A 57,671-nucleotide genomic window follows, 5' to 3' on the forward strand; every position below is an offset into this window, starting at 1 on the left:
ATCAGGCCGTTCATCGCGACCGCGATCGCCCGGCCGCGGACCTCGGGGCGGGTGATCTGGGCGCACATCGAGATACCCACACCGAAGAAGGCCTGGGAGGCGATGCCGGTGATGATCCGCGCGGCCATCATCGTGGAGTAGCCGGACGCGGTGGCAGCCAGGGCATTGCCCGCCAGGAAGATGACGAACAGCACCATCAGTGCCGTCCGCGGCGGGAGTTTCATGAGCGCCACGGTGAGGAACGGCCCTCCGGCCGCCATGGCCACCGCGAACGCGGTGATGAGGTATCCGATCTGCGGGATGGTGGCGTTCAGGCCGTCGGCCATCTGTGGCATCAGTCCGGCGACCACGAACTCGCTGGTCACCATGGCAAAGACGCCGAGTGCCAGGACGTATACGGCACGGGGCACGGTCTTGTCTCCTTGGAGGTCGACGCCGACCGGCGTGGGGGCCGGGTGACGTGGTGATGAAGGGTTATAGATTGGTCAGTTCAAAACGTAGACATGCGTAGGCATTGCCCGGGCGGCGCGCGAGTCAGTGGGTCAGTGCGTCGAGGGTGACTTCGGCGATCGACTCCAGTGCGGTCCGGTCGGCGCCGCCCTGGCTGGAGATGCGCATGCCGCCAATCGCCGCATTGATGAAGCGGGCTAGTGCTCCGGCGTCCCGCTGGGAGGTGATGCTGCCGTCCCGGCGACCCTCCTCGATCACCGCGCGCAGCACCGCGAGCCTGCGGGCCGTGTCGCGCTCCAGCAGTTCCGCCGCCCGGCTGTCGTGAGCGGCTAGTTCGACCGTGGTGTTCACGGTCAGGCAGCCCAGGCTGCGGCCGCCGGCCCGGTGCTCGGTCTCGCCGTCGACGACCATGGCGAACAGGCTGCGGATGCGGTCGGCGGCACGGCGCCGTGTGTCCTCCAGGACGGCCAGCTGGGCGGTGGTCATGGTGTCGATGTAGTGGGCCAGCGCACGCTCGAACAGGTCGTGCTTGCTCTTGAACGTGTTGTAGATGCTGCTGCGCCCCAGCCCGGTGGCTTCGCATAGGTCCTGGGTGGAAGTGGCCTCGTAGCCCTTCTCCCAGAACGTGTGCATCGCCGCGTCCAGGGCCCGTTCCTCGTCGAACATCCGTGGTCGAGCCATGCTGCCAGCTTAGCCATTTTGGATCGAGCGTTGCAATACATGCATGCAAGTCCCGCTACTGCCACCTGGCGCCCACAGTGCGGAGCGAGCCGGCGGGACAGCTTGGCCCCTTACTGAAGTTCCCCCTCCTGAACGCGACGCCCCTGCAGCCCTCCCCTCGCCAAATGCAACGACCTCTTAGCCGCAGGCGTCCGGCCGGCAACCCCCAAGGTGGTGCCCCGTCCACTCCGATACCACCGTGGCTGAGGCACTGCTGAGTGTGTGGACCGAGACCGTCTGCACACGGGCACCTATGGTCTGTTCTCCGCGCAAGTCGACCCGCAGGTGCCCATCGCCGCGAGATCCGCGATGGGCGCAAGTCGGCCCGAAGGCGCCTATCGCCGCGAGGTCCGCGACGGCGGCTGTCGCCTGGCATGTCGTGGCTGGTGTCGCACAAATCGCACTGGTCGATCATGTGCCTTGGGGTGGTTGGCATTCCTGATGGGTGTTGCCTCTGGGGGCAGCTGGGTGGGATGGGTTCCAGAGTTGGTCGGCATCGCCGCGGGCGACATGGTCTTCGTAGATGTGCACTTTGTGCCGCATGACGGCCAGGGTGTCTTGTAGTTCGCGGATCTGCGCCTCTACGTGGGCTTCGTGTCGGCGTAGCACCTCAAGGCGTTCGTGTTCGTTGCCCGGGCCCTGACGGACCAGCTCGATGTACCGGCGGATCAGCATCAGGGGCATGTTGGAGGCGCGGAGTTTTGTGCAGATGGCCAGCCATTCCAGGTCTTCCTCGTGATAGATCCGGCGACCGTTGGACAGGCGGCGTACTGGGTTGGCGAACAGGCCCTCCCGCTCGTAGAACCGTAGGGCGTGCACGCTCAGTCCACTGCGTTGTGCCACCTCGCCGATGCTCAGGTCCATGAACGCCTTCCTCGCACAGCTGTTGATGTAGACCCGACTCTAGGTTCTAGCGTCGGGTTGTCGGCTCATCGGACCATGAAACGGACGAGAACATGAGTGTGTGGTTTGTTACCGGGGCATCGCGTGGACTCGGCGCGGAAATCACGCGGGAGGCGCTGGAGCGAGGGCACAGCGTGATCGCTACGGCGAGGGATGCCTCAGCGGTGCGCCGGGCGTACCCGCAAGAGCCGAATGGACTGCTGGCGGTGAGTGCGGACGTGACCGAACCGGAGCAGCTGATGGCTGCGGTGGAGGCCGGCCTGGCAGAATTCGGCCGGATCGACGTGGTCGCCAACAATGCCGGTTACGGCCTCATCGGTGCGATCGAGGAGGTCTCCGACAAGGCTGCCCGGGCACTGTTCGACGTCAACGTGTTCGGCGCGCTCAACACGTTGCGGGCGACACTGCCGACGTTGCGGGCCCAGCGCTTGGGACATGTTCTGAATATTGGTTCCGTGGGCGGCTTCGCTACCGTTGCGGCGGCGGGCTTGTACGGCGCGTCCAAGTTCGCCCTCGAGGGTATCTCCGAGGCGCTGCACGGCGAGCTGGCCCCGCTCGGCGTACGCGTCACGATCGTGGAGCCGGGCGGGTTTCGCACCGACTTCCTCAGCAGCTCGAGCATGCAGGTCGAACCAGCCTCCATCGCTGACTACGCCGCCGGCGCGGGGCCGGTGCGCAAGGCCCTGGCCGACAACGACGGCCGCCAGCCAGGCGATCCGGTGAAGGCAGCGAAAGCCATCGTCGACATCACCGAGGCCGCCGAGCCACCGTTGCGCCTGCAGTTGGGCGCGGATGCAATCGAGCGCGTGGAGGCAAAGCTGGATCTGGTGCGACGTGAACTTGACCAATGGCGCCACGTGGCACTCTCTACCGGAATCTGAGAAGCCGCCCCTTTACCGGGCTGTCTGTTCGAACGTGGTTGCCACGAGTTCGCTGCCGGACCTGCCTTCGCCGCCCGCTGTTCGGCGAAGGCGTCGTCTGGCTGTGGCTTGATAGGCCGTTGCGTGGTGCCAGTTGGGAATTGAGACTGTTGTGGGTGAAACAGTGACGTGTAGGACGGGGCGCTTGGTGAAACGTATTCATTTCACTGCGGAGGACCTGGCGCGGACCCGCGTTGTCACGACGATTGGTGTGGCGGCGGAGACCTTCGACAGCGTGAGGCGGTTGAAGGCCCGCGACGCCAGTCCCGCATTCCGCCGCTGGCGGGTGTCGGTTCGTGGAGGGCTTGACGGACAGGTCCACCCACTCACTGCGCTGATGCCCCTGAACGGGCAGCTGGTCGACCTGATGAGCCTGGCCGGAGACACGGCATCCATCGACGAGGCGGTGGACAATCTCCTGACGGCGCCCCGTGCCCTGATGCGCCTTGAACTGGAGAACATCGACTTCCATCCCGCGCACCGTTCCTGGGCCCAGAATCTGGTGGACGGTAAGGGGGAGGCTCGTCTCCAGGTGGCCGCGGCGCTCAGGGCCTGTTACAGCACAGCCGTCGCCCCGTACTGGAGCAGCGTGCGCTCCCATCTGAGCAGGGTCCGGGCCGCGTACGCCGGCACAATGGCCGACGGCGGAGTCGAGCAACTCCTCACCACACTCTGCGGTCCATCGATCCGCTGGCGGCCTCCCGTGCTCGAACTGGCCCACACAGGCGATGAGGACATCCACCTGAACGGCCGAGGTCTGGTCATCGCGCCAACCATGTTCTCCCAACAGCAGATCGGCTTTCTGCAAGCTCCACTGGACCCGGGCCGGCCACCTGTTCTGGCCGTTCCCACCGTCATTGACACCTCACTCGACACCGCCCTGTGGCAACATGCCGGCGATCCCGTCACCCACTCGCTCGATCAACTGCTGGGACGTACCAGGGCCGCAGTGCTGAGAGCGAGCGTCGGCGGATGCGGAACCTTGGAGTTGGCCGGCCGCCTGGACATCTCGCCGCCGGCGGCGAGTTATCACGCGACGGTGCTGCGCAACGCCCGCCTGATCACCACCCGGCGTGAGGGCAAGGCGGTCGTTCACACGGTCACGTCCCTGGGCATCGCCGTGCTGGAGCAGAGGTACCCCCTCGCCTGACGGGACGGCCGGGGCCCGACCAGGAGGCAGCCGCCAAGGTTTCGAAGACCGTCGAAACCTTGGCGGCTGCGTCCGGTGACACCTACGTTGAGCCACCAAGCAAGCCACCCGTCGGAGCCCGGCCGAGGAACGCACCGGCCACCGAACCTCACTGGCCGGTCGACGAACGAGGAGTCCAGATGCGTCTGCGCAAGCGAGCGGTTGCCGTCGAATTCGTAAGCACCACGGCCGCTCCCCAGGGCATGGCCTTGCCCATGCCCTGGGACACCAGTAGGACTCCCACGGCCACCACCCACGACACCACCACCTAGACGGCCGATGTGCGCAGCACGGGCACCGTGCTGTGCGGTTCTCCCTGCCACCGGTAGTCGGCGGCCGTTGCAGCGGGTGCGCGACGACTCTCTGTGGTCGACCTGAGCGGTCGGAGGCGGGTGTACTTTTCAGCACTTCATTTACGGTGTCCAGCACTCCTGCCTCGCAGCCGTCCGGTGGCGATGGTGGTCGACGACAGCGACGGCCGGTCGCCTTGACGAGGGAGTACGCACATGGCACACACAGTTTCCCGGCGGTCCGTGTTGGCGGGGGCAGTCGCCGGCGCGGTGACGGGCACAGCCTGGCCGGGAGCCGCGAGCGCGGCGCAGCGGTCCGCGGACGCGGAGGTCACCGCTGTCACGGGGGTGACCGTGATCGACGCGGCCGACGGTACCCGGCGCGACCAGAACGTGCTGGTGCGCGACGGCCGCATCATGGACGTCGGCCATCTCCACCGCGTGCCGGTCCCGCGTGGGGCGCGAGTGGTCACCGGTCACGGCAAGTTCCTCATTCCGGGGCTCGCCGACATGCACACCCACGCCACCGAAATCGACCCCACCGACCCCGAGATGTATGTGGTCAACGGTGTCACCACCACTCGCCAGATGAGTTCCAGCGAGGCGGTCCGCGGCTGGCGCCGGGAAATCGAGGCGGGCGCCCGGCTGGGACCTCGGTGGACCGTCGGCAGCGCCATCGTGGATGGCTCGCCATCGCTGTGGGAGGGGCTCGGCGCGCCCTACGTGTCGGTGGCCGACGCCGCGCAGGCCCGCACAGCCGTGCGTCGGCAACGGAAGGCCGGGGCGGACTTCATCAAGACGTACACCCGGTTGAGTCGCGGGTCGTTCCACGCGATCGCGGCCGAGTCGCGACGGCTGGGCATACCGTTCGCCGGGCACGTGCCGGACCTTGTCCCCGTCACTGAGGCCAGCAATGCCGGCCTGGCCAGCATCGAGCACCTCTTCGAGTTCTGGTACGACACCTCGCGGGACGAGGAGCGGCTGCGCCGGGAGATCGCCCGTGTACGTGTCGACGGAGGCGACTACGCGGGCTGGATGACCAAGACGCACCCTTTGGAGTACGCCGCTGCGCGCACCTACGATCCGGGCAAGGCGCGGCGAGTCTTCGAGCGACTGGCCCGCAACGGCACCCGGGTGACGCCGACGCTGACCGTGCACCGCACCGCCGACGTACCGCAGGACGTCGCACACGACGACCCCCGGTTCCGGTACGTCAGCGCGGACACGCTGGCCTACTGGCAGTGGACGACGGAGAACATCTACCTCAAGGGGCGTACTGCGCGGGAGAGCGAGGAGCGGCGTGAACTCTTCGGTCTGCGCGGGATGTTGGCCGGAGCGCTGGCCGAGGCGGGCGTGCCGCTGATGACAGGCACTGATCTCGGTACGTCGTACCTGCTACCGGGTTTCGGCCTGCACGACGAGTTGGAGCTGCTGGTGCAGGCCGGCTTGAGCCCGGCGCAGGCGCTGCGTGCGGCCACCCTGGAGCCGGCGCGTTTCCTCGGCCACAGCGACGCGGGGACGATCGCCCGCGGCAACGTCGCCGACCTGGTGCTGCTGGAGGCGGACCCGCTGCGGGACATCCGCAACACGACCCGGATCAACAGCGTGTTCGTGCGTGGGCGGTTGATCGATTCCGACGGGCGACGGCGGATGCTCGCCGAGATCGAGGCAGTCGCCGACCGGCCGGTGACCGGCGACATTCCGGCGGCTGCGGGTTGTGCGTGCCACGGTGGCAGGCTGCGCGGCTGAGCACTGGCGGCGGGCTGAGCCGCGGCGCGGTCCGGATCGGCGCCGATGCCTCGGCCAGGGCCCGCCCCAGCCGGTCGAAGCGAGCGTGCGGAGTGTTCGGTTCGGAGCTGAAAATACCCCGCGATACGGCGCCTGGCCGGCCCTCGTCCAGCCAATTGCACGCGCAACATCAGGCGCAGCTCAACGCTCGTCAGCGCAGGCGGGCGGTGGACGCCGCTGCGAATCACCCGTTCGTCTTCGTCGACCGGCTGCCGGTGACGTTGGTCAATTTGCGGCATGGGCACCACGCACGCCGGAGTACATGGCGTGGTCGATTCAACGCTGATTGAACCGAACGATTACGTGTCTTCTGGCGGATGGCACTCTTGGTGAGTGCCGGCCGGTGCGGCAAAGGGTGCTTGCCGCCGGCAGCTGCTCGAAGACGTGCGGTACCACGGCGAACTGCTCAGACGAACAGGTCGCCTGGGGCCGATCGTCCTGGTGGGGGAGAACCTGTGGAAGATCATTTTGGTGCGGCAATCCGGCGGTATCGGTTGCGTGCGGGGCTGACACAGGAGGCCTTGGCGGAACGTTCCGGTGTTTCGGTCAGCACGATCCGCGGCATGGAGAGCGGCAGGCGACGCAACCCACAGCTGGCCTCGGTGCGCAGACTGGCCGCCGCATGCGATCTGCGGCCGATCGAGCTGGAGGAGCTGCTGGCCGCGGCGGCGGGCGCCGTCGAGCATCCGGCGATTCCGGTCCCGCGTCAGCTGCCTGCTCCGCCTGTGCCGTTCGTGGGCCGTCATCACGAACTTGAGCGGCTGGACGCCGCTTTGCGGGCTGGTTCGGCTGCGGCGGCAACGGTGGTGCTTTCCGCGATCGCCGGCGCCGGTGGGGTCGGCAAGTCGTGGCTGGTGTTGCATTGGGCGCACCGCAATGCCGACCGATTTCCCGACGGGCAGCTCTTTGTCGATCTGCGGGGTTTCAGCCCCGACGGCGACCCGATGGATCCGGCGGTGGCGGTCCGGGGATTCCTCGACGCGCTGGGCGTCGAGCCCAACCGCATTCCCCTCGCCCCGCACGCGCAAGCGGCGTTGCTGCGCAGCCTGGTGGCGGACAAACGGATGCTGCTGGTACTCGACAACGCCGCCGACAGCGCCCAGGTCGCCCCTTTGCTGCCGGGCGGCGGCACCTGCACCGTGGTCGTCACCAGCCGCAATCGGCTGTCCGCCCTGATCACCGGGCACGGCGCCCACCACCTGTGCGTCGACACGATGAGCGACACCGAGGCCCGCACTCTGCTTGCCGCCCGCCTCGGTAGTGCCCGTATCGAAGCCGAGCCCGCGGCGGTGGACGAACTCGTCCACTTGTGCGGCGGGTTCCCGCTGGCGCTGAGCATCGTCGCCGGTCGGGCCCACACCCAACCGCAGCTGAAGCTGGCCGACTTCGCCGATGAACTGCGCGAGGGCGCACTGGACGTCCTCGACGACGCCGACCCTGCCGCGAGCCTGCCCGCGGTGCTCTCGTTGTCCCATCATGCGTTGAGCGACGAAGAAGCCGAAGTGTTCGCCCTGCTCGCTCTCGCCCCCGGCCCCGACATCGGCCTGGCTGCTGCCAGCAGCCTCACAGGCCGCGGCCGAAGCCGGACCAGGAGCGTGCTGCGCACGCTGGAGCAGGCATCGCTCATCGGCCAGGACGCCGCGGGCCGCTACCGTATGCACGATTTGATCCGCCGTTACGCCACCACCGCCCACGATCTGTCCGAGGGCACACGCACGGCAGCGCTGCGGCGGGTGCTCGACTTCTACACCCACACCGCGTACGCCGCTGCCTGTCTCCTGGATTCCCACCGCGCCCCCATCGAGCTCGCTGCGCCGGTTGCCACCTGCAGCCCCCAGGCGGTGGGCGACATCCCGGCGGCGATGGACTGGTTCGATGCCGAACATGGCAATCTGCTCGCCGCCCAACGCGCCGCCGCCGCACATGCTTTCCACGTAACGGCCTGGCAGCTGGCCTGGACGCTGAACGACTTCCACTACCGACGAGGACACCGCCACGATCAGCTGGCCGTGTGGCAGATCGCGGTCGCCTGCGCGGGCCACCTGCCCGATGCCGGCGCCCAGATCCTCACCCATCGCCTCCTGGGCCGCGCCTACGTCGTGCTCGGCCACCATCAGGAGGCGATCAAAGCCCTGAACCAGGCGCTCGCCCTGAGTGAGCAGCAAGAGGACCGTGCCCTGCAGGCTCAGGCACACTACACGCTCGCCTCGATCCACCCGGACGGCCGGCAGGCGCTGGAGCATGCCAGACGTGCCCTGGACCTCTACCGCGGTCTCGATCAGCCGATCGGGGAAGCCAATGCGCTCAACGCCGTGGGCTGGTACGCCGCGCGCCTCGGCGAGCTGGACACCGCCCGCGAGCACTGTCGGTCCGCCCTGACCCTCTACCAGCACCACCATGACGTGAACGGTGAAGCGCAAACCCTGGACAGCCTTGGCTACATCGACCACCACAGTGGCCGCCACCACGATGCCCTTCAGCGCTATCGCCAAGCCATCAGTCTGTACCGCGACCTCGACAACACTTACGAGACCGCTGACACGCTCGAGCGGCTGGGTCATTCCCACGCCGCTTTGGGCCACCACGACCAGGCCTGTTCGGCGTGGCGGGAAGCGCGGGATCTGTACCGACAACAAGACCGCGATCAGGAAGCCGAGCAGGTGGAGCGAGAGCTCGACTGCCTCAGCGACGAGGACAACCGAAGCAGCTCCCCGTGACATCACGCGCAGTGGCAGGCACCAAAACCGCTCAACTCCCCTAGGACGCCAGCACGTTGAGTGACCTCCCGCGCCAGGTGGTCCCGCTCATGGCCACTGGGCCGTATCCACGACCTGGCCTGCGCCAGGCTGACGACCACTGCCGCCTGGACCTCATCGACCTCAGCGCGGCGGACTGGCTTGGCTCAGGGGGCAAGTAGCGACAGTGAGCGCGCCCGGGCAGACACCCGCTGGCTCCCGAGAGCGCGGACCAGGTTCGGCGCTGTTGCGGCGCGCATGGGGCATCGTCTGCCGTCCTGAGTGCCAGTCCGCTCCGCAGGCGCCGCGTGGGTGGGCCCTCCTCAACCACAATCGCGTCACGATCACGTACAAGTGGTCTCCGGCACGCGGGTTGTGACCAGCCGGACCGGTCATACGTGAACGGTTGGTGAGCTGTTGGACCGCCTGGCGCACCAGCACGATGGTGAGGACACAGCACGGCGTGCGGTGCACGGCAGATTGCCCGGGCCTTGCCGGCGATGACGCAAGGCGTGGGTGGCAGTCAGAGGATGCGAGAGGGGGAATACGCGGGACCGGTCGACCTCGGGGGAACGACGTACCTCAGGACGGAACTGTTGTATGGACGGATGTACCGAGTTGCGCCTGGGCTCGTTCGATGAGGTCCGGAGCTGCGTGGCTATGCACGAGGGAGCCACTTTGCTGTCGTAAGCCCACGTGCTGTCCGACCCGTTGCCTGGTAGCCGGTGCACTGCCACAGAGCGCCGCAGGCCGTCACAATGCCCCATCCTTCGACAGAGATTGAAAGGTTGGATAGCACCGGGCGGTGGATGCTCTACTGCCTCAATGAGCCGGTAGTGCGGCGCGTACGCATTCGCTTCGGGCAGAACAAGCGGAACAAGGGGGAGGCCGACGACCGCCACCGTGTACTGGCGCGCGGTCTCTTCTGAGTTCGATCCGGTCCATCGAAAATCGTGGTCACGATCAGTCACTTCGGCCACCCGAAACATGACAGTGCATCCTCAGAAATTCGGCTACAACCCATCAGGAGAATCGTGGGCATATGTAAGAGGCTTGCCGGCCCGGCTTCCGACGAGTGTTGCGATCTGAGTGTCGGAGCGCAGCCGTGACAACTACCATCGAGAATTCGTTGCTGGAAGACCAGCGGATCAACGTGCCCGTGGATCGTTCGTGCGAGGACGGCGGTGGTCCTGAGCAGCGGCGGATCGAGATGGTTCCACTTGCGCGCCTATCGGTGTCTGATTCCCCGAGAGGCGCGGGTACGGACATGGACCATGTCCGGCTACTGGCCGAGACCGAGACACCGCTGCCCCCGATCGTTGTGCACCACTCGACGATGCAAGTCATCGATGGTAGGCACCGTGTGAGGGCAGCGGAGCTCCGTGGCGAGAGCCACGTCGAAGTTCGGTTCTTCGAGGGCAGTCAGGAGGACGCCTTCGTCCTCTCGGTACGGCTCAACACGACCCATGGCCTTCCGCTCTCGCAAGCCGACCGTGCTGCCGCAGCGACGCGTATCGTCTCTACGCACCCGCAGTGGTCGAACCGGATGATTGCCTCTGTGGCGGGGCTTTCCGCGAAGACGGTGGGCGCCATCCGTGAGCGTTCAACCGGGGAAATTCCCCAGTTGAACGCAAGGGTGGGCCAGGACGGACGGGCCCGTCCCATCGACCCGCGGCAAGGACGCGAGGCCGCCTGCAGGTTGCTGTCCGCGCAGCCGGACGCTTCGCTCCGGCAGATCGCCGAAGCGTCCGGTATAGCTCTCGCCACCGCCAAGGACGTACGGGAGCGGATACGCCGCGGCGAGGATCCGATTCCCGCGCAATTGAGGCGCACGCAGAAGCTGAACAGCCCGGCGGCCAGCGGCACGCGGGGCACGGCGACCGGTGCTCAGGTGGCTCCGTCACCTGCCGAGAACCAGTCCCAGGTCTTTCTCCAGCGGTTGCGGAAGGACCCGTCACTGCGCTTCTCCGATGCCGGCAGGAATCTGCTCCGTCTCCTGGGGGAGCGGCCGATGGAAGCGAAGGACTGGGAGAGGCTCGCCGAGAGCGTGCCCCAGCATTGGATCGAGGCGGTGGCCCGGATCGCGCGGGAGTACGCGCAGGATCTGACGCATTTTGCGCACGCGATCGAAAAGCGACAGCACGCCACTTGGTGATCACGTCACCCGCCGTACACGGCCAAATCCATGCGTGGCGACCGCTGTTGGAGTCATAACCCGTACGCCGTGGTGCACCTGTGTTTTCCTCGCCGCGTGTGTTTACCTCGTCGGGTGGAGACCGGTGGGCCACGGCGCAAGCGGTTCTGGGATGGAGCCCGCCGCCGCGACCGCGGCAGCGGGGCAGTTTCCGGTCGTGGTGAGGTCTCACCCGAGGAGCGACATTGGACACCTTCAGGAGTTCGGTGGTCGACCGACCATTTTGACACTTGAGCATGACGGACCGCTTTTGTTCCACCGGGAATTGCCTTGTCGGCTCCGTTCTCCTGTGTTGGCTTTCCCGTCTGTTCCCAGTGGCCTTGGCTTCGCGACTCTGGTAGGAGATCGATGCTCAACGTCGGCGCATATCGCCGGGTGCTGTCGCTGCCCGACTTTGCCGGTTTCCTGTGGCTCAGCCTTCTCCTGCGGGTGCCCAACGTCGCGGCACCGACGGTGCTCACGCTTTACACCGTCACGGGGGCGCACGGCGCGAGTTTCGGGGCAGCCGGCTTGGTGGTCGCGCTGTGGACGACAGGCATGGCGGTCGGATCGCCTGTGCAGGGCTGGTTCATCGACCGGCGGGGCTTCCGGCCGGTCCTCGTCGCGGCAACCCTCGTGCAGGCGGGGTTCTGGGGCTGCGTACTGGTCATGCCCTTCCCCGTCTTCGCGGCGACCGCATTCATCTCGGGGCTGTTCGTGGTGTCGGGTCGTACCGTCACCCATCTGGCCATCAGCGCCATCGTTCCAGAGGACAGCAGTCACACCGCGTTCGCCCTCAACTCGATGCTGACCGGCGTCCCCTTGCTGGTGGCGCCGGCTGTCACGGTGGTGGTCGCCACCCAGGCGGGCACCTCGGTCGCGGTGCTCGGTGTGGGAGCCGTGTTCGTCCTGTCGTGTGCGTCGTTGGCGACCCGCGAGCTTCCGTCGGTGCGTCGCCCGGCCGGCGGTGTCTCCGGGGGTATCCGGTCGGTGCTGAGCGGCAAACTGGCCATGACGTTCACCTGCGTTGCCGCGGTGGGCGTGATGACAACCGGCAGTGACGTCGCGCTGCTGGCGACCCTGAAGTCGGTGGATCAGACCGCGTGGGCCGGTGTGGTGATGGCCGTGTGTGCGGCCAGTTCGATGCTCGGCGGATTCATCTACGGCAGCCGCGAGCGCGGTTGGCGACCCGCACCGGTGGTTGCGCTGGTGGGCTTGTTCATGATTCCCATCGGGATCTGGGCCGACTGGCGCTGGATGATCGTGGCCTTCGTCCCCGCCGCGATGCTGGTCTCCTCGGCGTTCTCCGCCACCGCTGATGCCGCGGCCAGGCTGGCCGCGCCCGACATGCGAGCCACGGTCATGAGCGTCTATGGAGCATTCATGACGGCCAGCGGGTCACTGGGGCCGCCGTTGGCCGGAGTGGTCTACGACCTCGGCTCGCATCAGATCAGTTTTCTGGTGATCGGTACCGTCGGCGTCCTCGCCGGATTGCTCGCCTGGCGCCCGTTGAGCGAGCTGACGCCACGGGGCAGCGCCGAGAACCTGTTGACCACCGACCCAGTCGGATTGCCCGATGCCATCGAGCCGAATCCGGGAAAATGAGGAACGAACCATGTCATCAGCACGCCGCGTCGTCATCGTCGACGCATATGGACCGACGAAGCCGCTGGCGGAGGAATTCCGCGCGGCAGGTGTGGAATTGGTCAGGGTGCAGAGCAGCCCCGTGGTCCCCGCTCTGTACCCGGGCGAGGTCGACCTGGCCGACTATGTGGACGACATCCTCCACGACGGTGATCTGGCCGCCACGGTGGCCCGGTGCCGGGCGTACGAGCCGGTCGCCGTGGTCGTCGGCAGCGAGCCGGGCGTCGAGCTGGCCGATGCGCTCGGCGCCGAGCTGGGGTTGGTGTCCAACGGTGTCGCACTGAGCGCGGCCCGCCGGGACAAGTACGCCATGATTGAGACCATCCGGCAGGCCGGCCTGACGACGATGCGGCAGATCCGTTCGGATTCGTCCGAGGAACTGTTCGAATGGCACCGCTCGATCGGGGGCCGGGTCGTCGTCAAGCCGTTGCGCTCGACAGGCAACGACGGGGTCTATTTCTGCGATACGCCCCAGGAATCGGTCGTGGCCTACGACAAGGTCGTCGGCGCCGTCAACCTGTTCTCCGAGCGCAACGCCGCTGTGGTCGCGCAGGAATACCTGCGCGGCACGGAGTACTCGGTCAACACGGTCAGCCGCGACGGCAGGCGCCATGTCACGGACATGTGGCGTACGTCGCGGATCTCGGTGAACGGTGTCATCGACTTCGCCAGCCAGGTGCACCTGATGCGGCGACGAGGCGAGGTGCAGGACCAACTCGCCGACTACGCAGGCCGAGTTCTGGACGCGCTGGAGATCCAGCACGGTCCGGCGCACCTGGACATCAAGATCACGGATTCGGGACCGGCGCTGGTGGAGGTCGGACCGCGGCTGTGCGGCGGACGAATCCCCTCATTCACCAAACGGCTGCTGGGCGAGTCCCAACTCGACCTGACGGTGGACGCCTACCTGAACCCGGAAAGATTCCACGAGCGCATCGGGGGTGACTATCCGATCGGGCGCCACTTCGCGATCGTGCCGATGATCTCCCCGGTTGAAGGGACCTTGCGTGGCTACCGGCATCTGGACCGTATCCGTGGGCTGGAGAGCTTCCACGAGGTCATCGTCTTCATCAAGCCGGGCGAGAAGATCGTGCCCACCGTCGACGACATGACTCCGCTGCTGGTGCTTCTGGAACACGACAACGAGGAGACGGTGCTGCGCGACGCCGGCACGATCAACTATCTCGACGGTGAAGGGTTTTATGAATTGGAGCCCGAAACCGCCGTGGAGTAAGCCCCATTGGCACCTCGGGGGCGTGCTGGAAATTCATGAATCCGATAAACTCGGCAGCATGAATGAAGTGGGTTTCTACCGACAGCAAACCGAAGTAACCGATCCCGGTGACCGTGTAGATCTGCTCACAGGAATACCCGATGGCGTGGCGGAATTGGCCGCCCTTGTCCAGGGCGCCGTACTGCACCGTGACGCCGCGTTGTGGCGGTTCAGTGTCCTGTTGTCCGACGAACGCTATGCGGAAGGCGAAACGCGCCTCGTCCGGGACATCCTCGCGATGCTCGGCGGGCTCGACGAGCGACCGCCCGAGCAGCGCTTCGCGGGAACCTGCCGGGACTACTGCGTGCTGTTGTGCTCGATGCTGCGGCACCGTGGCGTGCCCGCGCGCATCCGGGGCGGGTTCGCCAACTACAACCGGTTTCTGGGTGCTCCCCGGTTGTTCGACGACCACTGGGTGGTCGAGTACTGGAACGCCGAGCACGGCTGGCGGCTGGCCGACGGGCAGTACGCCAGTCCGGCGGCAGCCGACTATCAGGTCGGCTTCGACCCCGTCGATGTGCCTCGGGACCGGTTCGTGGTGGCCGGGCAGGCATGGCTGCAAAGTCGCGCCGGCACGCGCGACGCCGAGCGGTTCATCGTCAGCGGCCTGCGCCGCGGCGGCCTGCCGATGATCGCCCAGACCGTGGTGCGCGACCTGGCCGCGCTGAACAAGGTCGAGGGATTCCCGTGGGACACCTGGGGAATCATGACCGCGCCGTTCGAGGATCTCGGTACGGACGAGCTGGAATTGTTGGACAGCGCCGCGGAAATCAGCGCCAAGGGCGGCCCGGTCGACGATGCACGGGAGCTCTATGCGGCGCATTCCGCACTGCGTGCCGAGTGATGCCCGACGTGCGTTGACGCGTTCCCGGCCACGGAAATCGCCCGGTTGTACGGCTCGACGCCGCCGGCCCGGCACCAAGGTGTCCGATGATCGCCCGCCGCCCACGAAGCAGAAAGAACTCCGATCTCGTGACTACGCACATCACTTCGGTTCCCGAGCTGCTCCATCGGCAGGCGCAGGCGCACCCCGACCGGATCGCGCTCAGTGACGGCACCCGTTCTCTCGACTACCGCGCTCTTGAGCGGTCGGCCCGGAGGATCGCAGTGCGGCTGACCGGGCGCGGCGTCGGGCGGGGTCAGCGCGTGGCCCTCCTCGGGCCGCGCGACGTGCGCCTCTTCACGATGCTGTACGGCGTACTGCGCTCTGGAGCGACGGCGGTGGTCGCCGGCGAGGAATGGAGCGAGCCCGACCTGTGCCGGAGGCTGACCGCCGTCTCCGCCAGTTGCATGCTGACCAGTGGACCTGACGTGCGGGTTCCCGCCGGGTGGCAGGGCGACGTGGTGGACGTCGATGCGCTGAGCGGAACGTCGCCGGAGGCGACGCCGATGACCGACGCCCCGCAGGGCACCGATCTGGCCTACCTGTCGTTCACCTCGGGCTCTGCCGGTGAGCCGAAAGCCGTAGCGGTCAGTCATGCCAACGTCGTTCACTATGCGCAAGCACTAAGGGACCGTCTCGGGCTCACCGACGACGACGTGCCGTGCGTCGCACACATGACCACGTTGGCAGCCGATCTCGGCCACACGTCCTGGCTGCTCGCACTGGCGACCGGGGGACGGGTCCACGTCGTGCCGGATCACCTCACGCGTGACCCAGAAGCATTCTGGCCGTCGGTGCGCGAGGCGGGCGTATCGATGATGAAGACCACGCCGACGCACCTGACGGCGCTGCTGGAGGAGAGGCCCGCCGGTGCCCCCACCCTGGCCACCGTGTTGCTCGGCGGCGAGGTGCTGTCGAGATCCTTCGCTGTCCGGTTGCTCGACGAGGGCATCGCGCATCGGGTGGTCAACCACTACGGGCCGACGGAGACGACCATCGGCGCCACCAGCTTCGTCGCCAACGCAGTGGCCGATCTGCCGACCGGCGAAGCGACCGTGCCGATCGGCACCGCTCTTGGTGACGGGGTGCTGCGGCTGGTGGACGACGACGGGCGAACGGTCGCCGACGAACAGCCCGGCCAGCTGCTGATCGGCGGTCCCGGCGTCAGCGCCGGCTACTTCGGCCGTACGGAGGAGACGGCGCGGTGCTTCGTCGCGTACGACGGTGAGCGCATGTACCGCACCGGCGACATCTGCCGCCGTCGCCGTGACGGCACCCTCGTCTTCCTGGGCCGCTCCGACCGGCAGGTGAAGATACGCGGCTTCCGGGTCGATCCCGCGGAAGTCGAGCGCATCATCGACGCGTGGCCGGGCGTCGCTGCTTCGGCCGTCCTCGTCCGGTCCGCACCCGCCGGCGATCGGCTGCTGGCCGCGGTACGGCTCGCCGGCACCGACGAGACCGCGCTAGACGAACTGCGCGCACACCTGCACGAGCGGCTGCCCGGCTACTCGATACCGGCCCCGATCGTGGCGCTGTCGAAATTCCCCGCCGGACCAAGCGGAAAGCTCGACCGTGCCTGCCTGCTCAAGGCCCTGGACGAGGTCATCGCGCAGCGGGCCGGTCGCGTGAGCTCCACGTCCGGTGACCGGCCGATTCCGGCCGATCCGCTGCTGGTCGAAGACATCGCTGGTCTGTGGGCGGGCGCCCTGGGTCTGCCCGAGGTTGCCTTTGATGCCGACGTGCTCGCGCTCGGCGGCGATTCGATCCTCGCGATGCGCACGGTCGCGCTCGTGCGCCGGCATGGCTACCAGATCACCTTCGAGGACTTCTACCTCAGTCCGACGCCCCGTTCACTCGCCGCCGCGGCACGACCGGTTCGGGACGACACCGCGGAGCCGATGCGGACCGACCGGGGCCGGCGAGTGCTCGCACCGGCCCAGCGCTGGTTCTTCAGCCAGGGTGTCGAGGAAGCCGGGCACTGGAACCAGGCGGTGTTGCTGCGCTGTTGCCGGCCGGTCGACGCGGGAGCGCTCAGTGGTGCCGTCGCCGCGGTGCTCGAACGCCATCCCGCGTTGCGCCGGCCCGTCGGTCCGGACGGTCCAGCTGACAAGGCCCGAGCGGTGGCCGACCTGGAGGCTGTGACGTTCTCGCGGCTCCCGCCCGAGCCGGACCGGATCGCCCCCGTGGTCGAGGGGGTGTGCGGCGAGTTGCAACGCAGTATGAACCCTGCATCAGGGCGGCTGGTCCGCGTCCACCTGTTCCGCGGCGAAGGCGGAAGTGACGACCGGCTGGCCATTGTCGTGCATCACCTGGCCATAGACGGCTTGTCCTGGCGCATCCTGCTCGACGACCTGGCCGTCGCCTATCGCGCCATGCTGGTCGACGGACGGGCACAGCTGCCGCCGACCTCCGACTTCTACCGCTGGGCCGCAACCCGCCCGCCACTCGGGCCCGTGCACGCATCACCGGATCTGCCACCTTTGCCGCTGGACGGTCCCAGCGGGGGAGCCGAGCCGGCCGCGCTCAGCTGGACCCTGAACGAGGCGGCCACCGCCGATCTCTCCGCACGCCACGGTCGTGCCCAGCGGCTCGAAGCAATTCTGCTCGCGGCCTTCGCCGACGCGGTGTCCGACTGGAGCCGACGACCCGGTATCACGGTGGAGGTGGAGACCCACGGCCGTGATGTCGACTCCGCCGAGTACCTGGACACCATCGGCTGGTTCACCGCGGTGAAACGGGTGCCGCTCCGTCGGAGAAACCGGATCGACGAAGTGGAACGGCGGGTGCGCGAGGCGCCGTTGCTGCCGATGGACGCCGAGGGCATGCGTCCCGAGGCCGGGTTCAACTTCCTCGGCGCCTTCCAGCTTCCGGACGAGCCGGCGCTGGGCTGGACCGTGGCGACCGAGTCGCCCGGCGTGGCGCGGTGCCCGAGCGGGGATCCGCTCTACCGGTTGCGGCTCACCGCACGCCTTGTCGAGGGCAGGCTGGTCACCGACCTCGTCTACGCCGCTCCGGCCCTGTCCCACAGCAGCGCCGAGCGCATCATGGCCGCGTTCGGCCGCGACGTCGCGGCCGCGGCGGGCGCCGAGGCTCCTGCGCCGGTAGCGGTGCCGGAGTCGACGTCGGGCCAGTTGCTGTACACGGGAGCAACTCGGCGCCGGTGGCGCCGCAGCGTGGTCAGCGAGCCGGCACGGGTGTTGCTCACCGGAGCCACCGGTTACCTCGGCGGGCATCTGCTCACCGAACTCACCGCACGGGGCGCGCGGGTCACCTGTCTGGTCCGCGGTAGGCCCGAGGCCGACGCGGCCCAGCGGCTGACCGGGCGGGACGGCGTCGACGTGGTCGTCGGTGACATCACCCAGGACGGCCTCGGCCTGTCCACCACCGGCCTTGCCGCTGCCCGGACGGCCCAGGTCGTGCTGCATGCCGCCGCCGACGTCCGGCTCGTCGCCTCTCCCACCGAGCTGGTGGGGACGAACACCGCGGCCGTCCGCCGACTGCTCGACTGGCTCGACACCGAAACCGACGGGGTGCGTTTCCACCACATCTCCACGCTTGCCGTCGCAGGCCACCTCGACGGATCTCCGCGCGTTTTCGGCGAAGCGGATCTGGACATCGGCCAGAGTTTCCACAACTCCTACGAGCGGTCGAAGTTCAGTGCCGAGGAGCTCGTCCGCTCGTGGGCATCCTCGGGCCGCCAGGCGGTCGTCCACCGCAGCGGACACATCGCGGCACACAGCCGTTCCGGCGTCTTCCAGCGCAATGTCGCCGACAATCGCGTATACCAGCTCATCCGGGGTTACATCCTGGCCGGCGCCGCACCCCGGCGGCCGGGGACGAGGTTCGCGTTCTCACACGTCGATACCGTCGCGGGCGGAATCGCCGCACTCGCGCTGCAGCCGTACACCGCCCCTGGCACCTACCACGTCGAGACTCCTTACGAGTTGCCGCACGACGAGCTCGTGGGCTGGCTCAACGACTGCGGGTATCCGGTGACGCTCACCGGCGACGACGACTTCGCCGAGATCATCAGCCGCGTCGAGCAGCAGCACCAGGTGGCTGCCCGGCTGGCCGAGACCTGGTCCCGGCTGCCCGATCGCAACATCGTCGTCGACTCCTCGTACACGACGTCGGTGTTGGCCCGGGCCGGAGTGCGTTTCGCGGAGCCCACTCGGGAGTGGTGGGCAGCCGCCCTGTCATGGGCCGAAGACGTCGGTTTTCTCAGCCCGGTACTCACGTCCCGGCGGACCGGCTGACCGGGCCGGCCCGCCATCGTCCCAAGGGAGATCCATGTCGCACCTGTCCCCAGTCCTGCACCAGGCGACCCCGGTCGTGGCGGTGCGCGGCGAGGGCGTCCATCTCTTCGACGCCGCCGGCCGCCGCTATCTGGATTTCACCGCGGGAGTCGGTGTGACCAGCACCGGCCACTGCCATCCCCGGGTTGTCGAGGCCACCCAGCGGCAAGCCGCGACGCTGGTGCACGGTCAGTACACGACGGTGCTGCACGAGCCCTTGCTGACCTTGACCGAACGGCTCGGCGAGGTGCTGCCACCCGGCCTGGACGCGCTGTTCTACGCCAGTTCGGGCAGCGAGGCGGTGGAGGCTGCGCTTCGGCTGGCCCGGCACGCGACGTCCCGTCAGAACGCCATCGTCTTCGACGGTTCCTTCCACGGGCGCACCATGGGCGCTGCCGCACTGACCACGGCCGGCTCGCGCTTTCGCGCCGGGATCGGTCCGCTGATGCCCGGCGTCGCGGTGGCGCCGTTCCCGTACACCTTCCGGCTCGGGATGGCGGAGGACGAAGCCGTCGAATACGCGTTGCGGGGCCTGGACCACGTGTTCGCCACCACCAGCGTGCCTGAGGAGACGGCGGCCCTCTTCGTCGAGCCGGTACTCGGTGAGGGTGGCTATGTGCCGGCCCCGGCGGGGTTCCTGGCCGGGCTGCGCGAGCGGGCCGACAGACACGGCATCCTGCTGGTCGCCGACGAGGTGCAGGCCGGGTTCGGGCGAACCGGCAGGTTCTGGGCGCACCAGCACCACGACGGGGTTGTGCCGGACATCCTGGTCACCGCGAAGGGACTGGCCAGCGGATTCCCCCTGTCGGCCATCGCGGCACCGACCGGGCTGATGCAACGCGCCTGGCCCGGTTCACAGGGCGGTACATACGGGGGCAACGCGGTGGCCTGCGCCGCCGCGGTGGCGACGCTCGATGTCATGCGCGACGAAAATCTCGTGCACAACGCGGCCGAGCAGGGCCGGCGGCTGCTCGACGGATTGCGGAAAGTCGCCGCGACAACACCGGAGATCGCCGACGTGCGCGGGCTCGGGCTGATGGTCGGCAACGAGTTCTGCCGGCCCGACGGCACGCCCGACCCGGGTGCCGCCCAGCGGGCCCAGCGGGCCGCGACGGACCTCGGCCTGCTGCTGCTGACCTGCGGCACCCACAGCAATGTCGTACGGATGATGCCGGCCCTTGTGGCGACAAGCGGGCACATCGACGAGGCAGTCGAGTTGTGGTCGAAGGCTGTGTACGCCGCAACGGACTGATATTCCCGGACGGAATTTTCACGCGGTCCCGACATCGGTGAGCCATGTCCGCTCCTCATCGAGTAATTCGCCCTGAACTCCAGGGGTGTTGGTACGGCCCGCCTTTGAGAATCTGGTCAGCCGCGGTCGGGTCGTGCTAGAAACTCCGCATGAACCTCATTGAGTTCCCGGAGGATTGGCATTCAGCGTTGGTGATCGTTGCCCATCCGGATGACGTTGAATATCCAGGAGCGGCTCCCATTGCCCGCTGGACCGCGCAGGGCAAAGAGGTGGTCTACCTGATTGCCAGCCGCGGCGAAGCGGGCATGGACGGAATGCTTCCGGAAGACGCCAAGATGCTGCGCGTCAATGAGCAGATCGCCGCGGCTACCGAAGTCGGCGTGTCTGTCGTGGAGTTCCTGGACCACCCTGACGGCATGATCGAGTATAGCCTCGGGCTCCGACGGGAAATCGCCGCAGCGATTCGGCGGCACCGGCCCGAACTGGTGGTGATCGGAAATCACCGGGAGCTCAGTGGAAACGGTATGCTCAATATGGCCGATCACAGGGCGGTCGGGCAGGCCGGTATCGACGCAGTACGCGACGCGGCGAATCGCTGGGTGTTCCGTGACCTGGCGGAGGAACCCTGGTCGGGTGTGCGGTACATGGCTCTGCTCGGCTCCCCGGACAACACGCACGCAGTCGAGACCGAGGAATGGTTCGACGCCGGCGTCCGATCTCTGTTGGCGCACAGCGCCTATCTCGAGCACCTCGGCGCGACCCCGGAAGAGGTCGAGGCGATGTTGCGGAAGTTCTCGATGGATGTCGCGTCCCAATTTGGCGGCCGCCCTGGCGTCGCATTCGAAATGCTGTAAGCGGCAAGGGCATTCAATGAAGAAGGAAGCCTCATGAGTACGACAACGGAAGAAATCGACGTCTTCGCGACCTCCTGGAAGCTGACCGCTTCGGTGGCAGTCGACGCTCCCGCCGACCAGGTGTACGGCATGGTCAGCGACATCACCCGGATGGGGGAGTGGTCGCCGGAATGCCTCGGAGGGAAGTGGACAAGCGGCACTCCGGGTCAGGAGGGTGCTCGATTCCACGGGTTCAACCGCGAAGGCGAGGCGGAGTGGACCAGCCAGTCGGAGGTTGTCACGGCGGTGTCGCCGCGCGAGTTCGAATTCACCGTCATGGCGTTCTGTCCGGGGCAGCCGGACGAGAACACCCAGTGGGTGACGGGCTCACAGCCGGGCGACATGACGTGGTCGTTCCGTGTCGAGGAGAACGGCTCCGGTTGCGTTCTGACGCAGACCCACACCATGAAACTGGTCGGCCCCTTCTACCGCCTCCTACTCGAAGGAGTGGAAGAGAGCGAGCGGTCGGAGAATGTGCAGAACCGCAAGGAGCACCTGCAGCACTCGATGGAGTCGACGCTGGCCAAGCTCAAATCAGTGGCTGAACAGGGCAACTGATCTGCCATGCCATGCCAACTGGGGAGGTGAGTGGTGAACATAGCAATTGTCGGCGGCGGCGCATCCGCGGTGTGCGTCGTCGATAAGCTCGCCCGATCCACTCATCCCTCCGGGGAACTGACCGTATTCGACCCCTCGCCGCATTTGTGGCGGGGGCGGGCGTATCAGCGGGACGCCGAGGTGGTCCTGGTCAACTCGCCCGCCGAGGACATGTCGGTGCGGGAAGGCGACTCGGGCCACTACGAGCGGTGGCTGGCCGTCCACGGCCACACCGCGGAGTTCGCGCCACGCACCGTGTACGGCGACTACCTGGAGTTCAGCGCGCGCGAGGGGATCGCCCGACTGCGCGAACGAGGGTGGCAGGTCACCATCGTCCGTGAAGCGGTGGCCGGTGTGCTGCGTATCGGCGATCAGGTCGTTCTGCACACCAACAGCGGCCTGCACACGCCGTGCGACTACATCGTGCTCGCCGTCGGCGGCGGCCACCCGAGGGACGCCTTCGGGCTGGCCGGCAAACCGAACTTCGTCGGTGAGCCGTATCCCGTCGCCAGGACCTTGTCCGCCATCGCACCGGACGACAGCGTCGCGGTCATCGGTACGGGCCTGACCGCGGTGGACGTGCTGATCGCACTGCATTCCCGTGGACACCGCGGTCCGATCACCCTGCTGTCGCGCCATGGTGTGCTGCCCGCCGTTCGGCAGCAGCCGATCTCGTACCAGCCCAAACACTTCGTGCCGGAGCGGCTGCACGCCATGGCGGGACGAACCGGTCAGGTCGCCCTCGCCGACGTGATCGAGCTGCTCCGACTCGAACTGGCCGAGGCATGCGCCGACCTCGACGAGGTGTGGGAAGAGATCTCCTGCGTTCGCGCGGAGGCTCCTGCCGCGCGGCTGCGCCGCCAGCTGGCCGACGTCGGTTGTCGGCGCATCGGGGTGCGAGTGATGCAGCAGGCAGTGCACGTATGCGGGCCCGACCTGTGGCCGCTGCTGCCGGAGAGCACGCGGCAGCACATCTTGGGCAGGCACTACCGGACGCTGATGAGCCTGTGCTGCCCGATGCCCCCGAGCAGCGCGACGACGATTCTGCGGCTCATCGACTCCGGCCAACTGACGGTGCTCAGTGGTGTACAGCGGACCGTTCCCTCGACCGTCGGCGGCTTCCGCATCACCACCGACAGCACCGAGTTGGCGGTCTGCCACGTGGTCAACGCGGTGAACGCATCCGCGCATCGCGTTCCGCCCGGCGCGCGGCGACTCGTCAACGCGCTGTACGCCGAGCGCCTTGCCATGCCACACCCCGACGGCGGCCTGTGCGTCGACACGGCGACCAGCCGCCTGGTCGGAACCAGCCTCAGCAACCCGGGGATCTATGCGATCGGCGACATCGCCGGCGGCACATTCTTCTTCACCTTCGGCGTCCCCTCGCTGGTCGACCGCAGCCACGACATCGTCACCGACATCCTCGCAACCGAGTGGAACAGGATGAGAGAAGGAAGCTGTGCCTGAGGAAACAGAGACCCGGCTTGCCCACCTCGCCGACACCAGGACCGGCCTGCCCATCCCCAGTGCACCGGTGTTCGCCTCGGCCGGCGACGAGCGCCGCTACCGCAAGCAGCGGCTGGCCGCGGCGATCCGGCTGTTCGGCAAGTACGGCTTCGGCGAGGGAATCTCCGGCCACATTTCCGTCCGGGACCCCGAAGACCGCGACCTGTTCTGGGTGAACCCCTTCGGCGTCTCCTTCAACCGGGTCACCGTGGCCGACCTCATCTGCGTGGACACCAAGGGCGTAGTCGTCGCCGGCAAGCACGCGGTCAACCCGAGCGCGTTCGCCATCCATTCGCAGATCCACCAGCTGTGCCCCGGCGCCGACGGCATCGCGCACGGACACACCGTTCACAGCCGGGCGCTGGGCGCCCTGGGCCGGCTGTTGGACCCCGTCGACCAGGAATCCGCTGCCTTCTACCGGAACCAGGTCCTCTACGACGACTACGACGGGCCGGCGGTCGGCGTCGACCAGGGCCGGGACATCGCGACCAGGCTCGGCGACAAGACCGCGCTCCTACTGCGCCACCACGGGCTGATCACCGCGGGTGGCTCGCTGGAAGAGGCGATGCACTGGTTCTGCACCTTCGACAGCTGCGCTCAGGTGCAGTTGCTCGCCGGTGCGGCGGGCTCGGTGAAGGTCATGACAGAGCGTCAGGCTCTGCTGGCCCGCGAGGGATTCGGCGACCGGCAACTGGCATGGTTCAGCTTCCAGATGATGTGGGACGACATCGTGCACGAGCAACCGGATCTGCTCGATGAATGACCTGGGTCTTCGCGCGCATGCGGGCGAACAGGCGGTCCAGCGGCGGGTCGGTGAAGGCGGGCCTGGCCATGGGTCGCCCATGTTCGGCCCGGTGATCCCGGCCGGGCACGCCGAGTTCATCGCCGACCGGCGCATGGTCGTACTGGGGGCGGCGGACGAGGACGACACGGTCTGGGCCACGATGCTTTCAGGCCATGCCGGATTCGCGAAAGCGATGGGCGAGCGGGCCATTCGGTTCTCCGGCGGGCCCGCGGAGGGCGACCCGCTGCGCGCGGCGTTCGAGAATCGGCGCCCGGCCGGGATACTCGCCGTCGATCAGGCCCGGGGCCGGCGGATCAGGGCGAACGGGTGGGTTCGCCGCGACGGCGACGGCCTGAGGATGGAAACCGCGCAGGTACTGAGGAACTGTCCCAAGTACATCCAGAAGCGTGAGTTGGTCGCGGACGCGGAACCTTTGCGCGCGCGGGAGACCAGTGGCACGGAGCTCACCGCGAGGCAACGGGAGTGGATCGCCGGGGCGGACACCTTCTTCATCGCCAGCTATTCCCCGGATCACGGTGCGGACGTCAGCCACCGGGGCGGGCCTGCCGGGTTTGTCACCGTCGGCGGAAGCAAGTGGCTGAGCTGGCCCGATTACACGGGAAATTCGTTCTACATGACGCTGGGAAACCTGGAGCTGAATCCCGCCTGCGGACTGCTCTTTGTGGATTGGCGGCGTGGACATACGCTGCACCTCACCGGTGAAAGCCACGTCGATTGGCAGGACCGGTCGAAGCCGGGCGCGAAACGCACAGTGCATTTCAGCGTGCGTCGTGTTGTGCAGGTCGACAACGCCACCGTCCTGCGGTGGCGGTTCGTTGAGAAATCACCGTTCAACCCATGATTCCCACCACCGAGACCAAGGACAGCGAGCGATGACAATCCTCGAATCCCAGCCCGCCACCACCGTGCCCAATACCGCCGAAGACATCCTCGCCGCCGTGCGCGCAATCGCTCCCGAGTTGCGAGACCGGTCGGTGGAAATAGAGCAGAACCGGCGGCTGCCCGCCGATGTGGTGGAACTGATACGCGGCGCGGGTGTGTTCCGAATGGGTTTCGCCAAGGAGCAGGGCGGACCCGATCTCACCTCTGTCGAACAGACCAGGGTGCTCGAGGCTCTGTCCTACGGGGACACGTCGGCCGGCTGGTGCGGCATGATCGGCATGGACAGCGGCCTCTACTCCGCCTACCTGTCGCCGTCGGCGGTCCGCGAGATGTTCCCCACCCCGGACATGGTCACCGGAGGCCTGATCAACCCGAACGGCCGCGCGGAGCGGGTTCCCGGTGGCTACCGGCTCAGCGGTCACTGGAACCTGGGCAGCGGCATCACGCACGCCGACTGGGTGTCCGCCGGTGCGTTCACCTGTACCAACGGTGAGCAGGACGTGAACGAGCACGGGAACCCCAACTGGCGCGTGCTGCTGGTACGTCCCGGTGAGGTCAAGATGATCGACACCTGGCACGCGACCGGCTTGGCCGGCAGCGGCAGCATCGACTACGAGATGGACGATGTGTTCGTGCCCGAGGAGCACACCTTCTCCTTCGGCAAGCCGCTGAGCCGGACCGGTCCGCTGGCCGCGCCGGACGCGCTGATGCGCAAGATGCCGGGCGTGCCGCTGGGCGCGGCACGGGCGGCGCTGGACTACGTACGGGAGATGGCCCGCACCAAGGTGAACCGGATGACCGGCCAGGCGTGGGCGGACGACTACCGGATCCAGTTCGCCCTCGGCGAGTGCGAAATGGACTTCCTGACCATGCGGCACGCCGTGTACGGCAGCATCGAGCACAAGTGGAGCCGGCTTGAGTCCGGCATCGCCTACACGGACCTCACCGCGGAAGAGCGGGTCGAGACGGTGCTGTTGGCGGTCAAGGCGTTCCGCGGCGCTCTGGACATCGTCCGCCGGCTGTACGACCTGCTGGCTACTACGTCGATCTACAAGCCGTCGCCGATGGACCGTTGGCTGCGGGACCTGAACACGATGTGCCAGCACGTGATGGCGCAGGACGTCATCGTGCAGTCGGCCGGCGCGTACCTGCTCGGGGGCAAGCCGCGGTTCCCGTTCGCCGTGGGCATCACGGAATAGCCGGGACGCACTTCATGGCCACGTCTCATACAGCGGATCACGCAGCAGAATCCGTGCCGTGCACGGCCGAAGGCATCCTGTCCGCGGTCCGGGCGATCGTGCCTGAACTCAGGGCGCGTTCCGCGGAGATCGAGCGGCTTCGGCGACTGCCCGAGGACGTGGTGGAACTGGTCCGCGGCACGGGCGTGTTCCGGATGGGTTTCGCCGCGGAGTTCGGCGGGCCCGCGCTGACCTCGGCCGAGCAGACCCGAGTGCTGGAGGAACTGTCCTACGGGGACACCTCGGTCGGGTGGTGCGCCATGGTCGGCATGGACGGCGGGTTGTTCGCCAACTACCTGTCGGAGTCCGCGGTTCGGGAGATGTTCCCGACCCTGGACATGAGCACGGCCGGCATGCTGGCCCCGGCCGGACGGGCGGAACGGGTCCCCGGCGGCTACCGGCTGACCGGGCACTGGAAATTCGGCAGCGGCATCACCCACGCCGACTGGGTGTTCGCCGGCGCGCACACCTACAGCGGCGGCGAACCGGAACGCACCGCCAGTGGCACTCCGGACTGGCAGGTCATGATGGTGCGGCCCGGTGAGGTGGAGCTGATCGACAACTGGCGTACGACCGGCCTGGCCGGCACCAGCAGCATGGACTACACCGCTGACGACGTGTTCGTGCCCGAGGAGCGCTCCTTCAGCTTCCGGGCCCCGCGCAGCCGGTCCGGGCCGCTGTCGACGCCGGACCTGCAGATGCGCAAGATGCCGGGTGTGCCGCTGGGCGCGACGCGGGCGGCGCTGGACCACGTACGGGATCTCGCGCGTACCAAGGTGGACCGGATGACCGGTCGGCCGTGGGCGGAGGATCCTCGCGTCCAGTTCGCCCTCGGCGAATGCGAGATGGACTTCCTGGCCATCCGGCACGCCGTGTACCGGAGTCTTGAGCACCGCTGGAACCGCTTGGCGGCCGGGGCGAGGCAAGAGGACCTGAGCGACGACGAGCGGGTCGACACGATGTTGGCGAGGCAGGGCGCCTTTCGTGGCTCCCGCGCGATCGTACGGCGGCTCTACGACCTGCTGGCCACCGCGTCGGTCTACCGGCCGTCGCCGATGGACCGCGGGCTTCGCGACCTGGAAACGATGTGCCAGCACTTCATGGCACAGGACCAGATCGTGCAGTCCGCGGGTGCCTTCCTGCTCGGCGGCAAGCCGCAGAATCCCCTGGTTCTCGGGATTCTCGATTAGACGGATCACCCGCACGTAACCACCCTCTTTTCCGGAAGGCCACATGACCACCCTCGCCGATCCTCTCCAGGGCCCGTTGCATTCCCGGTCCGGCCCGGATACGTACTGGAGCACGACCAATGTCGGCGAGGCCTTTCCCGGTGTCGTCACGCCCCTGGCCTGGTCGTTGTGCGGCCCGGGGGTGGAGGTCGGCATCCGCGACTGCTACGCGCGCGTCGGCGCCTTGCCGCGTGCCGAGGTGAGGGTTCCCGACCGGGTCGAGGACCGCCTCATCTCGGTGTTCTACGGTCGTGGCGCGCTGAACGTGAACTTTTTCTGCCGGATGGGTGCCAACTTGCCCGGCAGCGCACCGGACGCGATCGCCCGCCAGTTCCTCGGTGAGCTGCCCGAGGGCATTCCGGCACGCAGCAGAAGCCGGCGCCTGCCGATCGTCGCGGTGAAGATGCCTTACACACAGGCCACGATCCGCAGCGACGTGCTCAGGCGCGCCATGCCGGTCAAGGGCTGGTGGCAGGGGTGGACGCCCCGGCTCGACACGCTCGACCTGGCCGGCTGCCGGGACGCGTTGACCGATGCGAGGACCACGTTCACCGAGATGCTCCGCGTCCAGGCGGCCGGTCTGTTCGTCGGTGTTCAGCCGGTGTTCGACCGCCTGAACACGTTGATCGACAAGGCCGGTCTGACGGCGGAGCAGGTCAACGCCCTGGTGGGCGGTCAGGGCGCGCACGCCGAGACGGACATGATCCACGACCTGTGGGCACTGGGCCGGCAGGAGATCACCCTGGCTCGATTCCTGGCCGACCACGGCTATCACGGCCCCAACGAGGGTGAGGTGTCGAGCACGGTCTGGCGAGAGGACCCGGCTCCGGTCCTCCGGCTGGCCGAGCAGTACGCGTCCCTCGACGCGCACGCGAATCCGGCGGACGGCGCCGTGCGGCGAACTCGCGCACGGCAGGAGGCCGAACGCCTGCTCATCGCCTCGCTGCCGCCCGTCGAGCGCCCGGTCGCGCGGATCGTGCTCAAGCTGGTGGTGTCCAGAATCCCGCTGCGTGGCGTCGCGAAGGCGGCTTTCCTGCAGGCCCTGGACGTGGCGCGCGGCGCGGCCCGGCGGATGGGCGTCCACCTTGCGGAACAAGGGGTACTGGACGACCCCGAGGACGTCTTCTACTTCACCGCGGACGAGCTCACCCGCACGCCGCCCACCGTGGCGGCGGCGGTCGCCGCTGAACGGCGCGCGCAGCACGAAACGTTCCACGCCCTCACGCTTCCCACGCACTGGCAGGGAAATCCGGCACCAGTGGAGGCCCGAGTGTCCCGGCCTGCGCGCACCGACCGCACGACGGTGCGCGGGATCGGGGCCAGCGGGGGGCGGGTCGAGGGCACCGTCCGCGTGCTGCGCGACCCCGAGTTCGCCGACGTCGAACCGGGCGAGGTACTGGTGTGTGGCACGACCGACCCGAGTTGGGCGTCGGTCCTGTTCCTGTCCTCCGCCCTTGTAGTCGATGTCGGCGGCCCGCTCAGCCACGCCGCGGTGGTCGCCCGCGAAGTCGGTGTGCCGTGCGTCATCGGCACCGGGGACGGGACCACCGCACTCTTCACGGGCGACCGTGTCCGGGTCGACGGCAACGCCGGGACAGTCGAGATCCTCAGCCGCGCCGAGCCGGTTGCGGCGGCCGAGCGGAAAGGTCCCAGCGAATGACAGCACTGGAAACGCCCAACACGGCACAGGAGATCCTCGCCGCGTCGAAAGCGGTGGTCCCGAAGTTGCGGGCGCGCTCCGTGGAGATCGAGGACGACCGGCGTCTGCCTGCGGACGTCGTGGAGCTGTTGCGGGGAACGGGCGTGTTCCGGATGGGATTCCCGAAGGAACTCGGTGGCCCCGGGCTCACCTCCATGGAACAGATCGAGGTGATCGAGGCCCTTTCCTACGGCGACACGTCCGCGGGCTGGTGCGCGATGATCGGGATGGACGCCGGTCTGTACGCGCTGACGGACCCCGTGATCCGGGAGATGTTCCCGAGCCTGGACGTGATCGCGGCGGGCATGCTGCCACCGGTCGGCCGGGCCGACCGGGTCCCGGGCGGCTACCGGGTGACCGGCCGATGGAGCTTCGCGAGCGGGATCGCGCACGCCGACTGGGTGTCGGCAGGAGCGTTCGTTCACGCCGGTGGCGAGCGGGAGCGCACCGCGAGCGGCAAGCCGTACTGGCGGGTGGTGATGGTGCGGCCCGACGAGGTCGAGCTGATCGACGGCTGGCACCCCACGGGCCTTGCAGGCAGCGGCAGTCTGGACTACACGATCACCGATGTCTTCGTTCCCGAAGAGCGTACGTTCAGCCTCGGCGAGCCCACCAGAACCGGGCCGCTCGCCGCACCGGACGCCCTCATGCGGAAGATGCCCGCGGTAGGGCTCGGTGCGGCGCGCGCAGCGCTCGACCATGTGCGGGACGAGGTGCGCTCGAAGGTGGACCGGGTGACCGGCCGGCCGTGGACGGAGGACTACCGGGTCCAGTTCGCGATCGGTGAGTGCGAGATGCAGTTCGCGGCTGTTCGGCGCGCGGTGTACGGAAGCCTTGAGGACCGGTGGGACCGCATGGCAGCCGGTGCGACGCTTGACGACTTCACCCCGGACGAGCGGATCGCGACCATGCTCACCAGGCTGGCGGCGATGCGCGCGGCTCGCACGATCGTGCGGCGGCTCTATGACCTGCTCGCCACCACCTCGATCTACCGGCCGTCCCCGATGGACCGCTGGCTGCGGGACATGGAGACCATGTGCCAGCACGTCATGGCGCAGGACCAGATCGTGCAGTCCGCGGGCGCGTTCCTGCTCGGTGGCAAGCCGCAGTTCCCGCTGGCGCTCGGGATCGTGCACTGATGGCCGACGACCTCGCCGTGCTCCACGGTGACCCGCTACCGGACCTTCCGGTGCGCAACCTGGCCGAGGCGCTGGTACGCGCCGCACGGATGACCGACGCAGGCGAGATCGTCTGCCTGAACGGTTCTTCGGCCCCCAGCGTGCGGTCCTACGCGGATCTGCTGCTCGACGCGGCACGGATTCTGCGAGGAGCCCGGGACCGGGGTGTTCGGCCGGGGGACCGGGTGGTCCTGCAGATCAGTGACCAACTCGACCTGCTGGCGGCGTTCTGGGCGTGTCAGCTCGGCGGGTTCGTCCCGGTTCCACTGACTGCGGACCCGCCCGTGGGCAGCCCGCTGTCTGCTGCCGGGTTGGTGGCCGGCGTCTGCGGAATCCTCGACGAACCGTGGGTGATCTCCCCGGAAGGCGTCGGAGTGCCGCGGTGGCTGGGCACGGTCGACGGGATGCGCTCCGAGTCCACCGCACACGACTTCCACGCCGTCGGCCTCGATGATCCGGCGGTGCTGCTGCTCACCTCGGGCAGCACTGGTGTGCCCAAGGCCGTCACGCTGACTCAGCGCAACATCCTGAGCAGGGCCCACGCCACCGCCCTCGTCCGGGGACTGTCCCGGCGCAACAGGACCTTCAACTGGATGCCGCTGGATCACGTGGGCGGTCTGATCATGTTCCATGTGCGGGACGTCTTCCTCGGCTGCCACCAAGTGCACGCGAGAATCCCCTGGGTGCTCGAAGATCCGCTGCGCTGGCTCGACGCGATCAACGAGTACCGGTGCGACACGACCTGGGCGCCCAACTTCGCGTTCGGCCTGGTGGCCGACCAGGCCGACCGGATCGCCTCGCGGAGCTGGGATCTCAGCACGCTCGTCTACGTCATGAACGGCGGCGAGGCGGTGAAACCCAAGGTGGCGCGGCGGTTCCTGAGCCTGCTCGCCCCCTTCGGGCTTCCGCCCTCGGCGATGCACCCGGGATGGGGCATGTCGGAGACGTCCTCCGGCGTGGTCGACTGCGTGCTCCCGGCCGAGGACAGCACCGACGAGGACCGGTTCGTCTGCGTGGGCCGGCCTCACCCAGGGGTGTCGGTGCGGGTCGTCGACGACGACGGATGGCCGGTGAAGGCAGGGGTGATCGGCCGCGTCCAGGTCACCGGAGCGCCGGTGACACCCGGGTACTACGACAACGACAGGCAGAACCAACAGTCCTTCAGCGTCGACGGCTGGTTCAAGACCGGAGACCTGGGATTTGTCTCGGCCGGCGGGCTGACGGTCACAGGCCGCGCCGATGACGTCATCGAGATCGACGGCGTCGCCTATTACGGCCACGAAATAGAGTCCGCGGTCGAGGAACTCCCCTTTGTCGAACCGTCCTTCACGGTCGCCTGTGCCGGAGTCTCCGGTGGTTCGCTCGCGGTTGCTTTTCATCCTCGTTCGGGTACCACCTCGGACTTGAATAATTGGCGCGTCGTCGAACATGTTGCGAACCGATTCGGAATTGGGGTGAGTCGTGTCTGTTCTGTAAGGAAAGAAGACGTTGCCAAGACTGGAATTGGGAAAATCAAGCGGTTGGAAGTCGCTCAACTCCTTGCCGCTTATCTAAGTGCCTGTTAGCCTTTTATTTATCGGCGCAGGAAATGCTGTCGATGTAATTCCTATCGTAAAGGAGAAACTCATGTGCGACCGCTGAATTAATATCCAGTCGCAGACAATTGCGACGGTCGGCCTCACGGAAGAGGCGCGTTTACTGGTACAACGCTGAGCCGACCTCAGGGAGTCCACCCATCGCCTGCATCAGTGCGAACGCGCCGTCGGTGCTGGGTGGGCCCCCGTTGGGGCCGCAGCGGGGAGAGGGACCAACCGTGTCCGAGGAATTGCGGGTGCTGCAAGCGATCCGCCTCAAAGGGCGACCCACGGAGCCGGAGACAGCCGCGGCGATCGGCGTTCCCGAGGGGGCGTTGCGGCAGCCGCTGCGCGCTCTGGTCGATGCCGGACTGTGCGCCGAGACACGAGGGCGCTATCAACTGACTTCGGCTGGACGCGACCTGCTGGCGCGTCAGGTCGCCGAGGAGCGGGACAGCGTGAACCAAACGGCGCTCGCGGCCTTCTACGACCGGTTCGTCGAGCACAACGCCGTCGTCAAACAGGTCATCACCCAGTGGCAGTTGATCGACGCAGGCACGCCCAACGACCACAACGACCCGGACTACGACGCCGAGGTCATCGGCCGCCTGGCCGACGTGCACGCCGCGTCCGCGGCCACGCTGGCCGGGGTCATCGGCCTCGCGCCCCGGCTCGCGCCGTACCCGCACCGGCTCGCCGGTGCGCTGGCGAAGGTCCAGGCCGGCGAACACACCTGGCTGGCCAGCCCGTTGGCCGACAGCTACCACACCGTCTGGTTCGAGCTGCACGAGGACCTGCTCGGGTTGGCGGGCCTGGCACGAGCGGACGAGGCCGCCGCGGGGCGAGCGGAGTGATCGAGGTCGGCTTGCGGTTGAACGGGCGGACCGGCGGCGACCGTGAAGTGCTCGGCGGCAAGGCAGCCGGTATCGAGCGGATGCTGGCTCTTGGCGCGCCGGTGCCGCCCGCCTTCGTGCTGACGACCGAGCTGTGCCGGCGGTTCTACGCGAATGTCCGGCGGGTGCCGACGGACGTCTGGGAACAGCTGCCTGGACTCGTCCGGGAGCTGGAACGGGCAACGGGGCGGACGTTCGGCCACGGCCCTCGACCGCTGCTCGTGTCGGTGCGCTCCGGAGCGTCAGCGAGCATGCCCGGAATGATGGACACCGTCCTCAACGTCGGTCTGACCCCGCAGGTCGAACAACAGCTTGGCGCGCACGCCGCCGACACCCGTCGCAGGTTCACCGAGCAGTTCGCGCATGTGGTCGGTGAACGGGCGCCCGCCGATCCGTGGGAACAGCTGCGGTTGGCGATCACGTCGGTGCTGGCATCGTGGATGTCGCCGAGGGCAGTCGCGTACCGCGCCGACCAGGGACTCGATGACCGAGGTGGCACGGCCGTGACCGTGCAGGCGATGGTGTTCGGCAACAAGGACGACCGGTCGGGAACCGGCGTCGTGTTCAGCCGCAATCCGCTGACCGGGGGTGCGGACGTCTACGGCGAATGGCTGGGCCGGGGCCAAGGGGAAGACGTCGTGTCCGGCCGGGCCGACGCCCGGCCACTCGCCGAGTTGGGCGCCAAGATGCCCGAGGTCCACGAGGAACTTCTGGGCTGGGCTCGTGTCCTGGAACAGGACGGTCGAGACGTGCAGGACATCGAGTTCACCGTCGAATCGGGCACCTTGTGGTTGCTGCAGACCCGGGTCGCCAAGCGTGCTCCGGAGGCGGCGGTCCGCCATGCGGTCGCCATGGCTCAGGAGGGCTTGATCAGCCGGGAAGAGGCAGTAGGTCGGCTGACGGCGACGCAGGTCGCGGCGCTGCTGCGCCCTGTCATCGACCCTGGGCACGTGAAGGCCGCGAAAGTCCTGGCACGGGGCAAGCCGGCCTGCCCCGGTGTCGGCGTGGGAGTGGTCGGGGCCGACGCGGACACTGTGGAGCAACAGGCCGCAGACGGAGCCGGGGTGGTGCTGGCGCGTGCGACGACCGACCCCGGCGATGTGTCCGCCATGTCGGTCGCGCGCGCGGTGATCACCGAAGCGGGTGGCAGCACGTCACATGCGGCCGTGGTGTGCCGGGAACTGGCGGTTCCGTGCGTGGTCGGCTGCGGGGTCGACACCGTGACCGCGTTGAACGGCCGGCTGGTGACCGTGGACGGTGGCGCCGGCCTCGTCTACGAGGGTGCGCTCCCGATCCTGCGGCCTGACACGCTGGTCGGCACGGACCTCGCCACGGTCGCCGAGTGGGCCCGGTCCGCGCCGGACGTTCGGGGCGCTGCTGGTCTCCAGAGCGTGCTGCAGGCACACGGCAAGCTCCTTGGCTGACGCCGCACGGGTACCCATGACGCGAACATGGTCGGGCAGGCCTGGACATCGGCTTTCAGTTCATCGACCGACCGAGAGGATGGCAGTACCAGCCATGGACCGAGTTCTGCCGCCCCGGCTGAGGGCGATCTGCGACCTCGACATGCCGTCGGCCAGACAGTACGGGGGTCGGCATGAGTACGACGGTCTCGTCCCTGACTACTCACGCGCGGGCGTGGCCGCCGCGGTGGCGCGACTCGGCGTCGGCGAGCCGGTGGACGATCCTCATGACGAGGCCCATCTGGCGGTGTTCGAGGACCAGTTCAGAGTCCTGTACGGCGAATTGGAGATGCACCGCCGCAACCCCGTAATCCACTTGGCCGCGCTGGACCTTGCCTGCTACGACCGGGAATATGCGTCCGAAGAACGGCGCATGGAAGCCAGGACACGGCATGTCGAGCGATGGCCAGAGGCCATCGAGAACGCCGTCGACAGTCTCGACATGGTGGCCCCACCCGTTGCAGGGCGTCTACTGGGTTCGGTGAAAGGCCTTGCCCAGGGCCTTCCCGCTGACGGCGGGAGAGCCGCGGACGCCGCTCGCGCGGCCCACACCCGACTCGTGGCGCATCTGGGCGAAGTGGCGGAACGGGACGAGGGGATCGACAGCGCCGTCCTCGGCGGCGGACCGTTCGCCCGGTTGATGGGCAGTGCGGACGGTCTCGAGGTCGACCTCGGCCTGCTGGCGGAACAGGCGCGCCAGGAACGCGATCGGCTGCTGACCGTCCTCGCGGAGGCGACCGGCCGGATCGACCCGGAGCGCACCCCGTTCGACGTCTGCCGCGAACTGGTCCGGGACCATCCCAAGAGCAACGGCGTCGTGGACTCGGCAGGCCAGTGGGCGGAAAGGCTGATCGAGTTCACTCGGCTGAAGGACCTGGTGCCCTACCACGACGGTCGATGCGTCGTGCGCGTTGCACCCGAGTCGCGCCGCTGGGGCATGGCGTTCATCTCGCTGAGTGCTCCCGGCGAGCCAGAAGGTCCGTCCGTCTTCCACGTATCTCCGCCGGACCCGGACTGGGACCCGAAGGACATCGACGAATGGCTGGAGATCTTCAGCGCCACCACGTTGCCGTCCATCACCGCACATGAGGTCGCTCCCGGCCACTTCTCGCACGGTCGGGCAATGCTGCGGCTCGGCAGCGACATCCGGCGGATCCTGCGGAGTGAGAGCTTCGTCGAAGGCTGGGCTCACTACGCCGAGGAAATGTGCGTGGAGGAGGGCTTCCTCTCGGACGACCCCCGGTTCGCGATCGGCATGTGTCTTGAGGCTCTGGTCCGTGTCACCAGGTTGACCTGTGCGCTCGGCATTCACAGCGGGTCGATGACGCTCGACGAGGCCGCACGGCGGTTCGCCCAGGACACCCACATTGTGGGCAAGGGGGCCGAAGCCGAGGCGGGGCGGGCACTGTTCGACCCCACCTACGGCCGGTACGCGTTGGGCAAGCTCGCCATCATGGACCTGCGGGAGCGGGCACAGCGTGAGTGGGGGTCCCAGTTTTCCCTGCAGCGCTTCCACCGGGCACTGTTCGACCTCGGCGCCCCACCGCTCAGTCTGATGGACGCGGCCATCGCGCGCGGTTAGAGATCATCATGAAAGTCCGGCCTCTGCTTTCGCAAGGTGGCCTGCCTGAAAGCAGATCAAAGACGCGGAACGTACTCATGGCTGCAACGTAGGGCTTGCTGAGGGCTCTGTTGGCTGCGAGGAAAGAAGCACTCCCCTGCTGAGGACGCGTATCGGGCCCCGTCTCCGTGCCCGCGCCGAGGGCGGCGGTCGCTCGGTGGTCTGCCGGGCCGGGGCCGTGTTGCTGGTGGCTATGGTCAGCAGGACCGGTCTGGCTTGGGAGCTGTTCGCGGCCCTGACGGCCTGACGCCCTGAGGCGTTGGCGCTGGGCCCGGGCCGCAGTACCCGAACGGTCTGGGCGGTTGGCCAGTGAGGCAGCGTCGTGCCCTGGTGGCCAGGCCGTTGTGGACCTTGCCGGAGTGCGCGTCATCGCGTACTCCGACATGGAGGACGCCGCCGGCGTCTGGAGGAAGACCTACGGCCCTCACCCGCTGATGCGCTTCGTCGACCACGGCCGCGGCAGGTCCGGGGAACCGATCGCGGGCGTGCCACGGCCCGGCAACGTCGGCTCCAACACCGCCGCCGATGGCATCCGCGCTGCCCGTGCCACCGGCCCGCGCAACGTCCCCCTGCACGACGCCGTACAGAACCAGATCTGGTTGGAGACCATCAGATCACCTTCGAACTGCTCGCCTGGAAGCCGATGCTCGCACTCACTGGTGCCGCCCGGTTTTGGGTACCCGGACGACTCCGCCCTCGAGGTCAACCTGACCTTGTCCGTGTGCACGGTGAGCGCCGTGTCGTCGTGGGTTCTCCCCGCAGGTGCCCGCCCAGCGCGCGATCGAACGGCCTGGTGGGTTCAGCCGGTTGATGCCGCACCGGGTTCCACGACGTCGCAAGGGCCGGCGTCGCTTCGCTGAGGCCGACTATGCCGGCCCGGTGGAAGCTGCCGCCCCGGTGGAAGCTGCGCATCAGCAATCGGATGGTCCGACCGTGCTGATCCCGGAGAATCCCAACACGCTTGTCAGCGCATGGGAACGTCAGGCCCGGCGGCACCGATCGGCGCAACCTGGTGGTATCCACTGTCGAAGAACAGCAGCCCGCGCTGATTGCGGCCGCGCATGCAGTTCAGTACCGAGCCGATGAAAATCGAATGGTCACCAGAGCTGTGCGACTCATGTAGCTCACATTCCAGCCATGCCAGCGCGTTCGAAAGCAGTGGTGCCTGAGTGTGCGGCCCCGGCAGCCAATCGACGGGGTCGAACTGGGCGGCGCCCTGTGGACGGTTCTTGTCAGCGAAGTACCGGGCGATGTCCTCCTGGTCGGCTCCCATGATGGACACAGCGAACCGCTGCGCCGAGGACAGCGCCTCGTGCATCACCGCATTTCGATCCACGCAACACAACACCAGCGGTGGTTCGAGTGACACTGAGCTGAACGCGTTTGCGGTCATGCCATGGATGTATTGGCCTCCGACGGTGAGCACGACGATGCCGGTTGCGAATTGCGACATCGCGTCGCGCAGCAACGTGGGAGTCAGTACAGATGTTGACAGGTCCTCAGACATGTCAATGAAAGTTAGCCGAAGTGCCCGAGATTTGGGAGCGATCCAGCGCATTCCGCATATAGACCTTGGACGTTGCGCCGGTGGGCCGGAATGACCTTCTTCAGCGGTGCTGCTCCAGTGTGAAGACCGCCCTGGTAATTGACGTCAGGCGATTGGGGCAGTAGGGGGCGCGACGGAAGATCCGCCACGACTTGAATTGGGCGAAGCCGAGCTAGACCGGACTGCCGAGCCAGGGGTTCCAGTGAGTAGTCGTCATATAGGGCACCGTCTTAACTGGACTGGCATTCGTTGCTAGGGTCGCCCCATGACGCAGCCGACGATCCACACCCAACGGCTCACGCTGGTGCCGCTGGCCAATGAGCATCTCGAATGGGAAGTCGAGCTGGATTCCGACCCCGAGGTGATGCGCTACATCTCCGGCCAGGCGCGGTCCCGTGCCGAGGTCGAGGTAGCGCACCTGCGCCGATGCGCCACCTCGCGCGAGGCGCCCGGCTTCGGTTTCTGGACCGGCTTCGCCGAGGGCAATTTTGTCGGCTGGTGGATCCTTCGCCCTCCCGTCGGGCCGGATCAGCCCAAAGTCGCTGGTGAGGCCGGCCTCGGCTACCGACTGCTCAGCAGGCATTGGCGTCGCGGGTACGCCAGCGAAGGCGTGCGTGAACTCATCCGCTACGGCTTCTCCGACCTCGGGCTCAACCGCATCTTCGGCCAAACCAAGGAGGTTAATACCGCGTCCCGGGCCACCATGGTTTCTTCCGGACTCACCTTTACCCGAGCGTTCATCTCGGCCGAGCCCGACGAAAGCACGATGCCTGGCCCCCGTCCGGGCGGGGTTGAATACGAGATTACCCGCACTGTTTGGCAGGAGCGCCAGGGTGTTCTCGCGTCCACGCGTCTGGATCCCGGGAAACGATAGCGGCGCGAAGCCACCGCTCGTTCTTCAGAAATAGAAACAATTCGAGCTGACATCGGTCACGGTGAACGCCTTGTCAGTGGCATTGGTCGACTTCCCGGTCGCCCGCCGAGGAAGGCCCAGAGTGAACGCCGGACCCTGATCATTGACGATCTGGCAGCCCTCGACTGGTCGGCCGCTCGCGACCCCAGGTGGCCAGCGGCTGGAGTGCGTCGTTGAGGCGCTTGCCGTCCTCGGTCAGTGAGTACTCGACGCGGGGCGGTACCTCGTCGTAGGCGACGCGGTGCACGACACCGTCCGCTTCCAGCTCACGCAGGTGAGAGGCCAGCACCTTCTCGGTGATCCCCGGAAGCAGTCGGCGCAGCTCGCCGAACCGACGGCAGGGGTGCTCGTGGAGCGCCCAGAGGATCAGCACCTTCCACTTGCCGCCGATCACCTCCATCGTGGTGTCGATCCCGCAGACGTGTCCGTCTGGTGTGCCCGGCCGGTTCAGCGTTGTCATGCCCCACCCTTCCGACGTGCTTGCTCACCCCGGGGTAACCACCCACTACCAAGTGCGTACTTGATCACCCCCGGACTTGCGACCAGCCTAATCGGCATGGCACAGAACACTGTTGAGAAGACTCCCATCACGCTGCTGGGCCTCGGCGCGATGGGCACGGCGCTGGCCCGGACCTGGCTTGCGGCCGGCCACCCGCTCACTGTCTGGAACCGCACCCCGGCCCGCGCCACGGCGCTCGCCGCCGAGGGGGCAGGGGCCGCGGACACCGCCGCTGAGGCGGTCGCAGCGAACACCCTTGTCATCGTCTGTCTGTTGGACGACACCTCGGTCGACGAGGTGCTGGCCGGCACCGACCTGGCCGACAGGGACCTGGTCAACCTGACCACCAGCACCCCTGCCCAGGCCCGCGTCCGCGCCGAGTGGGCCCGCGAGCGCGGCGCCCGCTACCTGGACGGCGGGATCATGGCCGTCCCTCCAATGATCGGAGTCCCGGAAGCCGGCGGCTACGTCTTCTACAGCGGCTCCCCAGAGCTGTTCGAGCGGCACCAGCAGACTCTGGGCGTCCCGGTCGGCACTACCTACGTCGGCGAGGACGCGGGCTTCGCGGCCCTGCACGACGTGGCCCTGCTCAGCGCCATGTACGGGATGTTCGCGGGTTCCGCGCACGCCTTCGCCCTGATTCGCAAGGAGGACATCGACCCCGCGGCGCTCGCCACGCTGCTCGCCGACTGGCTCGTCGCGATGGCCCCGGCAGTTCACCAGACCGCCGACCAGCTGCGAAGCGGTGACTACACCAAGGGTGTTGTCTCCAACCTCGCCATGCAGGTGGCCGGCACGCCGACCTTCCTGAGCACCGCCGAGCAGCAGGGGGTCAGCCCGGAAGTGCTCAGCCCCTACTTCGAGCTGATGCGGCGCCGCCTGGCCGACGGCAGCGGCAAGGAGGACCTGACAGGCGTGATCGACCTGCTGATGCACTGACCGGCGCCGGTGGCCCTTCTCCAGCCGAGTCCGGCCTGCGGCGAGTACCACCCGGTCGCCCGCGTTCAGGGCCAACAGCTCGGCCTCCTCCCGGCGGGCGCGCAGGTCCGGGTGGCCCTGCAGGAGGAGGCGGGCCAGCTCCCTCACCCCGTTCTCGGCGTTTTCCTCCACCCGCTCGTGGGGGAGGAGCAACGCTTCGGGACGGGAGAGAGAATCGGTGAGGGAAGTGAGGAAGGAAGCGGCACGGGCAAAGGGGGCAGCCGCCGCGGCGGCCGCATAGCCTGCGGTCATCGGGCTCTCGCCTTCCGGGCATGCGAATGGGTGGCACCTTCGACGCCAGGGATGAGAGCCCGACCCCACACCGGCGCGAGGGCGTAACGCCGCCCTCCGGCCTCACTCCGGCGCAGCCACGTCCGCCGTCACACCCCGGTCCGCGGCGCGAACAGTCCTGGCTCCGTCTCCGTCAACCAGCCCCGCTCAACCAGCCGTTTCAGCTTCGGCCGGAAGCCTTCCACCTTGTTCTTGTCGGTCGACAGACCCAACGCGGCCTACAGGTGATGCGCACGCATCGGATGCACTGCATCCGCGAGCACTTCGACGATGTCCTGGTACGAGCGCGGCAGCACCCCCACGGCCAGCCCGGGCGTCCTCTGCGGTACTAACCGCACCCCGACCGGCGACCCCTGCCCGAGAGGTCCCGCCTCTTCTCCCGCCTCCGGCTCCGACCCGGACTGGGGTTCCGTGACCGTCTCGTGGCCGGAAAGGGTCTCCGTCATCGTCTCCCGGCTGATCTCCAACCGGGACAGCACCATCTCCTGCTCGGCCAGATGTCCGGTCAACTCCTCGATCCGAGCGTGTAGTTCACCGAATCTTCTCCCGCGTGGCAGTCTCTCGCCGCCCGAGCTCCTCCAGCCATGACCCCATCCGTCACCCCCGAACTCCGGCCACCCGACACCGCGACGATCGAGCAACCAACCCCCGATCAGGAACCACGCAGGTCAAAGCTCTCTACAGGAGAGCCGCACCCGAATGCATATGCTGCTCTGACCTGCGTCCTTTCCCACTGCCTCATGTCAGGTGTCATTTCCACGTGGGTCGTCGAGTCGGCAGCCAGGTGTTGATGACGGCTGCCAGCTCGTCGCGATCGGTGAAGACGTGTCCGTTCATACCCATGGCCTGCGCGGCGCGTACGTTCTCCTCGCGGTCGTCGACGAAGAGGAAGTCGGTCGGGGCGGCCCGCATGGCGACGACGCAGTGATGGAAGGCTGCTGGGGCCGGCTTCGCCGCTTTGATCTTCCCGGAGAAGGCAACGTGGTCCAGATTGTGCAGCCAGGGCTGCGCCGTGAGGAAGGCGTCCGCGTGGTCCGAGGGGATGTTGGACAGCATGGCGACCTCGGCGCTGTCGCAGAGGGACTGGGCGTAGGCGACCATCTGGTCGTCGACGCGTGACCAACTGTCGATATCGGTGAGGCGCAGTTCCTCGATCGTGTCGGCGTCGACGGGGAGGGACAGCCAGCACAGTACGGCGGTCCAGTACTCGGGCGCGGACTGCTGGCCGGCATCATAGGGCGGGCGGCAGCCCCAGTAGGCCGTGGTGAATGCGTCGGTGGGTGCGTGACAGCGGGCGGCCATCATTTCCAGGGCGCCCGGACGTTGGTGGCGGGCGATAACCCCGAAGAGGTCGAACAGCACGATATTCCGGTCGGTGGACATGGTCGTGGGTTCCTCCGGATCCCGAGGGGCGCGTTCAGTGGCTGCTTGTCGCCGTCTCCCGCGTGCGATCGGATCCGGTGCGCAGGACCCCGGCGGCCGCAGCGGTGATCGCACACAGCAGCGTCAGCAGTACGAAGGCGTGGTTGAGGGCGACAACGTGGGTCAGCCAGCCGATGACAGCGGGGCCGGCGAGCATGCCGACGTAGCCGAGCCCGGCGACGCGAGAGACATTGGCCCCCGCAGCGGAGGGGTCGGCGTGCCCGGCCGCGCTGAACAGCTGAGGGACGCAGCCGGACAGCCCCAGACCGAAGAGCGCCCACCCCACGAACGCGGCCCATGTCCACGGGGAGATGGTCACGATCGTGATGCCGACGGCAGCCGTCGCCGCGCCGTGTCGCAGGATCGCCATGGACCCGAACCGGGCGACGAGGCGGTCGGCGAGCAGTCGGCCGATGGTCATGGTCGCCGCGAAGGTGCCGTACGCGAAGGCGGCAGTGCTCGCGGGTGCGCCGAGGACGTCCTTCAGGTGCAGCGCGCTCCAGTCGTTGGCGGCTCCCTCGCACAGCATGACCATCAGAGCCAGGGCCGCGAGGAGCCAGATGCGGCCGCGGGTGCTGCTGCGGTCGGCGGCCGGTGTGTGCTCCGCCTCCTCCGCGAAGGGGGTGTCGGCAGCGGTGGGTGTGGTCGGCAGCAGGGCGCGTGCCGACACCAGGGCGATCACGATGCCCAGCGTTCCCACGGCGGCCATGCTTGCGGCCGGGCTCAGGCCGGCGCTTGCCGTAGCCGCTCCGACAAGCGCGGCGAGGACGCCGCCGACCGAGAACGTGGCATGAAAGGCCGACATGACGGGCCGGCCATAAGCCTTCTCTACGTGCACGGCGTGGGCGTTCATGCTCACGTCCATGCAGCCGTTGCAGAAGCCGAAGGCCAGCAGGGCGCCTGCCAGCGTCCAGGGCTCCCGGGGAAGGCCGGGCAGCACCAGGGCCACGCTGCACAGCACCCCGGCGGCGGGGACGACTATGCGCGCCCCGAGACCGTCGGTCAGACGCCCGGCCACCTGCATACCGATGAAGGCCCCCAGGCCCAGCAGCATTAGCAGCGCCCCGAGCGTCGCGTGACTGATGCCCACGCGCTCCTCGATGGCGGGGATGTTCACCACCCAGGTGCCCATCACAGTGCCGCAAAGGATGAAGTAGGCAACGGTTGCCACTCGGGCGGCTCGAAGCGAATCATTCATAAAAACCACCGTAACGAACATCGGAAGCGATTGAATACTGTCACTTCGCACACATTGACTGTTCGTTTGGCGGGGTGTTCAATCGCGGTATGAGCAACGCAGACCGGCACGGGATGATCGCGCAGGCCGTCAGAGAGTTGGGAAGGATCACGGTCCAGGAGCTCGTCGACCTGACCGGCGCCTCCGAGATGACCATCCGGCGCGACCTCGACGCACTGGCCGCGCAAGGCGTCCTTGAGCGCGTCCGCGGCGGGGCGCGCACCCTGCTGCTCAGGGGCGAGGAGCCGCCCTTCGCGCTGCGTGCTCACGAGGCCGTCGACGCCAAGCGCCGTATCGCGGCCGAGGTGTCCTCGCTCATCGCTGACGGCGAGACCGTCCTCCTCGACAGCGGCACCACCTGCCTGGAGATCGCCCACCTGCTGCGCCGGCGGCCGGTGACTGTGATGCCCCTGTCCTTGCAGGCCATTCATGTACTCGGCGAGGGCCCGGGTCCGTCCAAACTGATGGTGCCCGGCGGGCAGCCTCGTGCCGCCGAGGGAGCTCTTACCGGCCCCCTCACCCTCGCGTCCCTGGCGGCACTGCGCTTCGACACCGCCGTCATGGGCTGCTGTGGTCTGAGCGCAGCAGAGGGCCTGACCGCCTACGACCTCGATGACGCAGCCGTGAAGAAGGCCGGCATCGCCTCCACGCGCCGCATCATCGTCGCCGCCGACGGCAGCAAGCTCGGCCACACCGCCTACGCCCACGTCGGCCCCGCCACACTGCTGCACACCCTCGTCACCGACATCACAGCAGCCGCCGACGAGGTCACCGCGCTCGAAAACGTCGGCACCGTCGTCAAGGCCGTCTGACAAGACGACCCGCGCCCACGGTCTTCATCAAGAACGGTTGGGCGCACGCACAATGCCGTGCACGAGGGGATCCACACACGGCGAGATCGCAAGGGCTACGAGGTCTCGAAGGACCAGGTCATCGCTGTCCTGGAGGGGGAGCTGGGGGAGGCTCCACCACGCATCCGTATATCCACTTCGAAGAACCCCGCCCGCTGCTCAAACGGACGCTTGCCCGGCTGCAACGATGCATACATGAGCGACACTACAAAAAATGATCTGCTCGAAGCGGCTGTCCGTCTGCGTGAGCAAGGGCACCCCCAAGCGGCCCAAGGCCAGCTGCTGACCCTTGCCGCCGAGTATCCCGACGACGTCCAGGTGGCTTACCAGACGGCTTGGACCCACGACGTGCTGGGCCTTGAGGCCGAAGCCGTTGCATTCTACGAACGAAGCCTCAACAGAGAAGGACTGGCCCCGGAAGAGCGTCGCGGCGCGTTCCTCGGGCTTGGAAGCACGTACCGAATCCTCGGCCGCTACCCCGAAGCCGTTGACACGCTTCGTCGGGGCCTTACCGAATTTCCCGAAGATGGTGCACTACAGACCTTCCTCGCCATGGCCTTGTTCAATACGAGCCATCACCACGATGCCATGCAGATCTTGCTGAAGATCATCGCAACAACAAGCAACGACCCCTACATTCGGCAGTATCGGCGAGCCATCGAGCACTACGGGGCAGACCTCAACGACACGGTCTGAGGGAAATCCACCAGCCGATCCCAGACCGGCTGGTGGATCTCAAACACTCCCTGAGCCCTTCAGCGTTGCCCCTCCAGGGTGAGGACGAGGACGGCCTCGGCGAGGGCGCGGTTGACGGTGCCCTGTGTGGGGGGAGTTCGCCGCCGGGTGGTCGTTTGAGGCCGGTGGTGCCCCAGTGGCCGGCGCCATGTAGGCAGGCACGGTCGGCCAGGATGGGGACGCCCTGTCGCTCGCAGATCAGCGCCGCCCGCCCAGGATGATCTTCCAGACGCGCGTTGCCACCTGCAGATTGAGCCGGGTGTCCACATCCGCCAGGTCGCGGTCGCTGATCTCACGGATGCGCTGAAGCCGGTAGCGCAGGGTGCTGCGGTGGACCGTCAGCGCGGCGGCCGCATCGTCGTAGTTGCCTCCGCAGTCGAAGTAGCGCGAGAGCGTCTCCACCAACTCCGTGTCGTGCTCTGCGTCGTAGTCGATCAGCTGGCCGAGCCACTCTCGCACGAAGCCTTCGAGCTCCCGGAGATCGTTGCCGGGCCCAAGGATCCGGTACAGCCCGAGGTCGTCGAAGAACGTCGTCCCGCTGCGCTGGCGGGAGTTCTGCCGCACGTCCAGGGCCCGCAGTGCCTCCTGATAGCAGCGGGGAACGCCGCCCGGGGAGTCGCAGCGGGTGCTCACCCCGATCGCTCCGTCGGGCGTCCCCAGCTCATGGGCCAGCGCCGCGTGCACGGCATCGTCGTTGGGCCTTGCTTCGGTCAGCAGGACCACCCGGTCGCCCCGACGGGTGATCAGCGGACGGGCCGCCGTGGTGGCCGTCGCTTGCTCGACGGCACGGGTGAAGGAGTCGTCAGGGGCGTTGCCCGGCCAGTGCACCACGACCACGTATTGGGTACGTTGCAGGTCGTGGCCGACGGCTTCGGCCCGGGCGTAGGCGCTCGTCTCGTCAGTGCCCTCCAGCAGGTCGTCGATCAGCTGGCGGCGCAGCCGCAGTTCGACCTCGATGATCTCGCGCATATGCATGAGCTCCTGGGCGAGCGACTGCTGGGCGTGATCCAAGGCGAACATGGTGTGCTCGTCGGCCCTCGCCTCGGGGTCCTCGAGGGCGAGTACGCCGAGGAGGTCGCCGCGTGGCCGGGCCAGGGCGATCAGCCGGTCCTTGACTTTGACCGGGCCCGCCTCGCGCGCGACCTGCCGCAACATCTCCTCCTGGTGGGTCGAGGACCGAACCGGATAGGGGTCGGGCCGGTCGGGACCGGCCCAGGACCTCAGGTTGCCGAACCGGTCCTCGATGAGTGCCGACAGCCCGGTGAGCTCGTACAGCGCTTGGGTGATGGCGTCCTCGCCGCCGCCCCGGGCAGCGATACGGGCGAGGGTCTCGTGCACGGTCTTCTGCAGGTGCAGCTGGGCGCGCATTGTGTCCAACTGCCGCAGTGCGGTGTCCCGTTCGGTGCGAAGTCGGCTCAGTTCGCCGGCGTTGTCGTGGTGCGCGGAGCGAGTGGCCGCCAGTGACAGGGCCGCCGATGTAAGCCTCACGAGGGTCGAGAGGAGGAAGTGTCCCCGCTCATCGGGCCCGGAGTGGGAGGAGACCACGATGTAGCCGAGCAGACCGCCGGCCCCGCGCAGGCCGAACGCCCAATTCCAGGGCCGCTCTGCTGGGGATACGGAGCCGTCAGCCTCGCCCAGCTCCTTCATCCGTGCGTCGTCGACCGTTGGCGCTCCCGCGTCGTGGCCGGGGACGCGGGACAAACCGTGGCCCGTCGCGAGGTATCCGGCCTCGGCGTGGTAGGGACCAAGGGCACTGACGTGCCGCATGGCCAACCGCACGATCTCGCTCTGCTCCGCGCAGGTGAACAGGGTGTGGGACAGCACCAGCAGCCCGTGTGGGTCCAGCGCGGCGAGCGGACGGGGGTCGTGCCATTCGGTGCCCGCTGTGCTGCTCGGGTGGCGGGTCGCTTCCTGGTCGGAGAGGTGAGGGGACAGCCTCCTTGACGGATGGCGGGCCATGGATCACTCCGTTCTCCTCCGGTCGTCGGAGGCGATCGAGCGAGTCGTGGGATCCACGCCTGGGCGATCCCTGAGCACCCAGCCTAGGCAAGGCCATCCGACTTGTCCGAATTTGAGCCTTGTGCTCGTGGACCGACCGACTGCGTCGATTTCTGACCTGCCGGATGCAGGCGGGGCGGGCTGCTCTCTTGCCACTCTGGGCTTGTCAGGGATCGCCGGGCGCACCGGTGGCCGTGGCAGGAAGGACTGGCTCATGAACGAGCAAGCCACTGCTCCTCGCCTGGTTCGGGCTGTTTCGGAGCATTCGTCAGCGCTCTGCTCGGCCTGCTGGTGCACGCGGCCCAGCGTGGCCGCCCGGACTTCGCCACGGTGAGTTTCATGCAACCCAGCCGGTACGACGACGCGGTCGCCGAGGCGGTGCAGCTTCTGGCCGAGCTGCCCAGCGGGCCCGCCATCAGCACGAGCAGCGGATCTCGGAAGAGCAACCGCCCGCGGAGCGGTCCCGCCGTCACCTGACCGAGTGCGGACGACAGGGCGTGACTCCGAGTGGCAAACGGGGACCGCCCGTCGCGGAAGGAGTTCCTCATGGCCAAGGCAGTAGGCATCGACCTGGGCACCACGAACTCGGTGATCGCCGTCTGGGAGGGCGGCGAGTCGACAGTCGTACCCAACAGCGAGGGCAACCGCACTACACCGTCCGTGGTGGCCTTCACCGACACCGGCGAGCGCCTGGTGGGCCAGCTGGCCCGCCGCCAGGCGATTCTCAACCCCAAGGGCACCATCTCCTCAGCCAAGCGGTTCATCGGCCGGCACTTCGACGAGGTCTCCGAAGAGGCCAAGGCCGTCTCGTACGACGTGGTCGAGGGAGACGGCGGCGCCGCCCGCTTCAAGGTGCGCGACAAGCTCTACGCGCCCGAGGAGATCAGCGCGCAGGTGCTGCGCAAGCTCGCCGACGACGCCTCCAAGCAGCTGGGAGAGCGGGTCACGGAGGCGGTCATCACGGTGCCCGCCTACTTCAACGACGCCCAGCGCACCGCTACCAAGGACGCCGGGCGGATCGCCGGTCTGGAAGTGCTGCGGATCATCAACGAGCCGACGGCGGCCGCCCTCGCCTACGGCGTGGACAAGAAGCAGCACGAGACGGTGCTCGTCTTCGACCTGGGCGGCGGCACCTTCGACGTCAGCATCCTCGACGTCGGCGACGGCGTGGTGGAGGTGCGGTCCACAGCGGGCGACAGCCATCTGGGCGGCGACGACTTCGACCGCCGGCTGGTCGACCAGCTCGCCGACGGCTTCCAGAAGGAGAACGGCATCGACCTGCGCCAGGACCCGCAGGCGCTGCAACGTCTGTTCGAGGCCGCCGAGAAGGCCAAGACCGAGCTCAGCTCGGTGACCCAGACGCAGGTCAGCCTGCCGTTCATCACGGCCGACGCCTCCGGGCCCAAGCATCTGACCACGACGATCATGCGGTCCACGTTCGAGCAGATCACCGGCGACCTGGTGGAGCGCTGCCTGGGCCCGGTGCGGCAGGCCATGGACGACGCCAAGGTCAGTGACAACGACGTCGACGAGGTCATCCTCGTCGGCGGGTCCACCCGCATCCCCGCCGTCCAGGCCCTGGTGCGCAGGCTGACCGGCGGCAAGGAACCCAACATGAGCGTCAACCCCGACGAGGTCGTGGCGATGGGAGCCGCGATCCAGGCCGGGGTCCTCAAGGGCGAGGTCAAGGACGTCCTGCTGCTCGATGTCACCCCGTTGTCGCTGGGTGTGGAGACACGCGGCGGCGTGATGACGAAGATCGTCGAGCGGAACACCACCATCCCGGTGCGCCGCACCGAGACCTTCTCCACCGCCGAGGACAACCAGCCCGCTGTCGACGTCGTCGTCCTTCAGGGCGAGCGTGAGAGGGCTTCCGACAACCGGGTCCTGGGTCGCTTCCAGCTCACCGACATCCGCCCCGCGCCGCGCGGCGAGCCGCAGGTCGAGGTCACCTTCGACGTCGACGCCAACGGCATCCTCAACGTCACCGCGCGGGACAAGGACACCGGCAAGGAGCAGGGCATCACCATCAGCGAGAGCTCCAACCTCGACCACAGCGAGGTCGAGCGGATGGTCCAGGAGGCCGAACACAACCGCGGCCAGGACCAGGCCCTGCGCGAGGCGGTCGACGCCCGCAACGAACTGGACGCCATCGCCTACCAGGTCGAAAAGCGCCTCGGCGAGCTCGGCGACGCCGCGCCCGCTCATGAGAAGGCCCGCGCCGAGATGCTGGTGGCCGAGGCCCGCGAGGCGGTCAAGAACGAGGCCGGGGTGGACAAGACCCGGCCGCTGGCATCCGAACTCCAGCAGGTCTTCGCGGGCCTCGCGGCCCACCAGGCGGGAGCCGCCGCGGGCGGTCCCGCGGGCACCGGCTCACCGGACGGATCCGGCCCCGGCGGGACCGCGCCGAACGGTGGCGGGAGCGACGACGATGTGATCGACGCCGAGTTCGACAAGGGCTGAGGTGCCTGCCATGGCCATCCCACCCCGGGGCCGAGAGCCCGACCCGCCGCCGGAAGGCGCCGTACAGCCGCCGCGTGGAAGCCTTACGCAGCCTGGACCGCCGACCGAGGAGGCCGAGCCGGGGCCCGACGCCGCAACCGGTACTGCCTCATCCGACGACGAATACGCGGCCGCGCTGCGAGAGGCCGAGGACAGCTGGCGCCGCGCCCTGGCCGACCTCGACAACCTGCGCAAACGCCACGCCAGGGAGCTGGAGCGGGAGGCCACGGCCGAACGCGCCCGTACGGCTGCGGCCTTCCTGCCCGTCGTCGACAACCTGGAACTTGCCCTGAGTCACGCGGCCGCCGACCCCGGTGCGATCGTCGAAGGTGTCCGGGCTGTGCGTGACCAGGCCGTGAACGTCCTGGAGCGGCTGGGCTACCCGCGCCACGCAGAGACAGGCGTGTCGTTCGACCCGGCCCGGCACGAGGTGGTCGGGGTGGTCCAGGATCCCGACGCCGATCCGAACACGGTGGTCCAGGTGCTGCGACCCGGCTACGGGGAGGCCGAGCGGCAGCTGAGGCCTGCCGCCGTGACCGTAGCCAAGCGGGAGTGACCGTCCATGGCACGCGACTTCTACGAGGTGCTCGGCGTTCCGCGCACCGCCGACCGGGACGAGATCCAGCGGGCCTACCGCGCCCTGGCCCGCAGGTACCACCCCGACGTCAACAAGGACCCCCAGGCGGAGGAGCGGTTCAAGGAGATCAACGATGCCTTCAGCGTCCTGTCCGATCCGGAGCAGCGAGCCCGGTACGACCGCTTCGGCGAGGACTTCCGGAAGATCCCGGAGGACTGGGACGAGCGGGTCGCTGCCGGCGCCGGCAGTGGCTCCCGGTGGAGCACCGGCGGCGGTCCCCGGGTGCGGTACTCCACGGCAGGCTTCGGGGGCGAGGGCGTCGACGTGGAGGATCTGTTCGGCTCGCTGTTCGGCGGCGCCGGGCGGACGCGCGTGCCCGGCGCCGACCAGGAGGCCGAACTGCCGCTCACCGTCGAGGAGGCCTATCGGGGCGGCCGCCGTACGGTCACCCTCGCCGGGCCGGCCGGGCAGCGGCGCTACGAGGTCGACGTGCCGCCCGGCACCACCGACGGGCAACGCATCCGGCTGGCCGGGGAGGGCGGGCGCGGGAGCGGCGACGACGCTCCCGCCGGGGACCTGTACCTGAGGGTGCGGATCCAGCCGCACCCCGAGTTCCGCCTCGACGGCAGGAACATCCACGTGAGGCTTCCGGTCACCCCGTGGGAGGCGGCGCTGGGCGCGACCGTGCCGGTGCGCACGCCGAGCGGCGCCACGGCGAAGGTGACCGTGCCCGCCGGATCCTCCAGCGGACGGCGCCTGCGGCTGCGCGGCGAGGGCATGCCGAACCCGCGCGGCGCGAACGGAGACCTGTACGCGGAGCTGCGGATCATGGTGCCGCCCCGGCTGAACGACCGGGAGCGCGAGCTGCTGGAGGAACTTGCCGCTGTCTCCTCGTTCGACCCCAGGAGGACCTGATGACCGACCGACCGGCCGAGGCCCGCCCGTCCCACGCACGCACGACCGAGGTGGGCGTGCAGTACGCGATCGTGCCCGTGCCCATGCTCTCCCTGGCGACCGTGGCCCACCGCTCAGGCCTCCATCCCGACCTGATCCGTCGGTTCGTCGCCCTCGGACTGGTGGACGCCGGCCGCGACGCCTCCGGACGGCTGGTGTTCGCCCCCACCGCCCCGGCCGCCCTGGCCCGCGTTCAGCGGCTGCGCACCGGGCTGTGCCTGAACTACGCATCCATCGGTCTGGTGCTCGACCTGCTCGACCGCATCAGCTTGCTCGAAGCCGCGCTGCGGCGTGTCGGCACGAGGAGTGATCTACCACCATGGACATGAACCGCCTGACCCAGAAGTCCCAGGAAGCCCTGCAGGAGGCCCAGAGCGCCGCCGGCCGCCTGGGCCACACCGAGGTCGACGGCGAGCATCTGCTGCTCGCCCTCCTCGACCAGGAGGAGGGCCTGATCCCGCGGCTGATCCAGCAGGCGGGCACCGAGCCCAAAGAGCTGCGCGCGGCCGTACGCGAGGAGCTCTCCCGCCGGCCCAAGGTGACCGGCCCGGGCGCGGAGCCCGGCCAGGTCTTCGTCACCCAGCGCCTGGCCCGGCTGCTGGACGCGGCCGAGCGGGAGGCCAAACGCCTCAAGGACGAGTACGTGTCAGTCGAACACCTACTGCTGGGCCTGGCCGAGGAGGGCTCGGCGACCGCCGCCGGGCGCCTGCTGAAGGAGCACGGCGTGACCCAGGAATCCTTCCTCGGCGCGCTCACCCAGATCCGCGGCAACCAGCGCGTGACCTCCGCCAACCCCGAGGTGGCCTATGAGGCCCTGGAGAAGTACGGCCGTGACCTGGTCGCCGAGGCCCGGTCGGGGCGGCTCGACCCCGTCATCGGCCGGGACGCCGAGATCCGCCGCATCACCCAGATCCTCAGCCGCAAGACCAAGAACAACCCCGTCCTGATCGGCGACCCCGGCGTCGGCAAGACCGCCATCGCGGAGGGTCTGGCCCAGCGCATCGTGCGCGGTGACGTGCCCGAGGGCCTGCGCGACAAGACGGTGTTCGCCCTCGACATGGGCTCGCTCGTGGCGGGCGCCAAGTACCGCGGCGAGTTCGAGGAACGCCTCAAGGCGGTACTCAGCGAGGTCAGGGCCGCCGAGGGGCGGATCCTGCTCTTCGTCGACGAGTTGCACACCGTCGTCGGCGCGGGCGCCGCCGAGGGTGCCATGGACGCGGGCAACATGCTCAAGCCCATGCTGGCACGCGGCGAACTGCACATGATCGGCGCGACCACCCTGGACGAGTACCGCAAGCACATCGAGAAGGACGCCGCCCTCGAACGCCGCTTCCAGCAGGTCCTGGTCGACGAGCCGAGCGTGGAGGACACCATCTCCATCCTGCGCGGCCTGCGCGAACGCCTGGAGGTCTTCCACGGCGTCAAGATCCAGGACACCGCGCTGGTCTCTGCGGCCACCCTCAGCCACCGCTACATCACCGACCGTTTCCTGCCCGACAAGGCCATCGACCTCGTCGACGAGGCGTGCGCCCGGCTGCGTACAGAGATCGACTCGATGCCCGCCGAACTCGACGAGATCACCCGGCGCGTCACCCGCCTGGAGATCGAGGAGGCGGCCCTGTCCAAGGAGACCGACCCCGCCAGCAAAACCCGCCTGGAGGAGCTGCGCAGGGAACTGGCCGACCTGCGCGGCGAGGCCGACGCCAAACACGCTCAGTGGGAGGCCGAACGGCAGGCGATCCGCCGCGTGCAGGAACTGCGCCAGGAACTGGAGCAAGTCCGCCACGAGGCGGAGGAGGCCGAACGCGCCTACGACCTCAACCGCGCCGCCGAACTCCGCTACGGCCGCCTCCAGGAACTGGAGCGCCGGTTCGCCGCAGAGGAGGAGCAACTCGCCGCCAAACAAGGGCAGAACCCGCTGCTGCGCGAGGTTGTCACCGAGGAGGAGATCGCCGAGATCGTCGCCGCCTGGACCGGCATCCCCGTCGCCCGCCTCCAGGAGGGCGAACGCGAGAAACTGCTGCGCCTCGACGAGATCCTGCGCGAACGCGTCATCGGCCAGGACGAGGCCGTCAAGCTCGTCACCGACGCCATCATCCGCGCCCGCTCCGGCATCCGCGACCCGCGCCGCCCCATCGGCTCGTTCATCTTCCTCGGCCCCACCGGCGTCGGGAAGACCGAGCTGTCCAAGACCCTCGCCCGGACCCTGTTCGACTCCGAGGAGAACATGGTCCGCCTCGACATGAGCGAGTACCAGGAGCGGCACACCGTCAGCCGGCTCATGGGCGCACCGCCCGGATACATCGGCTACGAGGAAGGCGGCCAGCTCACCGAGGCCGTGCGCCGCAAGCCGTACTCGGTCGTACTGTTCGACGAGATCGAGAAGGCGCACACCGATGTCTTCAACACTCTGCTGCAGGTCCTCGATGACGGTCGCATCACCGATGCTCAGGGCCGCACGGTCGACTTCCGCAACACCGTGATCATCATGACGTCCAACATCGGCTCCGAGCACCTCCTCGACGGCGCCACCGTCGAGGGTGAGATCAAGCCCGACGCCCGCGCCCTGGTGATGGGCGAACTGCGCGGGCACTTCCGCCCGGAGTTCCTCAACCGCGTCGACGACATCGTGCTGTTCAAGCCGCTCGGTGAGCAGCAGATCGAGCGGATCGTGGAGCTGCAGTTCGACGAGCTGCGGCAGCGGGTCGCCGAGCGCCGCATCACCGTCGAACTCACCGAAGCAGCACGCGAGGTGATCGCCCACCAGGGCTACGACCCGGTGTACGGGGCCCGGCCGCTGCGGCGTTACATCTCCCACGAGGTCGAGACACTCGTCGGGCGAGCCCTGCTGCGCGGCGACGTCCAGGACGGCGCGAAGATCCGCGTCGACGCCGAGCACGGAGAACTGGTGGTCACCTACGACCAGCCCGAGGACGTGACGGGAGCGAGGGCGGCATGAGTACCCTGCAAGCCACCAACGTCACCTGCCCGCACTGCGGGCGCACCAACCGGGTACCCGTGGCCGCCGAGGGCCGTCCCAGGTGCGGCAACTGCAAGCAGCCTCTGCCGTGGATGGCCGACGCGGGCGACGACGACTTCACCGAGGTTGTCGAGCAGGCCACCGTGCCCGTCGTCGTCGACCTGTGGGCCACCTGGTGCGGCCCCTGCCGCATGGTGAGCCCCGCGCTGGAGCAGGTCGCCGCCGATCTCGCGGGAACGATCAAACTGGTCAAGGTCGACATCGACAAGAACCCGCGCCTGGCGCGACGGTTCGAGGTCCAGGCCGTACCGACGCTGCTGGTCCTCGACAAAGGACAGACCATCGCCCGGCAGGCGGGTGCCGCACCTGCCCCTGCCCTGCGGCAGTGGGTGGAGCAGTCGATCGCCGGCCGCGAACCGGCCGGGAAAGGATGATCGGCCATGACCGTACGAACCGACCCCCACCTCGCCCTCGTACGCCCCGTCACCCCGCGCGCCCCAGGATGCGAGGAATGCCTCGCCACGCATTCCCCCTGGGTCCACCTCAGGCTCTGCCTGACCTGCGGCCACGTCGGCTGCTGCGATTCCTCGCCGAACCGACACGCCCGCCGTCACGCCGCCGCCGACGGCCACCCGATCGTGGCGTCAATGGAGCCCGGCGAGGACTGGCGATGGTGCTTCGTCCACGAGGCGCTCGTGTGATGCCTGGCGACGAGACGCGGCCGGGTGCAGCGCCGGTGCCGGACGAGGCGCAGGAGAGCGGCGGCCCCTTCGAGACCCCCGACATCTACGGCGCCTATCCCCGCCTGTCGGACGACCAGATGGCCCGCCTGGCGCAGCATGGCCGGCGGCGCGCGGTTGACGCCGGTGACGTACTGATCCGGGAGGGGGAGCGGTGCGAGGCGTTCTACGTCGTCCTCAGTGGTTCGGTTGCCATCGTCGAGGGCTTCGGCACGCCCGACGAACGCCTGCTGCGTGTGCACGGCCCTGGCCGCTTCATCGGCGAACTCGGCCTCCTGAACGGACAGGTGGCCTTCTACACCGCCGTGGTCAGGAACCCCGGCGAGATCCTCGACCTGTCCATGGATCAGCTGCGCGACCTGGTGACCCGGGACTCCCTCCTTGGTGATGTGGTGCTGCGCGCCTGTCTGGGCCGCCGTGCCCTGCTCGTCGGTCAGGGCGCCGGTTTCCGCATCATCGGCTCGCGCTACTCGCCCGACACCCGGCGGCTGCGCGAGTTCGCCGCCCGCAACCGGCTGCCGCACCGCTGGATCGATCTGGAGACGGACCAGGAGGCCGAGGCGCTGCTGCGCCGCTTCGAGGTCGGTCCTGAGCAGACGCCGCTGGTGATCTGGCGGGACACCACCCTGCTGCGCAATCCGAGCAATGCCGAACTGGCCCGGTTGATCGGCCTGCCGCCCCTGCCGTCGGGCAACGGCCGCGGCGATCTCCTGATCGTCGGCTCCGGTCCGGCCGGTCTCGCCGCCGCGGTGAACGCCGCCTCGGAGGGCCTCGGCACGACCGTGGTCGAGGCGATGGCCGCCGGCGGCCAGGCCGGGACGTCCTCCCGCATCGACAACTGCTTCGGCTTCCCCTCCGGCATCTCCGGCGCCGAACTCACCGAGCGCGCTGTGCTCCAGGCGGAGAAGTTCGGCGCCCGAATCAGCGTCCCGGCGGAGGCGGCAGGGCTCGAACGGCGGGACGGCCACTACGCCGTCGGGTTCGCCGACGGCAGGGAGATCACCGCCCGTACCGTCGTCCTGGCCACCGGCGCCCGCTACCGCCGCCTCCATGTGCCCGGCATCGAGCCGTTGGAGGGCGCGAGCGTCCACTACTCGGCGACCGTCTACGAGGCCCAGCAGTGCCGTACCGACCCGGTGGCGGTGATCGGCGGCGGCAACTCAGCAGGCCAGGCCGTGCTCTTCCTGGCCGGGTACGCACCACAGGTGTATCTGCTCGTCCGTGGGCCGAGCATCGAGGCACACATGTCCCGCTACCTGATCGATCAGATCGAGCGCCATCCGCGAGTGCGCGTGCTGCTGCACACCGAGATGACCGAAGCACTCGGCGACACGGCGCTGGAGGCGGTCACCGTGGTCGACCACCGTACGGGCGAGCACCGCCACCTCGCGGTGCGGGCCCTGTTCGTCTTCACCGGCGCCGACCCTCACACCGATTGGCTGTCCGGCGCCCTCGCCCTCGACGCGCGCGGATACGTGCTCACCGGCGCGGAGGCACAAGCCTGCTCCGTTCCCGAACTGTGGCAGAGCCAGGGCCGCGACTGCCTGACGTTGGAGACCAGCCTGCCCGGCGTCTTCGCTGCCGGCGACGTCCGCAGCGGCTCAGTGAAGCGCGTGGCCTCCGCGGTCGGCGAAGGCGCGATGAGCATCCACTTCGTGCACCGCTACCTGGGCCACACGGCCGCGCCCGGCGGCACCGACAGCTCACCGCACAACCGTCCGAAGGAGTCCGCTTGGCTCGCATGACACCCAGCGGGCGACGAGATCACGAGAAGAGAAGGAGGCGATGGGAATGGGGAGTAGCGGGTGAGACGCGAACGCCGCGGTTCCGGACACCCCGTCCGGCACCGCTGCCGGGCCCGCGAGGTTTCGACACCCGGGGGTGACTCATGAACGGCGTCTCGTACGACAACCCCTCACGGCGGCGGAGACGCGGCATGCGGCTCCCCATCGGCTTGCTTTCGGCGCCGCAGACGCCAGGCGCGCAGCAGCCGAAGCGGGAGCAGGCCCAGCGGGGCTCGACGGCCCATGTCCGCCTGGTCCTCGCGGTCGAACGTCCGTGCGTAACGCTCGGCGTCCTGGGCCGTCGGATATCGCTTGCTTCCCTCCGCACCGCAGCCACGCGCGCAGTGCCAGAGCATCGTGTCGCCCTCATGGAGAAAGCGAAAACGGTGTCCCAGAAGGTGGCAGCGCAGCACAGAAGACCACCCTAGGCGGACCGGCTCATTCCGGCCTGTTCTGGCCCTCTCCAGGCAACAGCCCATGGCCCTGAACGAGGAGGCATGGCATGACCACCACCGCCGAGCTCGGTGTCGTCACGACCAAGGTCCCCGCCCGGCTCGACCGGCTGCCGTGGTCCCGATTCCATTGGCGGATCGTCATCGGTCTGGGAGCCGTCTGGATTCTGGACGGACTCGAAGTGACGATCGTCGGAGCGGTTGCCGCCCGTATGACCGAGCCGGGCAGCGGCATCAACCTGACCACCGCCGACATAGGCACTGCCGCTGCCATCTACGTGGCAGGCGCATGCGTGGGCGCTCTCCTGTTCGGGAGACTCACCGACCGCTACGGGCGCAAGAAGCTGTTCATGCTCACGCTCGGCATCTACATCCTCGCCACCGTCGCGACCGCGTTCGCCCACGACGCCTGGTACCTCTACCTCGCCCGCTTCATCACCGGTATGGGCATCGGCGGAGAGTATGCCGCGATCAACTCGGCCATCGACGAGTTGATTCCTGCCCGCAACCGCGGGCAGGTGGATCTGGCCATCAACGGCAGCTACTGGGTCGGTGCGGCGCTCGGCAGCCTCGTCGCCGTGCTGCTTCTCAACGAGAGTCTGCTGGCAGTCGACCTCGGCTGGCGGCTGGCCTTCGGCCTGGGCGGCATCCTGGGCCTGGGCATCATGCTGGTGCGCCGCCACGTGCCGGAAAGTCCGCGCTGGCTGTTCATCCACGGGCATGAAGCCGAGGCTGAACGCATCGTCGACCGGATCGAGGCCGAGGTGCACCAAGAGACCGGCCGCGAGCTGCCGGAACCGGGCGAGGCGGTCACCGTACGGCAACGCGATGTCATCCCGTTCACGGAGATCGCCGGCGTGGCTCTGCGGCGGTACCCGCGTCGCGCCGTTCTCGGTCTGGCGCTCTTCATCGGACAGGCGTTCCTGTACAACGCGATCGTCTTCGACCTGGGCACGATCCTGAACGGCTTCTTCGACATCGGCTCCGGCTCGATCCCCTACTTCCTTGCCCTCTTCGCGATAGCCAACTTCCTCGGGCCACTCCTTCTCGGCCGACTGTTCGACACCGTTGGCAGAAAGCCGATGATCGCGGGCACCTACTTCGGCTCGGCCGTCGTGG

At 68.2% G+C, this 57,671-nt stretch carries 47 protein-coding genes and 2 pseudogenes (2 of these 49 running past the window's edge); 39 read left to right on the top strand and 10 right to left on the bottom strand.

The features are described from left to right. The 3 genes from ACFWM2_RS06650 to ACFWM2_RS06660 all read right to left on the bottom strand — a co-directional run. Positions 1–410: the 5' end (the start) of an MFS transporter gene (locus ACFWM2_RS06650; protein WP_383273673.1), read on the bottom strand. 781 nt of this gene lie to the left of the window's left edge; only the first 410 of its 1,191 coding nucleotides appear in the window; the start codon lies at positions 408–410; its stop codon lies off the left edge, out of view. Between the two features lie 124 nt (positions 411–534). Beyond that, positions 535–1,131, bottom strand: coding sequence for a TetR/AcrR family transcriptional regulator (locus tag ACFWM2_RS06655; protein ID WP_383273675.1), 597 nt, complete (start codon positions 1,129–1,131; stop codon positions 535–537). A 450-nt stretch (positions 1,132–1,581) separates the two neighbouring features. Beyond that, the gene (locus tag ACFWM2_RS06660; RefSeq protein WP_383273677.1) at positions 1,582–2,034 is read right to left on the bottom strand and encodes a MerR family transcriptional regulator; all 453 of its coding nucleotides are present in this window, start codon (positions 2,032–2,034) and stop codon (positions 1,582–1,584) included. A 92-nt stretch (positions 2,035–2,126) separates the two neighbouring features. Between ACFWM2_RS06660 and ACFWM2_RS06665 the strand changes: the two genes are divergently transcribed. The 25 genes and pseudogenes from ACFWM2_RS06665 to ACFWM2_RS06785 all read left to right on the top strand — a co-directional run. After that, on the top strand, positions 2,127–2,954 hold the full coding sequence (locus ACFWM2_RS06665) for an oxidoreductase (protein WP_383273679.1): 828 nt from the start codon (positions 2,127–2,129) through the stop codon (positions 2,952–2,954). Between the two features lie 187 nt (positions 2,955–3,141). After that, on the top strand, positions 3,142–4,143 hold the full coding sequence (locus ACFWM2_RS06670) for an ArsR/SmtB family transcription factor (protein ID WP_383274228.1): 1,002 nt from the start codon (positions 3,142–3,144) through the stop codon (positions 4,141–4,143). A gap of 179 nt (positions 4,144–4,322) precedes the next feature. After that, positions 4,323–4,454 carry a hypothetical protein gene (locus ACFWM2_RS06675; RefSeq protein ID WP_383273681.1) on the top strand — a complete coding sequence of 44 codons (132 nt, stop codon included), beginning with the start codon at positions 4,323–4,325 and terminating at the stop codon, positions 4,452–4,454. A gap of 234 nt (positions 4,455–4,688) precedes the next feature. Further along, entirely contained in the window at positions 4,689–6,221 is a 1,533-nt protein-coding gene (locus ACFWM2_RS06680; protein ID WP_383273683.1) for an amidohydrolase family protein, read from the top strand. Positions 6,222–6,715: 494 nt separating this feature from the next. Continuing rightward, entirely contained in the window at positions 6,716–8,977 is a 2,262-nt protein-coding gene (locus tag ACFWM2_RS06685) for an ATP-binding protein (protein ID WP_383273685.1), read from the top strand. A gap of 1,123 nt (positions 8,978–10,100) precedes the next feature. Next, positions 10,101–11,150: a ParB N-terminal domain-containing protein gene (locus ACFWM2_RS06690; RefSeq protein ID WP_383273687.1), complete on the top strand. Its 1,050-nt coding sequence runs from the start codon at positions 10,101–10,103 to the stop codon at positions 11,148–11,150. A 387-nt stretch (positions 11,151–11,537) separates the two neighbouring features. Then, complete coding sequence (locus tag ACFWM2_RS06695) at positions 11,538–12,773, top strand: MFS transporter (protein WP_383273689.1); 1,236 nt, start codon at positions 11,538–11,540, stop codon at positions 12,771–12,773. Positions 12,774–12,783: 10 nt separating this feature from the next. Then, a complete protein-coding gene (locus tag ACFWM2_RS06700; protein ID WP_383273691.1) occupies positions 12,784–14,046 on the top strand; it encodes an ATP-grasp domain-containing protein in 1,263 nt (420 codons plus the stop codon). A gap of 58 nt (positions 14,047–14,104) precedes the next feature. Beyond that, positions 14,105–14,929 (top strand): transglutaminase-like domain-containing protein, encoded by an 825-nt coding sequence (locus tag ACFWM2_RS06705; RefSeq protein ID WP_383273693.1) that lies wholly within the window; start codon positions 14,105–14,107, stop codon positions 14,927–14,929. A 128-nt stretch (positions 14,930–15,057) separates the two neighbouring features. Beyond that, on the top strand, positions 15,058–19,224 hold the full coding sequence (locus ACFWM2_RS06710; protein WP_383273695.1) for an AMP-binding protein: 4,167 nt from the start codon (positions 15,058–15,060) through the stop codon (positions 19,222–19,224). A gap of 34 nt (positions 19,225–19,258) precedes the next feature. Next, positions 19,259–20,515 carry an aspartate aminotransferase family protein gene (locus tag ACFWM2_RS06715; protein ID WP_383273697.1) on the top strand — a complete coding sequence of 419 codons (1,257 nt, stop codon included), beginning with the start codon at positions 19,259–19,261 and terminating at the stop codon, positions 20,513–20,515. A 149-nt stretch (positions 20,516–20,664) separates the two neighbouring features. Then, on the top strand, positions 20,665–21,369 hold the full coding sequence (locus ACFWM2_RS06720) for a PIG-L deacetylase family protein (protein WP_383273699.1): 705 nt from the start codon (positions 20,665–20,667) through the stop codon (positions 21,367–21,369). A 33-nt stretch (positions 21,370–21,402) separates the two neighbouring features. Then, positions 21,403–21,966: an SRPBCC family protein gene (locus ACFWM2_RS06725; protein WP_383273701.1), complete on the top strand. Its 564-nt coding sequence runs from the start codon at positions 21,403–21,405 to the stop codon at positions 21,964–21,966. A 33-nt stretch (positions 21,967–21,999) separates the two neighbouring features. Further along, a complete protein-coding gene (locus ACFWM2_RS06730) occupies positions 22,000–23,472 on the top strand; it encodes an FAD/NAD(P)-binding protein (RefSeq protein WP_383273703.1) in 1,473 nt (490 codons plus the stop codon). Further along, on the top strand, positions 23,465–24,274 hold the full coding sequence (locus tag ACFWM2_RS06735; protein ID WP_383273705.1) for a class II aldolase/adducin family protein: 810 nt from the start codon (positions 23,465–23,467) through the stop codon (positions 24,272–24,274). Before ACFWM2_RS06730 ends, ACFWM2_RS06735 begins: the two co-directional genes overlap by 8 nt. After that, positions 24,267–25,157, top strand: a complete 891-nt coding sequence (locus tag ACFWM2_RS06740; protein ID WP_383273707.1) for a pyridoxamine 5'-phosphate oxidase family protein — start codon at positions 24,267–24,269, stop codon at positions 25,155–25,157. The genes ACFWM2_RS06735 and ACFWM2_RS06740 overlap by 8 nt, the downstream gene beginning before the upstream one ends. Before the next feature lie 31 nt (positions 25,158–25,188). Beyond that, entirely contained in the window at positions 25,189–26,397 is a 1,209-nt protein-coding gene (locus tag ACFWM2_RS06745; protein WP_383273709.1) for an acyl-CoA dehydrogenase family protein, read from the top strand. Between the two features lie 14 nt (positions 26,398–26,411). Beyond that, entirely contained in the window at positions 26,412–27,626 is a 1,215-nt protein-coding gene (locus ACFWM2_RS06750; protein WP_383273711.1) for an acyl-CoA dehydrogenase family protein, read from the top strand. 43 nt (positions 27,627–27,669) lie between these two features. Beyond that, entirely contained in the window at positions 27,670–29,325 is a 1,656-nt protein-coding gene (locus ACFWM2_RS06755; RefSeq protein ID WP_383273713.1) for a PEP-utilizing enzyme, read from the top strand. Next, complete coding sequence (locus ACFWM2_RS06760; protein ID WP_383273715.1) at positions 29,322–30,503, top strand: acyl-CoA dehydrogenase family protein; 1,182 nt, start codon at positions 29,322–29,324, stop codon at positions 30,501–30,503. The genes ACFWM2_RS06755 and ACFWM2_RS06760 overlap by 4 nt, the downstream gene beginning before the upstream one ends. Next, positions 30,503–32,107 (top strand): AMP-binding protein, encoded by a 1,605-nt coding sequence (locus tag ACFWM2_RS06765; RefSeq protein WP_383273717.1) that lies wholly within the window; start codon positions 30,503–30,505, stop codon positions 32,105–32,107. The genes ACFWM2_RS06760 and ACFWM2_RS06765 overlap by 1 nt, the downstream gene beginning before the upstream one ends. A 248-nt stretch (positions 32,108–32,355) precedes the next feature. Then, positions 32,356–32,970, top strand: coding sequence for a hypothetical protein (locus ACFWM2_RS06770; RefSeq protein WP_383273719.1), 615 nt, complete (start codon positions 32,356–32,358; stop codon positions 32,968–32,970). Further along, positions 32,967–34,433: a pyruvate, phosphate dikinase gene (locus ACFWM2_RS06775; RefSeq protein ID WP_383273721.1), complete on the top strand. Its 1,467-nt coding sequence runs from the start codon at positions 32,967–32,969 to the stop codon at positions 34,431–34,433. Before ACFWM2_RS06770 ends, ACFWM2_RS06775 begins: the two co-directional genes overlap by 4 nt. 214 nt (positions 34,434–34,647) lie before the next feature. After that, positions 34,648–36,054, top strand: coding sequence for a DUF885 family protein (locus tag ACFWM2_RS06780; protein WP_383273723.1), 1,407 nt, complete (start codon positions 34,648–34,650; stop codon positions 36,052–36,054). Positions 36,055–36,341: 287 nt separating this feature from the next. Continuing rightward, positions 36,342–36,793, top strand: a pseudogene (locus ACFWM2_RS06785) (hypothetical protein); the annotation flags it as partial. A gap of 264 nt (positions 36,794–37,057) precedes the next feature. Here ACFWM2_RS06785 and ACFWM2_RS06790 read toward each other — a convergent pair. Then, positions 37,058–37,600 (bottom strand): flavin reductase family protein, encoded by a 543-nt coding sequence (locus ACFWM2_RS06790; RefSeq protein ID WP_383273725.1) that lies wholly within the window; start codon positions 37,598–37,600, stop codon positions 37,058–37,060. Positions 37,601–37,904: 304 nt separating this feature from the next. Here ACFWM2_RS06790 and ACFWM2_RS06795 point away from each other — a divergent pair, with 304 nt between their 5' ends. Next, positions 37,905–38,513 (top strand): GNAT family N-acetyltransferase, encoded by a 609-nt coding sequence (locus tag ACFWM2_RS06795; protein WP_383273727.1) that lies wholly within the window; start codon positions 37,905–37,907, stop codon positions 38,511–38,513. 139 nt (positions 38,514–38,652) lie between these two features. Here the strand turns inward: ACFWM2_RS06795 and ACFWM2_RS06800 are convergent, their stop codons facing one another. Beyond that, complete coding sequence (locus tag ACFWM2_RS06800) at positions 38,653–39,012, bottom strand: winged helix-turn-helix transcriptional regulator (protein ID WP_383273729.1); 360 nt, start codon at positions 39,010–39,012, stop codon at positions 38,653–38,655. 96 nt (positions 39,013–39,108) lie between these two features. Between ACFWM2_RS06800 and ACFWM2_RS06805 the strand changes: the two genes are divergently transcribed. Then, on the top strand, positions 39,109–39,990 hold the full coding sequence (locus ACFWM2_RS06805) for an NAD(P)-dependent oxidoreductase (RefSeq protein WP_383273731.1): 882 nt from the start codon (positions 39,109–39,111) through the stop codon (positions 39,988–39,990). A gap of 548 nt (positions 39,991–40,538) precedes the next feature. Here the strand turns inward: ACFWM2_RS06805 and ACFWM2_RS06810 are convergent. From ACFWM2_RS06810 to ACFWM2_RS06820, 3 genes are all read right to left on the bottom strand, one after another. Then, a complete protein-coding gene (locus ACFWM2_RS06810) occupies positions 40,539–40,829 on the bottom strand; it encodes a hypothetical protein (RefSeq protein ID WP_383273733.1) in 291 nt (96 codons plus the stop codon). 241 nt (positions 40,830–41,070) lie between these two features. Then, a complete protein-coding gene (locus ACFWM2_RS06815) occupies positions 41,071–41,703 on the bottom strand; it encodes an HAD-IA family hydrolase (protein ID WP_383273735.1) in 633 nt (210 codons plus the stop codon). Between the two features lie 34 nt (positions 41,704–41,737). Next, entirely contained in the window at positions 41,738–42,940 is a 1,203-nt protein-coding gene (locus tag ACFWM2_RS06820) for an MFS transporter (protein ID WP_383273737.1), read from the bottom strand. 89 nt (positions 42,941–43,029) lie between these two features. On the opposite strand from ACFWM2_RS06820, the gene ACFWM2_RS06825 reads away from it, so the two are divergent. Then, complete coding sequence (locus tag ACFWM2_RS06825; protein WP_383273739.1) at positions 43,030–43,791, top strand: DeoR/GlpR family DNA-binding transcription regulator; 762 nt, start codon at positions 43,030–43,032, stop codon at positions 43,789–43,791. Between the two features lie 234 nt (positions 43,792–44,025). Continuing rightward, positions 44,026–44,526, top strand: coding sequence for a tetratricopeptide repeat protein (locus tag ACFWM2_RS06830; RefSeq protein ID WP_383273741.1), 501 nt, complete (start codon positions 44,026–44,028; stop codon positions 44,524–44,526). A 92-nt stretch (positions 44,527–44,618) separates the two neighbouring features. On the opposite strand, the pseudogene ACFWM2_RS06835 reads toward ACFWM2_RS06830, so the two are convergent. After that, positions 44,619–44,776: pseudogene (locus ACFWM2_RS06835) on the bottom strand (IS5/IS1182 family transposase); the annotation flags it as partial. Then, on the bottom strand, positions 44,764–46,524 hold the full coding sequence (locus ACFWM2_RS06840; protein WP_383273743.1) for a PucR family transcriptional regulator: 1,761 nt from the start codon (positions 46,522–46,524) through the stop codon (positions 44,764–44,766). The gene ACFWM2_RS06840 and the pseudogene ACFWM2_RS06835, both read right to left, overlap by 13 nt. 378 nt (positions 46,525–46,902) lie before the next feature. On the opposite strand from ACFWM2_RS06840, the gene ACFWM2_RS06845 reads away from it, so the two are divergent. The 10 genes from ACFWM2_RS06845 to ACFWM2_RS06890 form a co-directional block, all read left to right on the top strand. Beyond that, positions 46,903–47,040 (top strand): hypothetical protein, encoded by a 138-nt coding sequence (locus ACFWM2_RS06845; protein WP_383273745.1) that lies wholly within the window; start codon positions 46,903–46,905, stop codon positions 47,038–47,040. Between the two features lie 69 nt (positions 47,041–47,109). Beyond that, the gene (dnaK, locus tag ACFWM2_RS06850; RefSeq protein ID WP_383273747.1) at positions 47,110–49,026 is read left to right on the top strand and encodes a molecular chaperone DnaK; all 1,917 of its coding nucleotides are present in this window, start codon (positions 47,110–47,112) and stop codon (positions 49,024–49,026) included. Positions 49,027–49,036: 10 nt separating this feature from the next. After that, on the top strand, positions 49,037–49,621 hold the full coding sequence (gene grpE / locus ACFWM2_RS06855; protein ID WP_383273749.1) for a nucleotide exchange factor GrpE: 585 nt from the start codon (positions 49,037–49,039) through the stop codon (positions 49,619–49,621). A gap of 6 nt (positions 49,622–49,627) precedes the next feature. Next, positions 49,628–50,557 carry a DnaJ C-terminal domain-containing protein gene (locus tag ACFWM2_RS06860; RefSeq protein WP_383273751.1) on the top strand — a complete coding sequence of 310 codons (930 nt, stop codon included), beginning with the start codon at positions 49,628–49,630 and terminating at the stop codon, positions 50,555–50,557. Then, positions 50,557–50,925 carry a chaperone modulator CbpM gene (locus tag ACFWM2_RS06865; protein ID WP_383273753.1) on the top strand — a complete coding sequence of 123 codons (369 nt, stop codon included), beginning with the start codon at positions 50,557–50,559 and terminating at the stop codon, positions 50,923–50,925. The genes ACFWM2_RS06860 and ACFWM2_RS06865 overlap by 1 nt, the downstream gene beginning before the upstream one ends. Further along, the gene (gene clpB / locus ACFWM2_RS06870) at positions 50,916–53,555 is read left to right on the top strand and encodes an ATP-dependent chaperone ClpB (protein ID WP_383273755.1); all 2,640 of its coding nucleotides are present in this window, start codon (positions 50,916–50,918) and stop codon (positions 53,553–53,555) included. Before ACFWM2_RS06865 ends, clpB begins: the two co-directional genes overlap by 10 nt. Next, on the top strand, positions 53,552–54,010 hold the full coding sequence (trxA, locus tag ACFWM2_RS06875) for a thioredoxin (RefSeq protein ID WP_383273757.1): 459 nt from the start codon (positions 53,552–53,554) through the stop codon (positions 54,008–54,010). The genes clpB and trxA overlap by 4 nt, the downstream gene beginning before the upstream one ends. A 6-nt stretch (positions 54,011–54,016) precedes the next feature. After that, on the top strand, positions 54,017–54,277 hold the full coding sequence (locus ACFWM2_RS06880; RefSeq protein ID WP_383273759.1) for a UBP-type zinc finger domain-containing protein: 261 nt from the start codon (positions 54,017–54,019) through the stop codon (positions 54,275–54,277). Continuing rightward, a complete protein-coding gene (locus ACFWM2_RS06885; RefSeq protein WP_383273761.1) occupies positions 54,277–56,061 on the top strand; it encodes an FAD-dependent oxidoreductase in 1,785 nt (594 codons plus the stop codon). Before ACFWM2_RS06880 ends, ACFWM2_RS06885 begins: the two co-directional genes overlap by 1 nt. A gap of 541 nt (positions 56,062–56,602) precedes the next feature. Further along, positions 56,603–57,671, top strand: the 5' portion of a protein-coding gene (locus ACFWM2_RS06890) for an MFS transporter (RefSeq protein WP_383273763.1). It continues 854 nt past the right edge of the window; 1,069 of the gene's 1,923 nt are visible here — the first part of the coding sequence; the start codon lies at positions 56,603–56,605; its stop codon lies off the right edge, out of view.

Source organism: Streptomyces sp. NPDC058371 (genome assembly GCF_042723265.1).
In the GTDB taxonomy this organism is placed as follows: domain Bacteria; phylum Actinomycetota; class Actinomycetes; order Streptomycetales; family Streptomycetaceae; genus Streptomyces.

Coding starts and splice junctions, on each gene's coding strand:
- ACFWM2_RS06675 (WP_383273681.1), top strand. CDS start 4,323: ATGCGTCTGCGCAAGCGAGCGGTTGCCGTCGAATTCGTAAGCACCACG.
- ACFWM2_RS06880 (WP_383273759.1), top strand. CDS start 54,017: ATGACCGTACGAACCGACCCCCACCTCGCCCTCGTACGCCCCGTCACC.
- ACFWM2_RS06680 (WP_383273683.1), top strand. CDS start 4,689: ATGGCACACACAGTTTCCCGGCGGTCCGTGTTGGCGGGGGCAGTCGCC.
- ACFWM2_RS06695 (WP_383273689.1), top strand. CDS start 11,538: ATGCTCAACGTCGGCGCATATCGCCGGGTGCTGTCGCTGCCCGACTTT.
- ACFWM2_RS06805 (WP_383273731.1), top strand. CDS start 39,109: ATGGCACAGAACACTGTTGAGAAGACTCCCATCACGCTGCTGGGCCTC.
- ACFWM2_RS06745 (WP_383273709.1), top strand. CDS start 25,189: ATGACAATCCTCGAATCCCAGCCCGCCACCACCGTGCCCAATACCGCC.
- ACFWM2_RS06840 (WP_383273743.1), bottom strand. CDS start 46,524: ATGGCCCGCCATCCGTCAAGGAGGCTGTCCCCTCACCTCTCCGACCAG.
- ACFWM2_RS06655 (WP_383273675.1), bottom strand. CDS start 1,131: ATGGCTCGACCACGGATGTTCGACGAGGAACGGGCCCTGGACGCGGCG.
- ACFWM2_RS06740 (WP_383273707.1), top strand. CDS start 24,267: ATGAATGACCTGGGTCTTCGCGCGCATGCGGGCGAACAGGCGGTCCAG.
- trxA (WP_383273757.1), top strand. CDS start 53,552: ATGAGTACCCTGCAAGCCACCAACGTCACCTGCCCGCACTGCGGGCGC.
- clpB (WP_383273755.1), top strand. CDS start 50,916: ATGGACATGAACCGCCTGACCCAGAAGTCCCAGGAAGCCCTGCAGGAG.
- ACFWM2_RS06715 (WP_383273697.1), top strand. CDS start 19,259: ATGTCGCACCTGTCCCCAGTCCTGCACCAGGCGACCCCGGTCGTGGCG.
- grpE (WP_383273749.1), top strand. CDS start 49,037: ATGGCCATCCCACCCCGGGGCCGAGAGCCCGACCCGCCGCCGGAAGGC.
- ACFWM2_RS06700 (WP_383273691.1), top strand. CDS start 12,784: ATGTCATCAGCACGCCGCGTCGTCATCGTCGACGCATATGGACCGACG.
- ACFWM2_RS06765 (WP_383273717.1), top strand. CDS start 30,503: ATGGCCGACGACCTCGCCGTGCTCCACGGTGACCCGCTACCGGACCTT.
- ACFWM2_RS06755 (WP_383273713.1), top strand. CDS start 27,670: ATGACCACCCTCGCCGATCCTCTCCAGGGCCCGTTGCATTCCCGGTCC.
- ACFWM2_RS06860 (WP_383273751.1), top strand. CDS start 49,628: ATGGCACGCGACTTCTACGAGGTGCTCGGCGTTCCGCGCACCGCCGAC.
- ACFWM2_RS06725 (WP_383273701.1), top strand. CDS start 21,403: ATGAGTACGACAACGGAAGAAATCGACGTCTTCGCGACCTCCTGGAAG.
- ACFWM2_RS06705 (WP_383273693.1), top strand. CDS start 14,105: ATGAATGAAGTGGGTTTCTACCGACAGCAAACCGAAGTAACCGATCCC.
- ACFWM2_RS06825 (WP_383273739.1), top strand. CDS start 43,030: ATGAGCAACGCAGACCGGCACGGGATGATCGCGCAGGCCGTCAGAGAG.
- ACFWM2_RS06800 (WP_383273729.1), bottom strand. CDS start 39,012: ATGACAACGCTGAACCGGCCGGGCACACCAGACGGACACGTCTGCGGG.
- ACFWM2_RS06790 (WP_383273725.1), bottom strand. CDS start 37,600: ATGTCTGAGGACCTGTCAACATCTGTACTGACTCCCACGTTGCTGCGC.
- ACFWM2_RS06830 (WP_383273741.1), top strand. CDS start 44,026: ATGAGCGACACTACAAAAAATGATCTGCTCGAAGCGGCTGTCCGTCTG.
- ACFWM2_RS06845 (WP_383273745.1), top strand. CDS start 46,903: ATGCAACCCAGCCGGTACGACGACGCGGTCGCCGAGGCGGTGCAGCTT.
- ACFWM2_RS06720 (WP_383273699.1), top strand. CDS start 20,665: ATGAACCTCATTGAGTTCCCGGAGGATTGGCATTCAGCGTTGGTGATC.
- dnaK (WP_383273747.1), top strand. CDS start 47,110: ATGGCCAAGGCAGTAGGCATCGACCTGGGCACCACGAACTCGGTGATC.
- ACFWM2_RS06885 (WP_383273761.1), top strand. CDS start 54,277: ATGCCTGGCGACGAGACGCGGCCGGGTGCAGCGCCGGTGCCGGACGAG.
- ACFWM2_RS06760 (WP_383273715.1), top strand. CDS start 29,322: ATGACAGCACTGGAAACGCCCAACACGGCACAGGAGATCCTCGCCGCG.
- ACFWM2_RS06865 (WP_383273753.1), top strand. CDS start 50,557: ATGACCGACCGACCGGCCGAGGCCCGCCCGTCCCACGCACGCACGACC.
- ACFWM2_RS06820 (WP_383273737.1), bottom strand. CDS start 42,940: ATGAATGATTCGCTTCGAGCCGCCCGAGTGGCAACCGTTGCCTACTTC.
- ACFWM2_RS06795 (WP_383273727.1), top strand. CDS start 37,905: ATGACGCAGCCGACGATCCACACCCAACGGCTCACGCTGGTGCCGCTG.
- ACFWM2_RS06660 (WP_383273677.1), bottom strand. CDS start 2,034: ATGGACCTGAGCATCGGCGAGGTGGCACAACGCAGTGGACTGAGCGTG.
- ACFWM2_RS06750 (WP_383273711.1), top strand. CDS start 26,412: ATGGCCACGTCTCATACAGCGGATCACGCAGCAGAATCCGTGCCGTGC.
- ACFWM2_RS06815 (WP_383273735.1), bottom strand. CDS start 41,703: ATGTCCACCGACCGGAATATCGTGCTGTTCGACCTCTTCGGGGTTATC.
- ACFWM2_RS06665 (WP_383273679.1), top strand. CDS start 2,127: ATGAGTGTGTGGTTTGTTACCGGGGCATCGCGTGGACTCGGCGCGGAA.